This is a genomic window from Citrobacter sp. C1 (assembly GCF_014596895.2).
In the GTDB taxonomy this organism is placed as follows: domain Bacteria; phylum Pseudomonadota; class Gammaproteobacteria; order Enterobacterales; family Enterobacteriaceae; genus Citrobacter; species Citrobacter gillenii.
Genome location: NZ_CP115035.1, coordinates 4,252,037 through 4,309,707 on the forward strand (window position 1 = coordinate 4,252,037; position 57,671 = coordinate 4,309,707).

The following is a 57,671-nucleotide window of genomic DNA, read 5'->3' on the forward strand; positions in this document are numbered from 1 at the left end:
TGATCCGTAACGGTCTGGATCTTATCCTGTCTGGTGATACCGGCAGCAGCACCATATCTCTGTTGAAAAACAAAGCATTGCCGGTTGGTACCCTGCTGGTTGAACTGGTGTACGTGGTCGAAGCGCAGGCACCGAAGCAACTGCAGCTCAACCGCTTCCTGCCTCCGACGCCGGTGCGCATGTTGCTGGATAAAAACGGTAACAACCTCGCCGCTCAGGTGGAGTTTGAAACCTTTAACCGCCAGCTCAGTGCCGTTAATCGCCATACCGGTAGCAAGCTGGTCAACGCCGTGCAGCAAGATGTCCATGCGATTCTGCAGTTGGGTGAAGCGCAGGTTGAGCAATCTGCCCGCGCGCTGATCGACGCCGCACGTAAAGAAGCGGATGAGAAGCTGTCTGCAGAACTGTCGCGTCTGGAAGCGCTGCGCGCCGTTAACCCGAACATCCGTGATGACGAACTTGCCGCGATTGAAAGCAACCGTCAGCAGGTGATGGAAAGCCTGGATCAGGCCGGCTGGCGTCTGGATGCCTTACGCCTGATCGTCGTGACGCATCAGTAACGGAGCCATACATGGGGATGGAAAACTACAATCCGCCGCAGGAACCCTGGCTGGTTATCCTGTATCAGGATGAACACATTATGGTGGTCAACAAGCCGAGCGGCTTGTTGTCCGTGCCGGGTCGCCTTGAAGAGCACAAAGACAGTGTGATGACGCGTATTCAACGCGACTATCCACTGGCAGAATCAGTGCATCGCCTGGACATGGCCACCAGCGGCGTGATTGTAGTGGCGCTGACCAAAGCGGCAGAGCGCGAGCTAAAGCGTCAATTTCGCGAGCGCGAACCGAAGAAGCAGTATGTCGCACGCGTGTGGGGGCATCCCTCACCCGCCGAGGGACTGGTGGATTTACCGCTGATTTGCGACTGGCCGAACCGACCAAAACAGAAAGTCTGTTATGAGACGGGCAAAGCCGCGCAGACTGAGTATGAAGTCGTGGAATTCGCGGCGGATAATACCGCGCGGGTGGTGCTGAAACCCATTACCGGGCGTTCTCATCAGCTACGCGTGCATATGCTGGCGTTAGGGCATCCGATTCTGGGTGACCGCTTCTATGCCCCGCCGGAAGCCCTGGCGTTAGCGCCACGCCTGCTGCTGCATGCCGAGATGCTCACCATTACTCATCCCGAGTATGGCAATAGTATGACCTTTAAAGTCCCGGCAGATTTTTAAATTTTGTGCTGCTCTGTGCCGGGGGCGCTACGCTTGCCCGGCCTACATTCTTCAACGTAGGCCGGATAAGGCGCTAGCCGCCATCCGGCAACTTATTCTGCCGCTTACTTGAAGCCTTTCTGTTCTTTAATTAACTCATAGGCCTTTTGAATTTCCTGCGCTTTCTGCTTGGCCATTTCCATCATCTCCGGCGGTAGTCCTTTCGCGACCAGCTTGTCGGGATGGTGCTCGCTCATCAGTTTACGATAAGCGCGCTTAATAGTAGTGGCATCGTCGGTCGCTTTAACACCCAGCACATTACACGCATCTTCCAGCGTCGGGCCACGCTGTGCCTGCTGCCAGCCACCGCCAGACTGTTGCTGATATCCACCACCAAACTGCGCACCACCCTGCATCATGCGCAGATACTGATCAAATTGCGCGCGCGAGATCCCCAGCTCTTCAGCAATCACATATAGCACTTCACGTTCGTTAGGATGCAGCGACCCGTCCGCAAACGCCGCCTGGATCTGGATCTCCAGAAACATACGGATCAGGTCGAAGCGGCCAAAACAGACGCTGCGAAACTGGCGCATTTTTTCACGTAATGGGTAATTGTCTGATTTTCCCACCCGGAAGGCATGCTGCGCAGCGGTTCGTGAGTCACCGTGTAAATTCATCCGGTCCATCAGCTGGCTGGCGATATGAATATCGGCTTCCGTGACACGTCCTTTTGATTTGGTCAGGTGTCCCATCACCTCAAAGGTGGTGGCAAAAAACAGCGCCTGACGTTCACGTTGATTGGCAAACCACGCCATTTTGCGCATGCGGGCTTTGTCGAACATATGACCCACAAGCAGGCCTAAAACCACGCCCCAGAAGCCGCCGCCCATCATTAAGGCCACGGCGACACCAATAATCTTTCCCCAATACTGCATAGACTCCCCAAATCTTTACGCTGCCAGCCGGGCTATGTACCACAATATAAGGTGCTTTTACCGTTTTACGGCAGCGGTCAATTGTGGGACATCGCCTATAATTTGCATTATCATACCTGTCATTCAATGCCGTGCCTAACACCACGGATGCCTAAATGGGCAGGATTAACACTAGCGCAGTGAAGATGAGATAAGTTAGGCTGTGACCGTTTGTCACGCGCGACGCTACTGATGATGGAACAATAAATACAACGTATGAAAAAACGTATTCCCACTCTTCTGGCCACCATGATTGCCAGCGCCCTTTATAGTCAACAGGGTCTGGCAGCCGATCTCGCCTCACAGTGCATGTTGGGCGTGCCAAGCTATAACCGTCCTCTGGTGCAGGGCGAGACCAATGAATTACCTGTTACCATCAATGCCGATCACGCGAAAGGGAATTACCCGGATGACGCCGTGTTTACTGGCAACGTGGATATCGCACAGGGTAACAGCCGCCTGCAGGCTGACGAAGTGCAGTTGCACCAGAAGCAGGCCGAGGGTCTGCCGGAGCCGGTACGTACCGTCGATGCGCTGGGTAACGTCCACTATGATGACAATCAGGTCATTCTGAAGGGGCCGAAGGGTTGGTCAAATCTGAATACCAAAGATACCAACATCTGGGAAGGTGACTATCAGATGGTCGGTCGTCAGGGACGCGGTAAAGCCGACCTGATGAAACAGCGTGGTGAAAACCGCTACACCATTCTGGAAAACGGGAGCTTCACTTCCTGTCTACCAGGTTCCAATACCTGGAGCGTTGTCGGTAGCGAAGTGATCCACGATCGCGAAGAACAGGTTGCGGAAATCTGGAACGCCCGCTTTAAACTGGGTCCGGTTCCGGTCTTTTACAGCCCGTATATGCAACTGCCCGTCGGCGATAAACGCCGCTCCGGTTTCTTGATCCCGAACGCAAAATACACTAGCAATAACTATTTTGAGTTCTACCTGCCGTATTACTGGAACATCGCGCCCAATATGGACGCCACCATCACCCCGCATTACATGCACCGTCGTGGCGGCGTGATGTGGGAGAACGAATTCCGTTACCTCAGCCAGGCGGGTGCCGGTTTGATGGAATTCGACTATTTGAACTCCGATAAAGTCTACGAGGATGAAAACTCGAAGGATGACAACTCACGCCGCTGGTTGTTCTACTGGCAACACGCTGGCGTGATGGACCAGGTGTGGCGCTTCAATGTCGACTACACCAAGGTCAGCGACTCTAGTTATTTCAATGACTTTGATAACAAGTACGGTTCCAGTACCGACGGCTACGCCACGCAGAAATTCAGCGTCGGCTACGCGGTACAGAACTTTGATGCGACAGTTTCTACCAAACAGTTCCAGGTCTTTGGCGATCAGAACAAGAGTAGCTATTCCGCCGAGCCACAGCTAGACGTTAACTTCTATCAGAACGATGTTGGTCCGTTTGATACCCGCGTTTATGCACAGGCAGTGCATTTCGTCAACACGACCGACAACATGCCGGAAGCAACGCGTTTACACCTCGAACCGACCATCAATCTGCCGTTGTCCAATCAGTGGGGAAGTATCAACACTGAAGCCAAAATGCTGGCTACGCACTATCAGCAGAGTAATCTTGACGATTACCCTCAGTATGACGAGACCGTAAACCGTGTGATGCCGCAGTTTAAAGTCGACGGTAAGATGATCTTTGAACGCGATATGGCAATGCTGGCACCGGGTTATACCCAGACGCTGGAGCCGCGCGCGCAGTATTTATATGTGCCATACCGCGATCAAAGCAACATTAATAACTACGACTCTTCCCTGCTGCAAGCTGACTACAGCGGCCTGTTCCGTGACCGCACCTATGGCGGTTTGGACCGTATTGCCTCGGCCAACCAGGTAACGACCGGGGTCACATCTCGCGTATATGATGACGCCGCCGTTGAACGTTTTAACATTTCTGTGGGTCAAATCTACTATTTCACCGAGTCTCGCACCGGTGATGACAACATAGAATGGGAGAATGATGACAAAACCGGTTCACTGGTGTGGGCAGGCGATACCTACTGGCGTATCTCCGAACGCTGGGGTTTACGCAGCGGGATCCAGTACGATACCCGTCTGGACAGCATCGCGACCAGCAACAGCAGTATCGAATACCGTCGTGACGAAAACAGTTTGCTGCAGTTGAACTACCGTTACGCCAGCCCGGAATACATCCAGGCCACACTGCCGAATAACAGTGCTGATAAAAATAAATGGAATCAGGCACAGTATGAAAACGGGATTTCTCAAGTGGGCGCCGTGGCCAGCTTGCCGATTGCTGACCGCTGGTCAATTGTCGGGGCTTATTACTTCGATACGAACGTCAATAAACCTGCTGACCAGATGCTGGGCGTGCAGTACAACTCCTGCTGTTATGCCATTCGCTTTGGCTACGAGCGTAAGCTGAACGGTTGGGATGATACGCAAAAACACGCGATTTATGACAACACGATCGGCTTTAACATCGAACTCCGCGGTCTGAGCTCTAACTATGGTCTCGGCACCAACCAAATGTTGCGTTCGAACATTTTGCCGTATCAAAGCGCTTTATGATCTGATTGATTTAAAACGTAATCCGCATTGCGGTTAATTAATAATGGAAAAAGTATGAAGAACTGGAAAACGCTGCTTCTCGGTATCGCCATGGTCGCGAATACCAGTTTCGCTGCCCCACAGGTAGTCGATAAAGTCGCAGCCGTCGTCAATAACGGTGTCGTTCTGGAAAGCGACGTTGATGGCTTAATGCAGTCAGTAAAACTTAATGCGGGTCAGGCGGGTCAGCAATTACCCGACGACGCAACGCTGCGCCATCAGATCCTCGAACGTTTGATCATGGATCAAATCGTTCTGCAGATGGGTCAGAAGATGGGGGTGAAAATCACTGATGAGCAGTTGGATCAGGCCATCGCCAACATCGCTAAGCAGAACAATATGACACTGGACCAGATGCGCAGTCGTCTGGCCCACGATGGTCTGAGCTATTCGACCTATCGTAACCAGATCCGTAAAGAGATGACCATCTCTGAAGTGCGTAACAATGAAGTTCGCCGTCGCGTCACCATTCTGCCGCAGGAAGTGGATGCTCTGGCTCAGCAGGTTGGCAACCAAAATGATGCCAGCACTGAGCTGAACCTGAGCCACATTCTGATTCCGTTACCGGAAAACCCATCCTCCGACCAGGTTAATGAAGCAGAAAGCCAGGCGCGTGCTGTCGTCGAAGAAGCACGTAACGGTAGCGATTTCGGTAAACTGGCGATCACCTATTCCGCAGACCAGCAGGCGCTGAAAGGCGGCCAGATGGGATGGGGACGTATTCAGGAACTGCCAGGCATCTTTGCACAGGCACTAAGCACTGCGAAAAAAGGCGATATCATCGGCCCGATTCGTTCAGGTGTCGGCTTCCACATTCTGAAAGTCAACGATATGCGTGGCCAGAGCCAGAGCATCTCCGTAACGGAAGTTCATGCCCGCCATATCCTGCTGAAACCGTCTCCGATCATGACCGATCAGCAGGCGCGTCTGAAACTGGAGCAAATCGCGGCTGATATTAAGAGCGGTAAAACGACCTTTGCCGCCGCGGCTAAAGAGTTCTCTCAGGATCCTGGCTCTGCAAACCAGGGCGGCGATCTGGGTTGGGCGGCAGCGGATATTTTCGATCCAGCCTTCCGCGATGCGCTGACCCGACTGAACAAAGGTCAGATGAGCGCTCCGGTGCACTCCTCTTTTGGCTGGCACCTGATCGAACTGCTGGACACGCGTAACGTTGATAAAACTGACGCCGCGCAGAAAGACAGAGCCTACCGCATGCTGATGAACCGTAAGTTCTCAGAAGAAGCGGCGACCTGGATGCAAGAACAGCGTGCCAGCGCGTACGTTAAAATTCTGAGCAACTAATGGTCCGTACTCAACGCGTTGTCATCACTCCCGGCGAACCCGCCGGGATTGGTCCGGACCTGGTGGTCCAGCTTGCGCAGCGTGAGTGGCCGGTTGAACTCGTCGTCTGCGCCAATGCCGCGTTACTTTCGAACCGAGCAGCTACGCTCGGTTTACCGCTTTCGCTCCTCCCCTACTCTCCTGATATCCCAGCCAAACCACAAGCAGCGGGCACATTGACGCTGTTACCGATTGCGCTGCGGGCCCCTGTCATTGCGGGGCAACTGGCGGTAGAGAATGGACCGTATGTGGTTGATACGCTGGCTCGCGCATGCGACGGTTGCTTACACGGTGAATTCGCCGCGCTGATTACTGGCCCGGTTCACAAGGGCGTGATCAACGATGCCGGCGTGCCGTTTACCGGACACACTGAGTACTTTGAAGAACGCTCGCAGGCGAAAAAAGTCGTGATGATGCTGGCGACCGAGGAGCTGCGCGTTGCCCTGGCAACCACGCACCTGCCGCTCAGAGACGTTGCCGATGCCATTACGCCCACACTACTGCGGGAAGTGATCGGCATTCTGCACCATGATTTACGTACCAAGTTTGGCCTGAACGATCCGCAGATTCTGGTCTGCGGCCTGAACCCACATGCGGGGGAAGGCGGTCATATGGGGACGGAAGAGATCGATACGCTCATTCCAGTACTGGATGAAATGCGTGGTCAGGGAATGAAATTACGCGGTCCACTGCCCGCAGATACTCTGTTTCAACCTAAATATCTCGATAGCGCGGATGCCGTGCTGGCAATGTACCACGATCAGGGTCTCCCCGTGCTAAAATACCAGGGATTTGGTCGCGGTGTGAATATCACACTGGGCCTGCCCTTTATTCGCACATCCGTTGATCACGGCACCGCACTCGAACTTGCGGGTCGTGGGCAAGCAGATGTCGGCAGTTTTATTACGGCGCTTAACCTCGCCATCAAAATGATTGTTAATACTAATGAATAATCGAGTCCATCAGGGCCATTTAGCCCGTAAACGTTTCGGGCAAAACTTCCTCAACGATCAGTTTGTGATCGAAAGTATTGTCTCTGCGATCAACCCGCAAAAGGGTCAGGCCATGGTCGAAATCGGCCCGGGCCTTGCGGCATTAACCGAGCCGGTAGGTGAACGTCTAGACAAGCTCACGGTCATTGAACTGGACCGCGATCTGGCCGCACGCCTGCAAACGCACCCGTTTTTAGGGCCGAAGCTGACTATCTATCAGCAAGATGCTATGACCATGGACTTCGGCGAGTTGTCGCAAACCCTGGGTCAGCCGCTGCGCGTATTTGGTAACCTGCCATACAACATCTCCACACCGCTGATGTTCCATCTTTTTACCTATACTGATGCCATTGCCGACATGCATTTCATGTTGCAAAAAGAAGTGGTCAACCGTCTGGTTGCAGGGCCAAACAGTAAAGCGTATGGTCGACTAACCGTTATGGCACAATATTACTGCCAGGTGATCCCGGTACTTGAAGTACCGCCATCCGCGTTCACGCCTGCGCCTAAAGTTGATTCCGCCGTTGTACGCCTGGTCCCTCACGCGACAATGCCGTACCCGGTCAAAGACGTTCGCGTCCTGAGCCGCATTACGACCGAAGCGTTTAACCAGCGCCGTAAAACGGTACGTAACAGCCTCGGTAATCTGTTCAGCGTTGAAGTGCTGACGGAACTGGGTGTTGATCCGGCGCTGCGAGCGGAAAATATCTCTGTCGCCCAATACTGCCGGATGGCTAACTATCTGTCAGAAAAAGCGTCATCGAAGGAGAGTTAAGCATGATCAATTCGCCCCGAGTGTGTATTCAGGTACAAAGCGTCTATATTGAGGCGCAATCCTCACCTGATGATGAACGTTACGTTTTTGCCTATACCGTAACCATCCGCAATTTGGGGCGAGCGCCGGTGCAACTGTTGGGACGTTACTGGTTGATTACCAATGGTCATGGCCGTGAAACCGAAGTTCAGGGTGAAGGTGTGGTTGGCGTTCAGCCCCACATTGATCCCGGTGAAGAGTACCAATATACCAGCGGCGCGGTGATTGAAACCCCGCTGGGCACCATGCAGGGTCATTACGAAATGATCGATGAGAAAGGCGTTGCCTTTACCATCGATATTCCCGTATTCAGGCTCGCCGTTCCAACGCTCATCCACTAAAACAATAGCTATGGCAACATACCTCATTGGCGACGTTCACGGTTGTTACGACGAACTGATCGCATTGCTGCATCAAGTCAATTTTGCCCCTGGGAAAGATACCTTATGGCTCACAGGCGACCTGGTCGCGCGTGGCCCCGGCTCGCTTGACGTACTGCGTTATGTCAAATCGCTCGGCGACAGCGTAAGGTTAGTCTTAGGTAATCACGATTTGCACCTGCTGGCCGTATTTGCAGGCATCAGCCGGAATAAACCCAAAGACCGGCTCACGCCGCTACTCGATGCCCCGGATGCGGATTCTCTGCTGAACTGGCTACGTCGCCAACCGCTGTTACAGGTTGATGAAGAGAAGAAGCTGGTGATGGCGCATGCCGGGATTACACCACAGTGGGATCTCCAAACCGCGAAAGACTGCGCCCGCGATGTCGAAGCCGTGCTGTCGAGCGACTCGTACCCGTTCTTTCTTGATGCCATGTATGGCGACATGCCAAATAACTGGACGCCGGAACTGACCGGATTGGCACGCCTACGTTTTATTACTAACGCCTTTACCCGCATGCGTTACTGTTTCCCGAATGGCCAGCTGGATATGTACAGCAAAGAGTCGCCGGAAGACGCGCCCGCTCCACTGAAACCGTGGTTTGCCATCCCAGGCCCGGTCAGTGACGCCTATAGCATTGCCTTTGGGCACTGGGCCTCGCTGGAGGGTAAAGGGACGCCGGAAGGGGTTTACGCGCTGGATACAGGCTGCTGTTGGGGCGGGGATCTCACCTGTCTGCGCTGGGAAGACAAACAGTACTTTACTCAGCCGTCAAATCGCCATCTGAAGCTGGATCCCGGCGAGGCGGTAAACGCCTGAAATGTTTATGCCTGATGGCGCTACGCTTATCAGGCCTACTCCAGTGCCGGATGTAGGCCTGATAAGGCGTTTCGCCGCCATCCGGCAATTACATGATTAACGACGTTCCAGAACTTCGAAGCAATAGCTGTGTGAGTTTTGCGCGTCGGCATCGTGGAATTCGCTAAAAACGGATTCCCAGTCATCCGGCTCGTAGTCCGGAAAATGCGTATCCCCTTCGACTTCTGCATCGATATGCGTCAGATACAGCTTCTGTGCTTTAGGCAGGAACTGCTCATACACGCGCCCACCGCCAATCACCATAATCTCGGGTTCATCGCCACAGGCAGCAATCGCCTCATCAACAGACTTCACCCACTGCACGCGATCGTCGGTGCCCGGCTTGCTGCTGATGACGATATTTTTACGCCCTGGCAACGGTCGGCCGATGGATTCCCAGGTATGGCGCCCCATAATAACCGGCTTATTTAAGGTGTTACGTTTAAACCAGGCGAGATCGGCAGGGAGGTTCCACGGCATGGCGTTTTCCATACCGATGACGCGATCTACCGCTAACGCCGCAATCAGACTGATCATTGAATAATTCCCGGATACAAAAAAATTGTCGCCACTATACGGAAAGCGCATTCTTTCGTCGACTAGCCAAAGGAAGATGTGCAGGAAAATTTTCTGTTCTGCTGGCGAGTCCGTGACTTCTTAGTGGGCTGCCAGCATTACAGTAGTTCAAAAACAGTCAATTAGCAGTAAAGTTTGCAGAACATCACATTTTTTACCCTATGTTGACGGTTTCACTTCCGGCTCATCTGCGACGTCTCCCGTATGTTTACCTTCATCCGTGCCTTGCCAGCCATGGCGTTGAATCAGAGACAAATGCTGACGATCCTCGGTAATAATTTCACTCAACATGGCGCTGGTGCGCTTATATACCGCCGCGCGTGAAATCGCGTCGTTTTCACCTTTCACCATTTCCTCAACCATCAGCGTATTGAAACGACGGAATAAATCGGCCCGCTCACGTGCTTCATAGCGCCCAAGCCCCAGCCCCTCCAGCGCCAGGCGCCCGGTTTTCAACGCGCCTTCAAAGGTTTCACGCTCAGGCATCTCAACCCCCGCCTGACGCAAGCGAATGTAATGATCAACATCGCGCGCCCGGGCAATAATTTGCAAGTGCGGGAAATGTGCTTTCACCATTTCGGTCAGTTGCAGACTGGTTTGCGGATCGTCAATGGCATTAATGATCACCTCCGCTTTTGCGGCCCCCGCAGACTCCAGTAGATCCATCCGTGTTGCATCGCCATAAAAAACCTTCATTCCAAATTTGCGCAGCGTTTCGATATGGTCCGGGTCATGATCAAGTACCACCATCTTCACCCCGCTCGACAGCAGCAAGCGACCGGTTATCTGGCCGAATCGACCAAACCCGGCGATAATCACCCGGGGTTGCTCCTCATCGATTTCATCCGCCTCACGCGCTTCACCGGTGGACGATTTTTCCAGCCGCGTCAGGACAACCAGCAAAATGGGCGTGGCCGCCATCGACAGTGCCACCGCCAGCGTCAGCGCTTTTGCCCATTCAGGATCAAGCACATTGGCCATTTGCGCCGCACCAAACACCACGAAGGCAAACTCACTCCCTTGTCCTAATAATACGGCAAACCAGCGACGTTGCTTGTTCGGCACCTGCAACGGCTTAGCAATCACCCACAGCATGATGGTTTTGATTGCCAGGAAACCCGCCAGCAGAATAATAATACGTAGCGGATTATCAATTAGCGTGCCGAAGTCGATAGACATCCCGACGCCGATGAAAAACAGCCCCAGCAACAACCCTTTAAACGGTTCGATATCACTTTCCAGCGCATGACGATACTCCGAGCTTGCCAGCAAAACGCCCGCCAGGAATGCGCCCATCGCCATCGACAGGCCCACCTCTTCCAGCAATAAACCGAATCCAAAAACCAGGAACAGGGCGACAGCGCTGAACACTTCCCGCAGTCCGGAGCGCGCGACAAAACGCAGGGCCGGTCGTGTGACATAACGACCCAGAACCACCACCAACGCCAGTGCACCGGCCACTTTCAGCGCCGACAGCGCAAACGCTCCGAGCGTGGTTGACGCCCCGCTCGCCGCCAGCAGCGGGATCATGGCAACCAGCGGAATGGCGGCAATATCCTGGAACAACAGTACGGCAAACGCACTGCGGCCCATTTGCGACACCATCAGGTTGCGTTCATTCATCGCCTGCATGGCGATAGCCGTCGAGGAGAGAGCCAGCGTCATGCCAATCAGTACAGCCACCTGCCAGCGCAGGCCGAGGAACATACAGAACAAACCAATTAATCCGCCGCAGACCACCATTTGCAGCGCACCGCCGCCAAACACCGAGGCCCGCAGCTTCCACAAACGTTGTGGGTCGAGTTCCAGACCGATGACAAACAGCATCAGCACCACACCGATTTCCGCAAAGTGCAGGATTGATTCGGCGTCCGTCACCAGCCTTAAGCCCCACGGGCCGATGATGCACCCTGCAATGAGATACCCCAGTACCGACCCTAACCCCAGCCGGACCGCAATCGGCACAATCAACGCCGCTGAACCAAGATATATCAGCGCCTGTATCAGCGTGTGGCTATCCATGATGTGCCTCCTGCCACTCCATTAAGCGCTGCTTGTAATGCCGCGCCTGAGCCTGTAGCGTTTCGTCGTCACAGATGAACGTACAGTGCATCGCAAACGGCGGTAACCACTTCAGGCCGCAATATAACGCCGTGGCCTGCAACGGTTGAGAAAGCACGTCAAAACCTGGGTGTGAGCCGATATCAAAATGATTTTCACCGCCGCCGGTGGTGACCGCCCACAACAAATGTTTACCGCGCAGCGCAGTGCCACCATGACCATACGCCCAGCCGTGGGCGAGGACTTTGTCCATCCACAGTTTGAGGAGAGGCGGTGTGCTGTACCACTGCATGGGATGCTGCCAGACGATGAGGCTCGCGCGTGAAAGCGCGTCCTGCTCCGCGGCGATGTCGATATTGAAGTCGGGATAAAGCTGGTAGAGCGAACGAACCTCTACGCCCTCCAGCGTCCTTGCCTGCTCAAGCATCCGCTTATTCGCATGCGAGTGCTGCGGATAGGGATGTGCATAAATGATGAGAATCATGATTAGCCTGCTATCACTGCATTATTGTAATACCAGTGAGTTTAGTCAGTTAATCAGCAGGCTAAAAGTCAATATTATTGAGTAGCTGAATGGAGAAAACTGAATTAGTTGTCGAGTTCGCTCATATCTTTCACTTGATCGCGGTTAATTTGTTCCGTTTTACCGGTTTCCGCATTTTCATACGACACCAGGCCTGTATCATCATCCACCTGCGGCTTGCCGTTGGTGACAATGGTTTTACCGTCGGTTGTTTTAACCGCCTGGTTGGAGGAACAACCGACGACGGTGAACAGCGCTGCTGCGGTAAAAATGGAGGTGATCAGAATATGTTTTTGCATGGTGTTCTCCCTGCTTTTCAGTCATTTTCAGTGATATACCGTTTAAGTTTAGGCTAACTGACTGAGTAACAGGGAAAATACAGAACACTCCTAATGGCTGACTCTCGACGCTGGCTTACTGCGGATCGTCATTTGGCTGGTCTGAGCCAGCGTCAGCCCCCGCGTTTCTGGCGCAAAGGCAATGGAAACCAGCAGGCCAATCAGCGAAATCCCGGCCCCCATCAGCATCACATGGCTGATCCCGTATTTGGTGATGAATACTGGCAGCGCCCAAGTAGACACAATGGTTCCTACCCGGCTTAGCGACATGATCACCCCGACGGCGGACGCGCGAATATCGGTGGGGAACAGCTCGTTGGGGTACAACCACTGAAGGTTCCCCGGTCCTCCCGAGAAAAACGCATATACGGCAAACGCCAGCACCACCAGCCAGACACCCATATCAGGAATCAGCCCTAACACGGCCAGCGCCAGCGTCATCATAATAAAGCTGCCGATTAACAGCGGCCTACGACCAGCACTGTTGAGCCAGAACATCGGTGGAATACAGCCCAGCATAAAGCACAGGCTAATCACCACGTTGCCCAGTGCGGCGCTTTTCCCAACGCCGAGGCCGAGCAATCCGACAATCTGTGGACCAAAGGTATAAATAGCGAACATCGGGATCACCTGGCAGGTCCAGATGGCGGCGACGAATAAGACAAACGGGAAATGGCGGCGATTAAACAACTGAAGAAAGCGTGTTTCCTGCGGTGCTTCTTCGTCGAACACCACCGGCTCGCCGAACAGCTTGATCATCATCGCGTCACACTCTTTTACCCTCCCTTTACGCAGTAGCCATCGCGGTGACTCGGGAAGATCGAAACGACCAATGAGGATCAATATACAGGGGATCACCGCACTCCCCAACATCCAGCGCCATCCCCCCTCGACATCATACAGCCAGTAGCCGACCAGATCGGCGCAGGTCGCACCGACATACCACATGGCAGCGATAAAACCGATGGAAAAGGCGCGCTGTCGGGTATTGGAGAACTCGGTGATCATGGAAGTGGCTATCGGATAATCTGCGCCGATGACCACCCCGATCAACACCCGCATCACCAGCAGCTCTACGGGAGAAGAAACAAACATCGTCGCCGCCGATATCACGCCAATGGCGATGATATCGATGATGAACATTTTGCGCCGCCCGACTTTATCGGAGATGTAGCCAAACAGCGACGTGCCGACAAACAGCCCGGCCAGCGTCCCGGCACCTAACAGACCAATCCACTCCGCATCCAGCTTCAATGCCGGCGTGAGCTGCTCCAGTGCAACGCCAATCATCACCAGCACATAGCCATCCAGAAACGGTCCACCGCTTCCCCACAGCATTATTCGCCGGTGAATGGAGGTGAATTTGATGTCATCAAAGTTCCTGGGCTGCTGCATGGTGATGTCCTGTTTTATTTAACTTAATGCCTGATGGCGCTGCGCTTATCAGGCCTACGTACTGTGCCTGTAGGCCGGATAAGGCGAAGCCGCCATCCGGCACCAGGTTTAGCCGTAGCGGAACTCCACACCAAAGGTGCCGCGTGGGTATTCCCATTTCTCCAGCGCCGTATCGAGTCCGAGAATTCGACAAGTGCCGCATTCCAGGCAACCGGCGTAATCAAAGCGCACGCTGCCGTCATCCTGTTTTTTGTACAAGCCGGCCGGGCAGGCTTTGATCAGCACCTCCAGCACCTGTTTATCGGGCTGAGTTTTCAGAATGATGTGCGGGCTTTCTTCATCGACATTGAATTTATTGACGCCCAGTTTGACGTCTACATTGACGGGAGAAGTCATAATACGGTCACTCCTTTAAGGCCATCCTTCATCAGGTTGATGAAGCCCACTTTCTTCGCATGACGCAGCAATGTTTTACGCATCGGGACCGGCGCTGAACCATCCACGGTAAACAGGTCGCGGGCGATATTCACTACCATTTCTGGATAGGCGGTAAACATGCGGGGATTATCGAGGAACGCAGGCAGCTTCTGATACATGCGCATATCGCGCATCGGGCCGTCGTCCAAATGCTGGTGATATTCGGCAAGCGCTTGCTTGCTAAAGTCGTCACGCTTCATGGCTGAAAGTACCGTTTTAGCGGCCGCTTCGCCTGCCGAGATAGCCAAATCCATACCGCGAATGGTGAAGCCAAGGTTCATACACATTCCGGCAGCATCACCAGCAATCAGTACACCGTCGCCCACCAGTTCCGGCTGCATATTCATCCCGGCTTCCGGCACTACGTGAGCGGCATATTCCACCAGCTTGCCACCAGCAATCAGTGGGGCAACGGCCGGGTGCTGTTTGAAATCTTCCAGCATTTGCGGGACCGATTTTTTCGCGTCCTTCAGGTGATGAAGGCCGCATACCAGCCCTAAAGAAACAGTGGTTTCATTAGTATAGAGGAAGCCACCGCCCATCAGGCCGTCAGTTGGCGACCCAGCAAACAGACAGGCTGCGCCTTCGTTACCCTGCAGATGAAAGCGGTCTTCAATCACCGATTTCGGCAATTCAATAAGCTCCTTCACACCAACGGCCACATGTGCCGCGTCAACGCGCTTGGCCATACCCAACTTTTCTGCCAGAAGAGAATTCACGCCGTCAGCGAGGATCACCACTTTTGCTTCAAGAATATCGCCATCGGCCTCCACACCCACGACCTTACCATCACGCTGGACGACATTATCCACGCGGATACCGGTAATCAGCTGGGCGCCCGCCTCTTCAGCCTGCTCCATCAGCCAGGCGTCAAATTTACTGCGCAATACGGAATAAGAAACCTGCGACGCTGCCGCCTCTTCTCCGTTGCAATAATCCATCGTCATCGCCCCTTTTTCAGTCATAAAGGCGAGTTTTTCGTGGGTGATCATGCGTTCAATGGGAGCATGCTCAGCAAAGCCGGGGATGATACGCTCCATGCTGTGCGCATACATGCGCCCACCGGTGACATTCTTCGCGCCAGCAGAATTGCCGCGCTCGATAACCAGCACCTGTGCACCTTCACGAGCGAGCACCAGCGCCGCAACCGAGCCGGCCAGCCCTGCACCCACGATGATGGCATCAAAGATATCTTCGGACATATACAACTCCTCTCAGCGGCAGAGTACTTTCGTACTCTGCCCGGAATGGTTTAGCGCGCTAATGCGGCCGTCAGCGCAGGCAGGATCTTCAGCGCATCGCCAACGATGCCAAAGTCGGCGTACTGGAAAATCGGGGCATTCTTATCTTTATTGATGGCAAAAATCGTCTGTGCGCCGTTCGCGCCAACCATGTGCTGGATCTGCCCGGAGATCCCCACCGCCAGATACAGGTCGGGCTTGAGCATCAAGTTGGAGATCCCAACGTAGCGTTCGTGCTCCATCCACTTCTCGTTTTCAGCCACCGGACGGGAGCAAGCCAGCTCAGCGCCCATGGCCTGGCACAGCGCTTCCGCCAGCGAGATATTCTCTTTGCTGCCAATACCGCGTCCCACGCTGACCACCAGTCGCGCTTTGTCGAGATCGACGCTGTTGCTCTTGCGCGCTTGCGTGGCGGTACGGGTGACCGCGACGGCCGGAGCCTGCCACTGCACCTCATGCTTCTCACCGATGCGGGATGCCTCTGGCTGCATCGCGTCAAACGTTCCGCTGCTGAGCGTGATCACCGCAAATGGCGAGGCGATGGTTTCCGCCCCCATTGCCAGACCGCCATACACCATATGTTTGACCGCCACATTGCCGTCCTGCAACGTCACCGAGCTGGCATCGTTAGACACCGCAGCCGACAAACGAAAGCCCAGCTTTGCTGCCAGCAGTTTGCCGCGACGAGTATTCGGCAGCAGTACCGCGCCACCTTCACTGTGCTGACGAATGGTCTGGGCCATCACATCCGCATAATCTTCGATCATACGGTCATCGGGTTTACCGCTGAGCAGCCAGACATGGTTGGCGCCCAGCTGGATTGCTGCCGCACTGTCAGCCTCGCTCAGTACGAACGTGTTGATTGACTCACCTAAAGCCTGCGCACCCTTCATCAGCTCCGGCAGACGAGAAGGGGTATCACTGAATACCCAGACACTGGAAAACTTGTTCATAACATCCCCTGATAATTAAATGATTTTGCGCAGGTTCTCGACAAACGCGGCGATCTGTTCTTCACCGTCACCTTCAATCACAACGCGCTGACGCTCGCGTTGCTTCGGTGCAGCAACCTGTTGGGCGGAATACACATCCACACTATTTAGCGCCATATCCGCTGGCGACCAGACCTGAACCGGTTTTTTCGCCGCGCCAAGAATGGCTTTCATGGAAGGGATTTGTGGGGTGTTGATGTCGGTAGAGACCGCAATCACCGCTGGCAGCGGGATGCTCAGAGTTTCAATTTCATCTTCCAGCTCGCGTTCTACCGTGAGGGTGTTATCCGCCAGTGAGAGGATCTTGCTCACACCGTTAATCGCCGGGATATTCAATGCTTCGCCCACCAGCAGACCGACCTGCTGGGCATAAAGATCGGAAGATCCATCACCACAGATAATCAGATCAAAACCGGATTTTTGTGCCGCGGCAGCCAGTGCTGTCGCCGTCTGCTGAGGCAGCGCCTGTTCGAATTGATCGTCAATCACCACGATCAACTCATCCGGACCGCGAGAAAGCACATCTTTGCGCCCTTTAGCATTGGTCAACGCTTTGCCACCCACGCTCAGTGCAACAACCTGAACCTCTCCCAGCTGCTGTTTTAACTGGCAAGCAGCCTCAATCGCATTCAGGTCGTACTGACTGATTTTGGCATCAGCCTTGCTGAGATCCAGCGAACCATCAGCATTATTAATCGCAATATCCTGTTCGTCAGGCACGCATTTGTAGCAAGTAATTATCTTCATTGCATCTCCAGAAATCATGAAGGAAACGTTATTCATATCGGCTGTGTTAAATACAGATATCACGCTCTTTAATTCGGAAATAAAACATTAATCACCAATATTGAAAATGTCACACATTCATATTCGTAACTTTCAATAGTGTTATGCATCTCAACAATATTGAAAATCACCTGTCAAATATGAAAGTTTTCAATATTGCTTGCTGGTTCAACAATATTGAAAGACAACGACTTATAAAACTTAAAAAACCAACACCAAAATACTGATTTAAAACAACAAACAACAAAAAATCCAACAAAATAGCCAGCATAAAAAAGTGTGACACACATAACAGAACCACCGCTAACGAATACCCATTATGAGTTACTCACAGAGGCGCCCCAGAGGTTAAATAGTTATCAACAAATTATTAATAATAAATATACAAAACAGCACAATCGGGAACGCTAAATAAATTTCGTTTTCACACTGGAATTCACTTATGAAAAATGAAAAGAAGAAATCGGGAATAGAACCAAAGGTTTTTTTCCCGCCATTAATAATTGTCGGAATACTTTGTTGGCTAACAGTAAGAGATCTTGATGCCGCGAATGTGGTTATTAATGCGGTATTCAGTTACGTCACCAATGTCTGGGGCTGGGCATTTGAATGGTACATGGTGATCATGCTGTTCGGCTGGTTCTGGTTGGTCTTTGGCCCGTATGCCAAAAAGAAATTAGGTGATGAAAAACCGGAGTTTAGCACCACCAGCTGGATATTTATGATGTTCGCCTCCTGTACATCGGCTGCCGTGCTGTTCTGGGGTTCAATAGAGATTTACTACTATATCTCCACCCCACCCTTTGCTCTCGCGCCTAACTCCACCGGCGCGAAAGAACTCGGTCTGGCGTACAGCCTGTTCCACTGGGGGCCGCTGCCGTGGGCAACCTATAGCTTCCTTTCTGTGGCCTTCGCCTACTTCTTCTTTGTGCGCAAGATGGACGTCATCCGTCCCAGCTCCACACTGGTACCGTTAGTTGGCGAGAAACACGCTAAAGGGTTATTCGGCACCATCGTCGATAACTTCTATCTGGTCGCGCTGATCTTCGCGATGGGGACCAGCCTCGGTCTGGCTACACCGCTGGTGACCGAGTGTATCCAGTATCTGTTCGGCATTCCGCATACCCTGCAATTAGACGCCATCATCATTACCTGCTGGATCATTCTGAACGCCATTTGCGTGGCCTGTGGTCTGCAAAAAGGGGTGAAGATCGCCAGCGACATTCGTAGCTACCTGAGTTTCCTGATGCTGGGCTGGGTGTTTATCGTCAGCGGTGCCAGCTTCATCATGAACTACTTCACCGACTCCGTCGGCATGCTGATGATGTATTTACCGCGCATGCTGTTCTATACCGACGCTATCGGTAAAGGCGGCTTCCCGCAGGGCTGGACTGTCTTCTACTGGGCATGGTGGGTGATTTACGCCATCCAGATGAGCATCTTCCTCGCCCGTATTTCTCGCGGCCGTACCGTACGTGAACTGTGCTTCGGCATGGTACTGGGTCTGACTGCTTCCACCTGGATCCTGTGGACGGTCCTTGGCAGCAACACGCTGCTGTTGATGGATAAAAATATTGTCAACATCCCACAACTGATTGAGCAACACGGCGTGGCGCGCGCCATCATCGAAACCTGGGCCGCATTGCCGTTCAGCACCGCCACCATGTGGGGATTCTTTATCCTCTGCTTTATTGCCACCGTCACGCTGATTAACGCCTGCTCTTACACCCTGGCGATGTCCACCTGCCGCGAAGTTCGCGACGGTGAAGAACCGCCGCTGTTAATCCGTATCGGCTGGTCGGTACTGGTCGGCGTCATCGGTATTGTTCTGCTGGCGCTGGGCGGACTGAAGCCCATCCAGACGGCGATTATTGCCGGAGGATGCCCGCTGTTCTTCGTCAACATTATGGTCACGCTGTCCTTTATTAAAGACGCCAAAGTGCACTGGAAAGACAAGTAAGTTTAATTAACCCATTACTGAAGAGGCTTGAAGATGGATTTCAATTTGAATGACGAGCAGGAACTGTTTGTCGCAGGTATTCGTGAACTGATGGCCAGTGAGAACTGGGAAGCTTACTTTGCCGAGTGCGATCGTGACAGCGTCTACCCAGAACGTTTTGTAAAAGCGCTGGCGGATATGGGCATCGACAGCCTGCTGATCCCGGAAGAACACGGCGGTCTGGAAGCCGGTTTCGTCACCGTTGCCGCGGTGTGGATGGAATTAGGTCGCCTTGGCGCACCGACTTACGTGCTGTATCAATTGCCGGGAGGTTTTAACACTTTCCTGCGTGAAGGCACCCAGGAACAAATTGATAAAATCATGGCGTTCCAGGGCACCGGTAAGCAGATGTGGAACTCCGCTATCACAGAACCGGGAGCTGGATCGGATGTTGGCAGTCTGAAAACCACTTATACACGCAAAGATGGTAAGGTTTATCTTAATGGCAGTAAGTGCTTTATCACCAGTAGCGCCTATACCCCGTATATCGTGGTGATGGCTCGTGATGGTGCATCGCCGGATAAACCGATTTACACCGAGTGGTTTGTTGACATGACGAAAGCCGGTATCAAAGTCAATAAGCTGGAGAAACTCGGCCTGCGCATGGACAGTTGCTGTGAAATTACCTTTGATGACGTCGAACTGGATGAAAAAGACATGTTCGGTCGGGAAGGTAATGGCTTTAACCGCGTGAAAGAAGAGTTTGACCACGAACGTTTCCTCGTCGCCCTGACCAACTACGGTACAGCAATGTGCGCCTTTGAAGATGCGGCGCGCTACGCCAATCAACGCGTCCAGTTTGGCGAAGCAATCGGTCGTTTCCAGCTCATTCAGGAGAAGTTTGCGCATATGGCGATCAAACTGAACTCCATGAAAAACATGCTGCTGGAAGCCGCGTGGAAAGCAGATAACGGCACCATTACCTCGGGTGATGCAGCAATGTGCAAATACTTCTGCGCTAACGCCGCGTTTGAGGTCGTGGACAGCTCCATGCAGGTACTCGGCGGTGTGGGTATTGCGGGCAATCATCGCATCACGCGCTTCTGGCGTGACCTGCGTGTTGACCGTGTTTCCGGTGGCTCTGATGAAATGCAGATCCTGACGTTGGGTCGTGCGGTACTCAAGCAATACCGCTAAGTGGGATGCCGGATGGCGCTTCGCCTATCCGGCCTACAACTAACTGCCAGGAGTTACATTATGGACCATTTACCAATGCCTGCATTTGGGCCGCTTGCCGGCGTACGCGTTGTCTTTTCAGGGATCGAAATCGCCGGGCCGTTCGCCGGACAGATGTTTGCCGAATGGGGCGCTGAGGTTATCTGGATTGAAAACGTCGCCTGGGCCGATACCATCCGCGTGCAACCCAACTACCCGCAGCTGTCACGCCGCAACCTGCACGCCCTGTCACTCAATATTTTCAAAGATGAAGGCCGGGAAGCGTTTCTGAAGCTCATGGAAACCACCGACATTTTCATTGAAGCCAGTAAAGGTCCGGCCTTTGCCCGCCGCGGTATTACCGATGAGGTTTTATGGGAGCATAACCCGAAGCTGGTTATCGCTCACCTCTCCGGCTTCGGCCAGTATGGCACCGATGAGTACACCAACCTCCCGGCGTACAATACCATCGCCCAGGCGTTCAGCGGTTATCTGATTCAAAACGGCGACGTTGACCAGCCGATGCCAGCCTTCCCGTACACCGCCGATTACTTCTCCGGCATGACAGCCACCACGGCAGCCCTGGCTGCTCTGTATAAAGTGCGCGAAACGGGTAAAGGCGAAAGTATTGATATTGCCATGTACGAAGTCATGCTGCGTATGGGCCAGTACTTCATGATGGATTACTTCAACGGCGGTGAAGTTTGCCCGCGTATGACCAAAGGTAAAGACCCCTACTACGCCGGTTGCGGCCTGTATAAATGCGCCGACGGCTACATCGTGATGGAGCTGGTTGGCATTACGCAAATCAACGAATGCTTTAAGGATATTGGTCTGGCGCACATTCTCGGAACGCCAGAAGTTCCGGAAGGCACGCAGCTCATCCATCGTGTTGAGTGTCCGTACGGCCCGTTAGTCGAAGAGAAACTGGATGCCTGGCTGGCAGAACATACTATTGCAGACGTTCAGGCGCGATTTGCCGAACTGAATATCGCCTGCGCGAAAGTACTGACGATCCCGGAACTGGAAGACAACCCGCAGTACGTAGCCCGTGAATCTATTACCCAGTGGCAAACGATGGACGGTCGCACCTGTAAAGGCCCCAACATCATGCCGAAATTCAAAAATAACCCAGGGAAAATCTGGCGTGGCATGCCGTCACACGGCATGGATACCGCCGCCATTCTGAAAAATATCGGTTACAGCGAAGCAGACATTAATGAGCTGGTCGGCAAAGGCCTGGCCAGGGTTGAGGATTAAACGCGATGCGCTGACCGGCTTTGCGGGTTAGCGCTCACGCCTGATTTCAGTGGATAAGGTAAAATGGATATCGTTGGCAGACAAAACTTACGTCAGATGTGGGACGACCTGGCCGGGGTGTACGGAGATAAAGCAGCACTTATTTTCGAATCCTGCGAAGGAAACGTTCGGCAGTTTAGCTATGCCTCACTTAATGAAGAGATTAACCGTACGGCGAACCTTTTTCATTCATTGGGCATACGCAAAGGCGATAAGGTCGCATTACATCTGGATAACTGCCCGGAGTTCATTTTTTGCTGGTTTGGGCTGGCAAAAATTGGCGCCGTGATGGTACCGATTAACGCCCGCTTGCTGGGGGAAGAAAGCGCCTGGATCCTGCAAAACAGCCAGGTCAGCCTGCTGGTCACCAGCGCTCAGTTTTATCCAATGTACCGCCAGATAAAACGGGAAAATACCACCCCGCTTAATCACATTTGTCTTATCGGAGAGCAGGTTCCGGCTGACGATGGCGTGAGCCATTTTTCTCAGCTCAAGGACCAGCAGCCGACAACGCTGTGCTATACACCACCGTTATCCACTGATGACACGGCAGAAATTCTGTTTACCTCAGGCACCACCTCGCGTCCCAAAGGGGTGGTGATTACCCACTATAACCTGCGTTTTGCCGGTTACTACTCCGCCTGGCAGTGCGCCCTGCGCGATGACGACGTCTACCTGACGGTCATGCCCGCTTTCCATATTGACTGCCAGTGTACGGCAGCCATGGCGGCTTTTTCCGCAGGCAGTACCTTTGTGCTGATAGAGAAATACAGCGCCCGGGCCTTCTGGGACCAGGTACGCAAATATCAGGCGACGGTGACGGAATGCATTCCGATGATGATCCGCACCCTGATGGTACAGCCCGCAAGCCCGACTGACAGGCAGCACAAGCTGCGCGAAGTGATGTTCTACCTCAATTTGTCGGTGCAGGAAAAAGATGATTTTATCGCGCGCTTTGGCGTCAGGCTGCTGACCTCCTACGGCATGACGGAAACCATCGTCGGTATTATTGGTGACCGCCCCGGTGACCAACGGCGCTGGCCTTCCATTGGCCGCGTGGGCTTTAGCTATGAAGCCGAAATCCGCGACGATCATAATCAGCCGTTACCTGCCGGAGAGATTGGCGAAATCTGCATTAAAGGCGTGCCGGGTAAAACGATATTTAAAGAGTACTACGCACAGCCACAGGCCACGGCCAACGCGCTGGAGCCGGACGGCTGGTTGCATACCGGTGATTCCGGCTACCGGGATGAAGACGGCTTTTTCTATTTCGTTGACCGGCGCTGCAACATGATTAAACGCGGTGGGGAAAATGTTTCCTGCGTCGAGCTGGAAAATATAATCGCTGCTCACCCTAAAATTCAGGACATTGTCATTGTCGGTATTAAAGACGCTATCCGCGATGAGGCGATTAAAGCCTTTATCGTATTGAATGAGGGGGAAACATTAAGCGAAGCGGAATTTTTCAGTTTCTGCGAAGGCAATATGGCGAAGTTTAAGGTTCCCTCGTTTTTGGAGATAAGAACCGACCTGCCGCGTAATTGTTCCGGAAAAATAATCAAAAAAAATCTGAAATAAATCCTCCGCCAGGAATGCCTCCTGTCGGCAAATCTATTTTTTGGAGATGAGCTATGAGTGAATCATTACATCTGACCCGTAACGGCCCGATTCTGGAAATTACATTAGACAGGCCCAAAGCGAATGCCATTGACGCCAAAACCAGTTTTGCCATGGGTGAGGCTTTTCTTCATTTCCGCGATGACCCGGAATTGCGCGTGGCGATTATCACCGGCGGCGGCGAGAAATTCTTTTCTGCGGGCTGGGACCTAAAAGCGGCAGCAGAAGGTGAAGCGCCGGATGCCGATTTTGGTCCCGGCGGTTTTGCCGGTTTAACGGAAATATTTGATCTCGACAAGCCGGTCATCGCCGCAGTAAACGGCTATGCCTTCGGCGGCGGATTCGAGCTAGCGCTGGCGGCAGATTTTATCATCTGTGCGGAAAACGCCAGCTTTGCGCTACCGGAAGCCAAGCTTGGTATCGTGCCAGACAGCGGCGGCGTGCTGCGTCTGCCGAAGCTGCTGCCGCCTGCTATCGTCAACGAAATGGTGATGACCGGCAGACGAATGAGCGCCGAAGAAGCACTGCGCTGGGGGATTGTGAACCGCGTCGTCAGCCAGGTTGAACTGATGGACAGCGCCCGCGAACTGGCGCAGCAGCTGGTGAATAGCGCCCCGTTGGCCATCGCCGCGCTGAAAGAGATTTACCGCGCGACCAGCGAAATGCCGGTAGAAGAAGGCTACCGCTACATCCGCAGCGGCGTGCTGAAGTATTACCCATCCGTACTGCACTCTGAGGATGCGCTCGAAGGACCGCAGGCATTTGCTGAAAAACGCGATCCGGTGTGGAAAGGTCGTTAATGTGCTGAGGCCGGATGGCGCTTTGCTTATCCGGCCTACAAAAAATGCACACTCGTAGGCCGCGTTATCCGGCAAAAACAACTGAGGAATATCGTGAGTTATTATGCGTTTGAAGGCCTGATCCCGGTGGTACACCCACAGGCGTATGTCCATCCTAGCGCAGTGCTGATTGGCGATGTGATCGTCGGTGCTGGCGTATATATCGGTCCTCTTGCCTCGCTGCGCGGCGACTATGGCCGCCTGATCCTTGAAGCAGGCTCGAATCTTCAGGATGGTTGCATCATGCACGGCTACTGTGACACCGACACCATCGTGCATGAGAATGGACACATCGGACATGGTGCAATCCTGCACGGCTGCGTCATTGGCCGGGACGCGCTGGTTGGCATGAACAGCGTCATAATGGACGGCGCAACAATTGGCGAAGAGAGCATTGTCGCCGCCATGAGCTTTGTTAAAGCCGGATTTACCGGCGAGGCAAGGCAAATGCTGGTCGGTTCACCTGCCCGCGTGCTGCGAGAGGTGACAGACCAGGAGCTGCACTGGAAGCGGCTGAACACCAAAGAGTATCAGGATCTCGCGGTTCGCTGTCGGGTAGGGTTACGCGAAACACAGCCGTTAACGCAGATTGATAAAAACCGCCCGCGTCTGAAAGGCACAACGGATGTGAAGCCCAAATCAGCACAGTAATTGATGCCGGATGCGCTCACGCTTATCCGGCCTACGAGTCAATTACCGTTTATGCCGCCATCAGGCAAACTTACAATTAGCGACGCATACTTTTTGACAGCATCATCTGCCATTTCTGCTCGCGATTAAGCTCTGTTGGCGGTACAGCCGACATACGCGGCATTTTCCCTACGCTCACTTTTTTATCCTGCAAATTGTGATTCAATCTGCTGTAGAGATGAGAATCAATACTCACGACTTTCACCAGACGCTGGCACTGACAGCCCCGGCCTGCAATCTGGTTAGGGATCATCTTAACTTCACAAACAATTTCTCCCACTTCAGACAGAATATAGGAGAGCGTATTAATTGCTTTGCAGTGTTCAATATTAAAATGGAGGGAGATTTCTTTTGCCGTGACCCAACGATCTTCAGCCCTGATCCAATCGGCAATTAACAAATAAAGCGGTCTTTCAACATATTCTTCACACATAAGCACACCATTTCACAAATTAAAAATCTGGCTACGGCCTGTCTGGATAAATAAAAACAAAGCCCTATTAAAATTGTGTATATGAGAGATAGTATGCGACTTGAATGTTGATTAGTGTGAGCAACATCTTGCTTATTACATTGAAAATGTGGTTATCACAGCGCTATTTGCCCGTAATGACCTTAATAGATAAAAAAAACGGTTTCTTTACAGAAACCGTTTCTTATTAAATTGCAGACCCGACCCGCTCAGAAGCGGGTGGGTCATTGTCGATTACTTCGCGATCTGTGCGTGCATTTCCTGAACGGAGGTCACCTTCTCGGTAGCATCCGCATTCAGCGCCATCGCCGTGGCGAAACCGCCGTTCAGCGTGGTGTCATAATGAACTTTGTACTGCAGCGCGCTGCGGCGAATCAGCTTGGAGTCTTCAATCGCCTGACGACCTTCAGTGGTGTTGATGATATAGGTATATTCGCCATTCTTGATACGGTCCTGAATATGCGGACGACCTTCATGCACCTTGTTTACCAGACGCGGGTTGATACCGGCTTCCCCCAGTACAATTGCCGTACCGTGGGTTGCGTCCAGCTCGAAACCAAACTTCAGCAGCTTCGCCGCCAGGTCAACGACGCGCTCTTTATCGCCTTCACGCACGGAGAGCAATGCGCGGCCCTGTTTCTTCATGGTGGAGCTGCTGCCCAGCTGCGCCTTGGCGAATGCTTCCGCAAAGGTGCGGCCTACGCCCATCACTTCGCCGGTAGAGCGCATTTCTGGCCCTAACAGGGGGTCAACGCCCGGGAACTTGTTGAACGGCAGCACCACTTCCTTCACCGAGTAGTACGGCGGGATAATTTCCTTGGTGACGCCCTGCTGTGCCAGTGTTTGACCGACCATCACGCGCGCCGCCACTTTTGCAAGCGCAACACCGGTGGCTTTGGAGACAAACGGTACGGTACGCGCCGCACGCGGGTTGACTTCAATCAGGTAAACTTCGTTGTTCTTCACCGCAAACTGGACGTTCATCAAACCACGAACCTGCAGTTCGAAGGCCAGTTTCTGCACCTGCTGGCGCATCACGTCCTGAATTTCCTGGCTCAGCGTGTAGGCTGGCAGGGAACACGCGGAGTCACCGGAGTGAACGCCCGCCTGCTCAATGTGCTCCATGATGCCGCCAATCAGCACCCTTTCGCCGTCGCAGATAGCGTCTACGTCCACTTCTACTGCGTCATCCAGGAAGCGGTCCAGCAGCACCGGCGCGTCGTTGGAGACGCTGACCGCGGTCTGGAAGTAGCGACGCAGGTCGGCTTCGTCGTACACAATTTCCATTGCCCGACCGCCAAGCACGTAGGACGGGCGCACCACCAGCGGGTAGCCAATCTCTTTTGCCTTCTCGACCGCCATTTCAATGGCGGTAACGGTGGCGTTGGCCGGTTGTTTTAGCTTCAGACGGTCAACCGCCTGCTGGAAACGCTCACGGTCTTCAGCGCGGTCAATCGCGTCCGGGCTGGTGCCGATAACTGGCACACCTGCGGCTTCCAGCGCACGCGCCAGCTTCAGCGGAGTCTGCCCGCCGTACTGCACGATAACGCCTTTCGGCTTCTCGATACGCACGATTTCCAGCACGTCTTCGAACGTTACCGGTTCAAAGTACAGACGGTCGGAGGTGTCGTAGTCGGTAGAAACCGTTTCCGGGTTACAGTTGACCATAATGGTCTCGTAACCGTCTTCGCGCAGCGCCAGCGACGCATGTACGCAGCAGTAATCGAATTCGATACCCTGACCGATACGGTTCGGACCACCGCCCAGCACCATAATTTTGTCGCGATCCTGAGTCGGGTTCGCTTCGCACTCTTCTTCATAGGTGGAGTACATGTAGGCAGTGTCGGTGGAGAATTCTGCGGCGCAGGTATCCACACGCTTATAAACCGGGTGCAGCTTATACTGTTCGCGCAGTTTGCGGATTTCCGCTTCGCGCACGCCAGCCAGTTTTGCCAGACGCGCATCGGCAAAGCCTTTACGCTTGAGCTGGCGCAGGAAATCAGCGTCGAGGCCGTTAATCCCCAGCTCTGCAACTTTTTCTTCCAGACGCACCAGTTCTTCAATCTGTACCAGGAACCAGCGGTCAATGTTGGTCAGGTTGAAGACGCCATCAACGGACAGACCAGCACGGAACGCATCGGCGATGTACCAGATACGCTCAGCGCCTGCATCTTTCAGCTCGCGACGAATTTTGGTCAGCGCTTCCGGGTCATCCAGGCTCACTTTCGGGTCGAAACCGGTGGCGCCCACTTCCAGACCGCGCAGCGCTTTTTGCAGCGATTCCTGCTGTGTGCGGCCAATCGCCATCACTTCGCCGACGGACTTCATCTGCGTCGTCAGACGGTCGTTAGCACCGGCAAACTTCTCGAAGTTAAAGCGCGGGATCTTAGTCACAACGTAGTCGATAGACGGTTCGAACGACGCCGGAGTACGTCCGCCGGTGATGTCGTTCATCAGCTCATCGAGGGTATAACCGACCGCCAGTTTCGCCGCCACTTTGGCAATCGGGAAACCGGTCGCTTTCGAGGCCAGCGCCGAGGAGCGGGAAACGCGTGGGTTCATTTCAATAACAATCAGGCGGCCGTTTTTCGGGTTCACCGCAAACTGCACGTTAGACCCGCCGGTTTCTACGCCGATTTCACGCAGTACCGCCATCGAGGCGTTACGCATGATTTGATATTCTTTGTCGGTCAGCGTCTGGGCAGGTGCCACGGTGATGGAGTCACCGGTATGAATGCCCATGGCGTCGAAGTTTTCGATGGAGCAGACAATAATGCAGTTATCATTTTTGTCACGTACCACTTCCATCTCGTACTCTTTCCAGCCAATCAGCGATTCATCAATCAGCAGCTCTTTCGTTGGGGAAAGATCCAGACCGCGTTCGCAAATCTCTTCAAACTCTTCGCGGTTATAGGCAATACCGCCGCCGGTACCGCCCATGGTGAAGGACGGGCGGATGATGCACGGGAAGCCGACGTCAGCGGCAACCGCCAGCGCTTCTTCCATGGTGTGCGCGATACCAGAACGCGCGGTGTCGAGACCGATTTTCTTCATTGCGATGTCGAAGCGACGGCGATCTTCTGCTTTATCAATCGCATCGGCGGTGGCACCAATCATGGTCACACCGAACTCTTCAAGTACGCCCTGACGCTCAAGCTCCAGCGCGCAGTTCAGCGCCGTCTGGCCGCCCATGGTCGGCAGTACCGCATCCGGGCGCTCTTTTTCGATAATTTTGCGTACCACTTCCCAGTGAATTGGCTCGATGTAGGTGGCATCGGCCATTTCCGGGTCGGTCATGATGGTCGCCGGGTTGGAGTTGACCAGAATAACGCGGTAACCCTCTTCACGCAGGGCTTTACACGCCTGCGCGCCGGAATAGTCAAACTCACACGCCTGGCCGATAACAATCGGACCCGCGCCCAGAATCAGGATACTTTTTATGTCTGTACGTTTTGGCATGGCTCTTTTAACTCCTGATTATTTCGCGGACTGACGGTATTGCTCAATTAACTCGATAAAGTGGTCGAACAGCGGCGCAGCATCGTGCGGCCCCGGGCTCGCTTCAGGGTGGCCCTGGAAGCTAAACGCCGGTTTGTCGGTGCGATGGATACCCTGCAGGGTGCCATCGAACAGTGATTTGTGTGTGACGCGCAAGGTAGCAGGCATCGAGGCTTCATCCACCGCAAAACCGTGGTTCTGCGCGGTAATCATCACGGTGTTGTTATCGATATCTTTCACCGGATGGTTGCCGCCGTGGTGGCCAAACTTCATCTTGATGGTCTTCGCACCGCTCGCCAGCGCCAGCAGCTGATGGCCGAGACAGATGCCAAACACCGGAATATCGGTTTCGAGGAATTTCTGAATCGCGGCAATCGCGTAGTCACACGGTGCCGGGTCGCCAGGACCGTTGGACAGGAAGATACCGTCCGGACTCATCTTTAATACGTCTTCTGCGGAGGTCTGCGCAGGCACAACCGTCAGGCGGCAGCCGCGATCCACCAGCATACGCAGAATGTTGCGTTTCGCGCCGAAATCGTAGGCAACCACGTGGAACGGGAGTTCTTCAGCGGATTTTGCTTCCGGCAGGTCGCCTTCCAGCGTCCAGCTTCCCTGGGTCCAGCCATACGGTTCTGCCGTAGTGACTTCTTTCGCCAGATCCATGCCGTTCAGGCCCGGGAAGGCTTTCGCTTTTTCCAGCGCCAGCTGTGCATCCAGGTTATCCCCTGCGATGATGCAGCCGTTCTGAGCGCCTTTCTCGCGCAGCAGACGGGTCAGCTTACGGGTATCAATATCGGCAATCGCCACGATGTTATGGCGCTTCAGGTAAGAAGAGAGGTCTTCGGTATTGCGGTAATTGCTGGCAATCAGCGGCAGGTCGCGGATGACCAGACCTTGCGCATGTACCTGAGAAGATTCTGCATCGGCTTCATTGGTGCCGACATTGCCGATATGAGGATAAGTAAGGGTGACGATTTGGCGGGAATAGGAAGGATCAGTGAGGATTTCTTGATAACCGGTCATTGAAGTATTGAAAACGACTTCCCCAACCGCCGAACCTGTTGCCCCTATGGCCCGACCGTGAAACTGGGTTCCGTCTTCCAGAACCAATAGCGCTGACTTAATCAAAACACCCTCCAGAGAATATTCACTCACTTTATTTGCATATTAATTCATTAACACAGTATGAATCAATGCAAATTTGCTTACCTATGGATTTCTGGCAAACGGCGGCATTCTAGAGACAGCCCGGGGAAAAGTCTACCCAAAAGGGGATTTTTTATTATTATTTTACGCCACTGGGACAAATCATGTGATTTAACAGGCAAAAAGATCAGCTAAGTAACGGTAGAAAACGCTTGCGGGAGGTCAAGAATGTAAAAATGAATCATGACAGACAAAAAAGTGGACCATTTGGTCAAAATTTACATTGAGGCAACAAAAACACATTACAAAACATCTTAAAATAAGTATTTTAATTGAAAATTATAAAAACAATGGAAAAATAAAAGGGCAATAAAATATTGCCCTATGTAATCAATAAATTATGATTACCATAACCACATCACGAAGGGTAATAAAACCTTATAAACTGCCTAAATCAAGCACATCTTTCATATCAAAAAGACCGTTTGATTTACCTTTCAACCACATCGCCGATCTTACCGCACCGTTGGCAAACGTCATACGGCTGGACGCTTTGTGCGTAATCTCGATACGTTCGCCAATATCGGCGAACATCGCCGTATGTTCCCCGACGATGTCACCAGCACGCACCGTGGCAAAACCGATAGTGCCAGGCACACGTTCACCGGTGTAACCTTCACGCGAGTAGACAGCACAGTCCTTTAAATCTTTGTCCAGCGCCCCGGCAATCGCCTCCCCCATCGCCAGCGCCGTCCCTGACGGTGCGTCGACTTTATGACGGTGGTGCGCTTCAATAATTTCGATGTCGGTGTAGTCGCCCATCACCTTCGCCGCTTTCTCCAGCAGTTTAAGCATCACGTTCACGCCGACGCTAAAGTTGGCGGCAAACACAATGGCAATATCCTGCGAGGCATCGCGAATGGTCTGCTTACCGGCATCATCAAACCCGGTCGTGCCAATCACCATGCCTTTTGCATGCTGCCGACAAAATGCCAGATGCGTCAGCGTGCCTTCCGGGCGGGTAAAATCGATAAAGACATCGAAATCGTCTTTTACCGCTTCGAGGCTGCTCTGAACGGTTACGCCAGATTTTCCAACGCCCGCCAGCTCACCAGCATCGCTGCCCAGTAAAGAGGAGCCGTCACGCTCGAGTGCCGCCCCCAGTTGTACTCCTTCCATCGCCATCGTGGCCTGAATTAACTGCCGTCCCATGCGGCCACCGGCGCCTGCAATGGCGACGCGGATTTGTGCATCATGCATAGCTATTCTCTTTTGTTAAAATTGCGTAAATCGTTTTCAGAGTAACCAGCCCGCGACAGGGTCGCCAGCCGAAAACGTCCATAATTAGAAATTAATGATAAACAGAGAGGAATATCAGTAAAAGACATGATTCACCCCGCAGGATGAATCATTGCCGCAGTCGGGGAAAGAAGTCAAACTCGCTCAGAATGGCGACAGACGATAAGAAAAGCACTTTAAAACCCAACGGTAGGTAGCCAATTCGCGTGACCGTTTCTGCCAGCCCATTTTCAGGCCGCTAGAGTATAGCTCACCACCATCTGCCCTTTTTTCAGCTTCACCTGTGTAATGATCACCTCACCCAACTCGGATAAACGGGCCACGTGCGTACCGCCACAAGGATATCCCGGTAGGTCACCAAAACCGACCTGGCGTAAGCCGCCGTCAAAGGTAATTCGGCGCGCAAGATTGTCGGTCTGCCATTGGCCAATTTTCGCCATCAGTTGTGCCGCTTCCGGCAAAGTGCTGCCCTCACCTATCGCAAAAGTAATGCGCCCTTCATTCGGCCAATGGTGCGCTTTAACCGGTCGCCAACCAAATATTTCACCGGCCTGACCAATCATGTGCCCGGCTGAGTGCAGACGGGCGTGAAGATGGCGGACAGCAGCATCAATATGCAGCGTCGTTTCGCCAGGCGGCAGCGGTTGCGCCACAATATGCACCACCTCTTCACCGCGCGTCATCACGCCTTCAACCGGGACGCCACCGATCGCGCCACTGTCCGAGGGTTGTCCGCCGCCCTGTGGATGAAACAGCGTGCTATCGAGCGTAATCGCATAGCGCCCATCGGGTTCTGCCGTGCAGTGTGTGATCGTCGCATGGCCTCGGGTGTCATCGCTGGTGTAATAAAGACGTTCAGTCATGGTTGTTCTCCTCTTGATGAGCAGAGTATATTCACTTTACCAGCACCGATAATCCCATCAACAATCAATGCATCTTTGCCCGGTACGCACAAATGAATCCCAACCTGCTTCCTGACCTTGCCACCTTTGTGTTGATTGTCGACCAGGGGAGTTTCTCTGCCGCCGCCAGAATATCCGGCGCAACGCCTTCCGCTATCAGCCGCAGCGTCTCGCGGCTTGAGCAGGCATTAGGCAGCAAACTGCTGCACCGCACCACCCGTAAGCTGGCGCTAAGCGAGACCGGGAAGATGGTTTATGAACACGCGCAAGAGATGCTAAACGCCGCGCAAATGGCGGTAGACTCCGGCAGCAGCCGCCAGACCATTGCCCAGGGGAAGCTAACGGTCAGCGTGCCAAAGGCGGTCGGGCGTTTTGTTATTCACCCTTTAATGGCGGAGTTTTTCACCCGCTTCCCGGACGTGGATGTCTGTCTGAGGCTGGAAGACCGCTATATGGACTTGATTGATGATGGCGTGGATCTGGCACTGCGCATCAGTCAGTCGCCGTCGCCGGGTTTGTACGGCAAGCCGCTGATGCCGGTCAGTCACGTTATCTGCGCCACACCGGAATATTTGCGCCAGCACGGTACGCCCGATACCCCACAAGCCCTGCGCGATCATAGCTGTATTAGCCTTGGCGAAACGCCCGCCGATTCGCGCTGGAAGTTTCGCCGTGGGGATAAAATTGAAACTCTGCAAACTCATGGGCGTTATGCTGCCAACCATACCGGCGTGCGGCTGGACGCGGTAAAGCATCATCTGGGGATTGGCAGCCTGCCGCTGTTTACCGCCCGTGAAACGCTTGCCAGCGGCGAGATTGTCCAGGTATTACCGGAGTGGGAGTTTATCAGCGATTACAGCGGCGATCTGTGGCTCTTATGGACACGCAACCGACATATGCCCGCCAGAATGCGGGCCATGATTGATTACCTTAGCGAGAAATTGCCTCAATCTGGCCGTTGATTATGGCGCGCGTGACAGCACCTCAGCGACCCACTGGCGGAAGCCGTCAACATCCAGCGCCAGCGCGACCTGCGCGTTGGCGGGCTGCCCAAGGCGACCCTCGATATCCACTACCGTCGTTCCCGAGGTGTATTCCCCCTGGGTTTCCACCGCCACAAAGCAGGGCTGGAGCGTGAACAGATCCGGGCGGACCAGCCAGGCAATGGCGCAGAGATCGTGCATACGCAGACCGGTATTCATGCTGCCGCTACGATAATGACTGAACAGCGCGTGCAGCATTTTCCCCGTCTGATTAAGTGCGGGTAATGTTGCCAGGTACTCTGGTGCCAGCATGGCCTGGTTGGTGACATCCAGCCCGCACATGACTATCTCCAGCCCACTGCGAAAGACCTTCGCCGCCGCTTCGGGATCGACAGCAATATTAAACTCCGCATTGGGCGTAAAGTTACCGCGCCCGGCTGAACCGCCCATCATCACCAGGCGGCGAATATTGAATACGCATTCAGGATAGTGGGTAAGCAACAGAGCAATATTGGTCAACGGGCCAATTGCCACCAGCGTAACGGGCTGCGGGGCATGCATCAGCGCATCTCGAATTGCCTGGAAGGCGGGTTTCGCCAGCGGCTGCCGATTGTGTTCGACAAAATCATACCCTGCCATACCGGACTCACCGTGCACTGAAGCCGCATCACGCAGCGGCCGCACCAGCGGCATAGCTGCCCCCTGCGCCAACGGAATATCCGCATTCCAAAAGTGCAGCAACTGCAACGCATTACGGGTCGTTTTTTCCACCGACACGTTGCCTGCCACCGTCGTCATCAGTTGCAGATCCAGCTCGGGGGAAAACAGTACAGCGGCAATCGCCGCCGCATCATCAATGCCGGGATCAGTATCAAGAATGATCGGTAAGCGCATGGTTTCTCCAAAAAAAATGCCAGACGTTAAGTCTGGCATCTTCTCATAATCATGACGCGAAAGAGTTACTCTACTTCACGAACATCCACACGCAGCTCTTTCGGCACTTCGAAAACGATGTTCTCTTCACGGCCTTCCAGTGGGATAGCATCCCCACCACCGAGCTCCTGCAGACGGACAATCACGTTCTGTACCAGAATATCCGGCGCAGAAGCACCGGCCGTCACGCCGACGCACGCCGCATCTTTCACCCAGGCTTCCTGGATATCGGTCGCATCGTCAATCAGATACGCGGCCTTGCCCATACGCTGGGCCAGTTCTGCCAGGCGGTTGGAGTTAGACGAGTTTTTCGAGCCGACAACCAGTACCACATCCGCTTGCTCCGCCAACGCACGAACCGCTTCCTGACGGTTGGTGGTGGCATAGCAGATATCGTCTTTGCGCGGCCCAACAATTTTCGGGAAGCGTTGACGCAGGGCATCAATCACATCAGAGGTGTCATCAACCGAGAGCGTAGTCTGGGTCATGAAGGAGAGCTTACCTTCATTTTTGACATTCAACGTCAGAACGTCTTCCGGCGATTCCACCAGGTACATCCCCCCCTGCGGGTTGCTGTACTGGCCCATCGTACCCTCAACCTCCGGGTGTCCGGCGTGACCAATCAGAATCGACTCTTCGCCACGGCGGCTGGCGCGCGCGACTTCCATATGCACTTTGGTCACCAGCGGGCAGGTGGCATCAAAGACCGTCAGATCGCGGCCTTTGGCTTCGTTACGCACGGCCTGAGACACGCCGTGGGCGGAGAAAATCAGGATCGCACCGTCCGGTACTTCACTGATTTGCTCAATAAAAATAGCGCCGCGCTCGCGCAGGCTATCCACCACATAGCGGTTATGCACCACTTCATGACGGACATAAATCGGCGCGCCGTAGATAGCCAGCGCGTTTTCCACAATGCTGATAGCGCGGTCTACGCCAGCGCAAAATCCGCGCGGGTTAGCCAACAGGATCTGCATTTTACGCCTCCAGTGCCGGTTCGACTTCCAGCACTTCAATATCAAAATGAACGGTATGCCCAGCCAGCGGATGGTTGAAGTCAACCGTGATGGAATCACCGTTGATTTCGCGGATAACGCCTGGCATCTCACTGCCGTCCATTGCGGTAAAGAGCATGATAGCGCCAATTTCTGGCTCACCCGCGTCCATAAACTCCCGACGCGAGAAATACTGAATGAGGTCCGGGCTTGATACGCCAAAAGCAGCATCAGGCTCCAGAGCAAAAGTGGTTTTATCGCCCTCTTTTAACCCCAGCAGGTGTTGTTCCAGTCCTTCAGACAGAGAACCGTCGCCCAGGCGAAACAGCGCAGGCTTGCCGTTGCTGCGGGTTGACTCTGCGGTGGAGCCATCGTCGAGCTTTAAGGTGAAGTGCACCAGCACCGCACTGTTACTCTGTACTGATTTAGACATGCAGGTTGCTCTTTAAAAGTGCTGCCGCCTGTTTGCCCGGTGGCACTACGCTTACCGGGCCTACAAGATTCGCAGTAGAGTGTAGGCCGGATAAGCATAGCGCCATCCGGCATATTTTTATGCGGCTTTTTTCTCTTTCGCCGGTAAGAAGCCTTCCAGCACAATCAACGCCGCACCGATACAAATCGCCGTATCGGCAAGGTTGAAGGTGGCGAAATGCCAGTCACCGACGTAAAAGTCAATCATATCCACGACGAAGCCGTGCCACAGGCGGTCAAACAGGTTGCCTAGTGCACCGCCAATGATTAACGCATACGCGATGTTATTCAGCTTCTGCGTCGCCTTCGAGCGATACATCATCACCATTAGAATGACGCAAATACCGATCGCGATACCGGCAAAGAACCACCGCTGCCAGCCACCGCTGTCAGCCAGGAAGCTAAACGCCGCGCCATAGTTACGCGCATAGTGCAGATTCAGTGACGGGAACAGCGACACCGTATCCCCCAGAGCAAAATTCTGGAGGATCAGGTACTTGCTGCCCAAATCAATAATCAGCACGACTACCACCAGCCACAGCCAGCGGAGTCCTGTTGAACAAAGAGGCTGACTCATCAGGCAAACTTACGTTGTTCGCCATCACCGGCGATGTTGCTGACACAGCGTCCGCAGATTTCTGCATGTTCCGCCACCTGACCCACGTCGGTCGTGTAATGCCAGCAGCGCGGGCATTTCTCGCCTTCGGCTTTGCTCAGAGCAATTTTCAAGCCTTTGAGCAGTTCGCTCTGCTGAGCATCGGCCGGTGCTGCAGCATAGTCCGCAACAGTCGCACCCGAGGTCAACAGAACAAAGCGTAACTCTTCGCCCAGCGCTGTCAGCTTGGCAGCCAGTTCAGGTTCAGCGTACAGGGTCACTGCCGCTTCCAGAGAACCGCCCACTTTCTTGTCTGCACGTGCCTGCTCGATGACCTTGTTCACTTCGCCACGCACTTTCAGCAGCTCGTCCCAGAACGTATCGTTCATCGCTTCGGTATCGGCCAGGCCAAACAGCCCCTGATACCACTCACCGGTGAAGACGTATTTTTCACGATCGCCCGGCAGGTAGCCCCAGATTTCATCTGCGGTGAAGGACATGATCGGCGCCATCCAACGCACCAGCGCTTCAGCAATATGGAACAGCGCGGTCTGGCAGCTACGACGCGCCACGCTGTCCGCTTTCGCGGTGTATTGACGGTCTTTGATGATGTCAAGGTAGAACGAACCCATTTCGACGGAGCAGAAACGCATCAGGCGCTGTACCACTTCGTGGAAGTCATAGGCTTCGTAGGCTTTGAGGATCTCGTCCTGCGCCGCTTGCGCACAGCCCACAGCCCACCGGTCCAGAACAACCATCTCTTCCGGTTTCACCATGTCTTTCACCGGATCAAACCCGTTCAGGTTTGCCAGCAGGAAGCGCGCGGTGTTACGGATACGGCGATAGCTGTCAGCAGCACGTTTCAGGATTTCGTCAGAAACAGCCATTTCACCGGTATAGTCGGTAGACGCCACCCACAGGCGCAGAATATCCGCACCCAGCTTGTTCATCACGTCCTGCGGAGAAACGGTGTTACCGATGGACTTGGACATCTTGCGGCCCTGACCATCAACGGTAAAACCGTGGGTCAGTACCTGACGGTACGGCGCTTTGCCCTTCATCGCAGTGGAGATCATCAGCGAAGACATGAACCAGCCACGATGCTGGTCAGAGCCTTCCAGATACATATCTGCCGCATGCCCCGAAAACTCAGGACGCACGTCGACGACGGATGAGTGGGTAGAACCAGAGTCGAACCATACGTCCAGGGTATCCGGTACTTTGACGTACTGATCGGCTTCATCACCGAGGATATCTTTGGGATCGAGATCCCACCACGCCTGGATACCGTCAACTTCAACGCGTTTAGCCACTTCTTCCATCAGTTCGATGGCGCGCGGATGCAGCTCTTCAGTGTCTTTGTGGACAAACAGAGACATCGGCACACCCCACGTACGCTGACGGGAGATACACCAGTCAGGGCGGTTGGCGACCATCGATTCAATACGCGCCTGGCCCCAATCGGGGATCCACTGCACGCCTTTGATCTCTTTCAGCGACTGCGCACGCAGGCCTTTCTGATCCATGCTGACAAACCACTGCGGGGTGGCACGGAAGATGATCGGTGACTTGTGACGCCAGCAGCACGGATAGCTGTGCTGCATCTTCTCAACGTGCAGCAGTGCACTTTTTTCAGTCAGCAGCGCCACGACAACATCGTTCGCTTTGAAGACGTTAACCCCATCCAGGGTCGGGTACGTACCCGGCAGATAGGTACCATCTGGCCCTACCGGGTTTGCGACTTCCAGGCCGTATTTCTGACCAATCACATAGTCATCCGGACCGTGGCCAGGCGCGGTGTGTACCGCACCGGTACCGGCATCCAGCGTCACGTGATCGCCCAGGATCGCCGGAACATCAAAGCCCATGAACGGATGGGTAAAGCGCAGCAGTTCCAGCTCAGCGCCTTTTACCGTGCCCAGAATGGTGTAATCCGCCGCGCCGAGGCGCTGCATCACACTTTCGACCAGGTCTTTTGCCAGAATCACGGCCTGACCGTCAATCTGCACCAGTGCATAGTCAAAATCAGGGGCCAAAGAAATCGCACGGTTAGCCGGCAGGGTCCACGGGGTGGTGGTCCAGATAACCAGAGAGATCGGGCCATTCACGTCAGAAACGCCAAATTTCGCTTTCACCGCATCCTGATCGGCGGCGTGGAACGCAACGTCGATAGACGGGGAGGTTTTGTCGTAATACTCAACTTCCGCTTCCGCCAGCGCGGAACGGCAGTCTACACACCAGTGCACCGGCTTCGCGCCTTTATGCAGGTGGCCGTTGCCGATGATTTTGCCCAGCGCGCGAATGATGTTGGCTTCGGTTTTGAAGTCCATCGTCAGGTACGGCTTCTGCCAGTCACCCAGCACGCCCAGACGGATAAAGTCTTTACGCTGACCGTCAACCTGCGTTGCGGCGTATTCGCGGCACTTGGCGCGGAACTCTGCGGCAGTGAACTTTTCACCCGGCTTGCCGAACTCCTGCTCTACTTTCAGTTCGATAGGCAGGCCGTGGCAGTCCCAGCCAGGGATATAAGGGGAGTCGTAACCGGAAAGCCCTTTGGACTTCACGATAATGTCTTTCAGAATCTTGTTAACGGAGTGACCAATATGAATGCTGCCATTCGCATAAGGAGGGCCATCATGCAGAATAAAGGTTTTTTTGCCTTTTTTAGCCGCACGAATGATGCCGTACAGGTCATCATCGGTCCAACGCGCCAGCATTCCCGGTTCACGCTTGGCGAGATCGCCGCGCATCGGGAACCCTGTTTCCGGCAAATTCAGGGTTGATTTAAAGTCACTCATCAGATTCTCGGTTCCGTATTTAAAACTCGTATAGGCGTTAAGCCGGTTTTGATAGCCCAAAAAATTCGCGGGCAGTTAACTCATCACGCGCAATCTGCGCTTTTAGTTCATCCAGCGAGGCAAATCGCTGCTCGTTGCGTATTTTTTTACGCAGCACGACATCTATATGGCGACCGTAGAGGTCCATTACAACGTCCAGTAGATGCACTTCTAACTGCTGGCGTACACCGGCCACCGTTGGACGGGTTCCGATATTCGCGACACCGGGTAAAGGCGTTTCGCCCAAACCCATCACCTCAACCGCGTACACCCCTTTAACTGGAGAAACCTGGCGACGAAGCGGTAAATTCGCCGTGGGGAACCCGATGGTCCGCCCTAACTCGTCGCCGTGTACCACCCGTCCTGATATGGTAAACGGATGGCCCAGTAAGCTTTCGGCTAACAGCAGATTATCTTCTGCTAGCGCCTGGCGCACAGCAGTGCTGCTGATTCGCACCCCGCCCTCACAGAAGGTCTGGGTGCTGGTGATATCAAAGCCATACTCCGCGCCCGCTTCCTGTAATAACAAGAAATCGCCCGCGCGGCTAGCGCCAAAGCGGAAATCATCACCTACGGCAAGAAATTGTACGCCAAGGCGCTTCACCAACAGGTCGCTGATAAAGTTCTGCGCCGTTAATGCGGCAAAACGCCGGTCAAAACGCACGCACAGCACGTAATCAACACCACATTCCGCCAGATAACGCAGCTTTTCCCGCAGGCGGGTCAGTCGCGCAGGTGACTTTTCAGTCGCAAACAGCTCCAGCGGCTGCGGCTCGAAAATCATCACCATGACCGGTAAATTTCGTTTGCGCCCTTCTTCCTGTAAGCCCTGCAACAACGCGCGATGACCACGGTGCACGCCGTCGAAATTACCAATAGTCAGCACACACCCATGCGGGGCCTGACTGAGATTATGTATGCCTCGTATCAGCTTCATGTCTGGCTCAAAACAGTGAAAATCGTGAAAGTATACCCTGTACCGCGGTCAAGGTTAACCGGCGATTGGTTCTGCGAAACAGAAAGAAGATTGTTTTCATTGTTATGAAACAAAATGCGGTCCTCCGCTGACCAATCAATTCAACTTTTCTCGTGGAAAAGCTGTATTCACAGCACGCAAGCTGGTAGAATCCTGCGCCATCACTACGCAACGAGTGCTGCAATTTAAACGGCGCTTATTTGCACAAATCCATTGACAAAAGAAGGCTAAAAGGGCATATTCCTCGGCCTTTGAATTGTCCATATAGAACACATTTGGGAGTTGGACCTTGGCTAATATCAAATCAGCTAAGAAGCGTGCCGTTCAGTCTGAAAAGGCCCGCAAGCACAACGCTAGCCGTCGCTCTATGATGCGTACTTTCATCAAGAAAGTATACGCAGCTATTGAAGCTGGCGACAAAGCTACTGCACTGAAAGCATTTAACGAAATGCAACCAATCGTGGATCGTCAGGCTGCTAAAGGTCTGATCCACAAAAACAAAGCTGCACGTCATAAAGCAAACCTGACTGCACAGATCAACAAACTGGCTTAATCGCCTGCTTGCTGTCGCTTTGTGAAAAAACCCGCGTAAGCGGGTTTTTTTATGTCTGTTTACTTACTCCCCGGCGCAAACAATGCCGAGTAGTTAGCATTGCAAATACGCTGCACCGCCGGATGCTGGATCATCCTCTCCGCAAAAATGGCATGGTACTCCTCCATCACATTCTCCACGCGTCCAATCTCAATGATGGAATCATCAGCGTAGAAATTGTTCGAATAGAGCGTAGGGGCGACGAAAATAGCATTGTGCGTAGCGCCAAAGGCTTTCATCAAGGCGGCATCGTCAAACTCCCCGAGGATCTCAACGTTCAGTCCCTGCGAGTTAATCCAGTTCAGCAGCTTGCGCCCGAGCATTGAGCGACGTCCTGGTATCAGCAGGCGACGCTCCTCAAGGCAGGCTGGAAACGGCTTCTCCGGCAGCGGATTGGTGCACCAGAAACTCACGCAACACTCGCCGATTTTTACCGAGAACAGCCCTTCCTGCTGCGTTGAGTCGATTGGGCAGTCGGAGATAATCATATCCAGCTTGTGCTGGCTGAGCTGCTCCAGCAGCATCTCATGCGTGGATTCAAAGCAGCGTAGATGGATTTGTTCATCGTCAACGACGGCAGCGTCGAGCACGCTACTGACCAGCTGTTTAGATAACGCATCCGCCACGCCCACATCGAACAGCAAGTTAGACTCTTTGCGGTAGTTCACGATATCCAGCATCTCCTGGCTTAAAGTGAACATTTTGTCCGCATAACGAAAAACTAATTCGCCTAGCTCACTAGGCTCCAGCCCTCGCCCCTTACGCTTAAACAACTTCCCCTGTAAGCGTTCCTCCAGCGCTTTGATCTGCCCGGTAATGGTTTGCGGTGTCAGATAAAGCGCTTCTGCGGCCCCCACCACCGAACCTTCTTTATACACATGCCAGAAGTAATACAGGTGGTTGTAATTTATATGAGACATACTCTCTCCCTGAAAATTGTCACCAAAGGGTTATCGGCTCAGGCTGACGCGTTTAACCGGGTACGCAGCCAGCTATAACCGATCACCGCCGATAGCAGAGAACCAATCAGGATCCCCAGTTTCGCCCAGTTAATCAGCTCCGGATCAACGTTACCAAACGCCAGGCTGGCGATGAAAATAGACATCGTAAAGCCAATCCCGCACAGAATACCCACCGCCATGATTTGCTGGAAGTTCGTGCCTTCAGGCAGCTGCGCCACCTTGAGGCGTAACGCCAGCCAGCAGAACAGGCTAATCCCCAGCGGTTTACCGATAAGCAGGCCGGCGATAATCCCCAGCGGCAGGATGGAGGTCAATCCGTCCATCGTCACACCCTGCAGTGGAACCCCCGCATTGGCGAAGGCAAACAACGGCAGAATCAAATAGGCCACCCACGGATGTAGCACATGCTCCAGACGTTTCGCCGGAGAACGGCCATGCTTTTCCTTCAACGGGATGAAGAAACCGACAATCACACCCGCCAGCGTCGCATGCACCCCTGACTTCAGCACTGCGGTCCATAGCACGACGCCCACCAAGATATAAATACCGGTACGTCTGACACCACACAGGTTCAACGCCGCCAGAATAAGAATCGCTAATGCGGCAACCCCCAACGACAGCAGAGAGAGATCGCTGGTATAGAACAGTGCGATGATCACAATCGCGCCAAGATCGTCAATAATCGCCAACGCCATGAGAAAGATTTTCAGCGCCAGCGGAACACGGCTACCCAGCAGCGCCAGTACGCCGAGCGCAAAAGCGATATCCGTTGCCGCCGGGATCGCCCATCCTTCACGTGTGATGGGGTCGGCATAGTTGAATGCCAGATACAACAGCGCCGGGACAATCATCCCGCCAATCGCGGCAATCACCGGAAACGCAGCCTGGCGTAAACTGGCCAGCGATCCCTGCATCAGCTCACGCTTAACTTCCAGACCAATCAGCAGGAAAAACACCGCCATTAAGGCGTCGTTGATCCACAGCAGCATATTTTTATTGATCTCAAGCGCGCCGACCCGCAGTTGAACCGGGGTCTCCAGAAAGTCGTGGTACCATCCACTGGTTACGCCGATATTGGCCATCAACATTGCTACTACCGCAGCGATGATCAAAATAATGCCTCCCGAGGCATCGCTACTAAAAAAACGATGTAGATGTTTCACTTTTATTCTCTCTATTGGGTGAATACTTCGTAATTACTATCTTACTCCGCATGACTCATCGTTAATATTAGATTATTCATGATAAATAGATCGGTTTTTACGATCTAACAATCTGGGGATTGTTTCGTTCCTGTTCAGGACGGATCCGAAAAAATAAAAAAGCCTGAGACTCTTCAGTCCCAGGCTTTTTATCAAATTTATGGCGGTAAATTAACGCGTCAGGTCGTCAAAGAATTTCTTCACGCCGTCGAAGAAGCTTTTAGAACGCGGGCTGTTTTGTTCCCCCGTCGGGCCACCAAAACTGTCCTGCAGATCTTTCAGCAACTGTTTCTGCTTGTCGTTCAAACCAACCGGGGTTTCAACCACCACGCGACACAGCAGATCGCCCTGAGCACCACCGCGTACCGACTTAACGCCTTTACCACGCATACGGAAAAGTTTACCGGTTTGCGTTTCGCCAGGGACTTTTAACTTCACCCGGCCATCCAGCGTCGGGACTTCAATCTCGCCGCCCAGCGCAGCCATCGCAAAGTTGATCGGCACTTCACAGTACAGGTTATTTCCTTCACGTTCGAAAATCGGGTGCTGTTTCACCTGCACCTGAACGTACAAATCGCCTGACGGTGCGCCATGCTCACCCGCTTCGCCTTCACCAGATAAACGAATACGGTCACCGGTATCAACCCCTGCCGGGATTTTAACGGACAGTGTTTTGCTCTTCTCTACGCGGCCATGCCCGTGACATTTGTTGCACGGATCTTTAATCAGCGTACCGCGGCCCTGACAGTGTGGACAGGTCTGCTGTACGGCAAAGAAACCCTGACGCATCTGCACCTGACCGGAACCGTGACAGGTCGGACAGGTCTGCGGCTGAGTCCCGGATTTCGCGCCGCTGCCGTGGCAAACGTCACACTCTTCCAGCGTAGGAATACGGATCTCTTTGGTGACGCCACGCACGGCTTCTTCCAGAGTGAGATCCATGTTGTAACGTAAATCCGCACCACGTGAGGCGCGCTGACGGCCACGACCACCGCCAAAGATATCGCCAAACACGTCACCAAAGATATCGCTGAAGTCAGCACCGCCGCCGAAACCGCCACCGCCGCCCATACCGCCTTGCTCAAACGCAGCATGACCGTACTGATCGTAAGCCGCGCGTTTTTGCGCGTCGGTCAGGATCTCGTAGGCTTCTTTGATCTCTTTGAATTTGGCTTCGGCCTCTTTATCACCCTGGTTACGGTCCGGGTGAAATTTCATGGCCAGGCGCTTATAGGCCTTTTTGATTTCACGCTCTTCCGCTGTTTTGGAAACGCCCAAAATCTCGTAATAGTCTTGCTTAGCCATCTCTTTTTATCTGCCCCTAACATGCGTGCACGGGCGGAGAGGAAACCTCTTCGCCCGTGCCAGTGTTTTACCCGTTCAAAGGGCGATTATTTTTTGTCTTTCACTTCTTCAAACTCAGCGTCGACAACATCGTCATCTTTCGCGTTGTTCGCGGAAGCATCAGCTGAACCCGCCTGCTGCTGTGCATGCTGCTGCTGAGCGATTTCCATCAGTTTCTGGGAAACCTGTGCCAGCGCCTGCATTTTCGCTTCGATATCTGCTTTGTCTTCGCCTTTCAAAGACGTTTCCAGCGCAGTCAGAGCGGACTCGATAGCAGTTTTGTCGTCAGCCGGCAGTTTATCGCCTGCTTCTTCAACCTGCTTGCGAGTGCTGTGCAGCAGATGGTCACCCTGGTTACGGGTCTGGACCAGCTCTTCAAACTTACGGTCAGATTCTGCGTTCGCTTCTGCTTCGCGAACCATTTTCTGAATTTCTTCTTCGTTCAGACCAGAAGACGCCTTGATGGTGATCTTCTGCTCTTTACCGCTGTTTTTATCTTTCGCAGAAACGTGCAGGATACCGTCAGCATCGATATCGAAGGTCACTTCGATCTGCGGCATACCGCGCGGTGCCGGGCTGATACCATCCAGGTTAAACTGACCCAGATCTTTGTTATCAGCAGCACGTTTACGTTCACCCTGCAGCACATGGATGGTTACCGCAGACTGGTTGTCTTCAGCGGTAGAGAACACCTGGCTGTGCTTGGTCGGGATAGTGGTGTTTTTCGCGATCAGCGGAGTCATCACGCCGCCCATGGTTTCGATACCCAGAGACAGCGGGGTAACGTCCAGCAGCAGTACGTCTTTAACATCACCGGTCAATACACCACCCTGAACAGCAGCACCGATTGCTACAGCTTCGTCCGGGTTAACGTCTTTACGCGGTTCTTTACCGAAGAACTCAGCAACTTTCTTCTGTACCATCGGCATACGAGTCTGACCACCGACCAGGATAACATCCTGAACGTCAGAAACAGACAGACCAGCATCCTGCAGAGCAACTTTCAGCGGCTCGATAGAACGGTTAACCAGGTCTTCTACCAGGCTTTCCAGTTTCGCACGAGTCACTTTGATGTTCATGTGTTTCGGACCAGACGCATCTGCAGTGATGTACGGCAGGTTAACGTCGGTCTGCTGCGCAGAAGACAGCTCAATTTTCGCTTTCTCTGCGGCTTCTTTCAGGCGCTGCATTGCCAGCGGGTCGTTACGCAGGTCAATGCCCTGATCTTTCTTAAATTCATCAACGAGATAGTTGATCATGCGGCTATCGAAGTCTTCACCACCGAGGTGGGTATCACCGTTGGTTGCCAGAACTTCGAAGGTTTTTTCACCGTCAACTTCGTCGATTTCGATAATAGAGATATCGAAAGTACCACCACCGAGGTCGTAGACCGCGATAGTACGGTTGCCGACTTCTTTGTCCAGACCGTAAGCCAGTGCAGCAGCGGTCGGTTCGTTGATGATACGTTTGACTTCCAGACCTGCGATACGGCCGGCGTCTTTCGTTGCCTGACGCTGAGCATCGTTGAAGTATGCAGGTACGGTGATAACCGCTTCAGTTACCGGTTCGCCCAGGTAATCTTCAGCCGTTTTCTTCATTTTTTTCAGCACTTCAGCAGAGATCTGCGGCGGTGCCAGTTTCTGACCTTTTACGTCAATCCATGCATCACCGTTGTCAGCACCGATGATTTTGTACGGCATGATGGCTTCATCACGCTGTACTTCTTCGTCCTGGAAGCGGCGGCCAATCAGGCGTTTAATCGCAAACAGGGTGTTTTGCGGGTTTGTCACTGCCTGACGTTTAGCCGGCTGACCAACCAGAGTTTCACCATCCTGGGTATAAGCAATGATAGAAGGCGTGGTGCGATCGCCCTCGGCGTTCTCCAGCACACGTGCAGTAGTGCCATCCATAATCGCTACACAAGAGTTGGTAGTACCCAGGTCGATACCAATAATTTTACCCATCTAAACGTCTCCACTAAAAATTCTGTCATCAGGTGGTTGTGAATCTGTAATAAGGGCGAAACGTGCGGTTTCAACTACCCTGAATCGTTTTTTTTCAGACTCACCACTGCGGTTGTCTACAAGATGGGGTCGTAACCCACGTCATCAAGGGGGGCATGCAAATTTTTTTTAGCCCGATCGCAATAAAATGAGAGATAACGGGCAGAAAAATAGGAAAATAAATAGTCACCACCCCAAAATAATTCATAAAACCAATATTAAAAATACCAGTCATTCACCTGAAAATTGTAATAAAAAGAAAAGATTACCTGCATGAAGCGTTTTTCCAACGGCGGTATTATGGTCACTGGTCACTCACTTTTGAACCCGTCAAAGAGAAATTTCATGAAATCCCTGTTTACCCTTCCCGCCAGCCTGTTGATAGGTCTGCTGCTGAGCAGCACTGCACAGGCTAACGATCATAAAGTTCTGGGAATGATTGCCATGCCCAGAAATGCAACCAACGATCTCACGCTAAGAATCCCTGTTTGTCGTGTCGTGAAGCGTATTCAACTGACGGCAGACCGTGGTGATATCACACTAAATGGCGCTTCCGTTTATTTTAAAGCCGCGCGCATGTCCAGCCAGAGCCTGAATGTTCCTTCCTCCATCAAAGAGGGGAAAACCACCAACTGGATTAACATCAATAGCGACAACGACAACAAACGCTGTGTGTCTAAAATCACCTTCTCTGGCCAGTCAGTAAACTCCTCCGATATGGCGACCTTAAAAGTCATTGGTGATGACTAACCCCCTGACTTCTCGGCCATGATATTCAGTACTGGGGAAAAAAATTCATTTTCCCCTCATCAGATCATAGACAGCCCCCTCTCCCCTGATTATCATGCCGCGCCCCGAAGTCCGTGATCGTTTTTCGGGGAAATTATTTCACCATTCAATCAATGATGATTTTGAGGAATTATGGGCAACACTAAGTTGGCTAATCCGGCACCGCTGGGCCTGATGGGCTTCGGCATGACCACCATTTTGCTTAACCTGCATAATGCGGGTTTCTTCGCCCTTGACGGTATTATCCTGGCGATGGGACTGTTCTACGGCGGTATCGCGCAAATTTTTGCCGGTCTGCTGGAGTACAAAAAAGGCAATACCTTCGGCTTAACCGCCTTCACCTCTTACGGCTCGTTCTGGCTGACGCTGGTCGCGATCCTGTTAATGCCGAAAATGGGCCTGACAGAAGCACCGAACGTGCAGTTCCTCGGCGTGTATTTGGGTCTGTGGGGCGTGTTCACCCTGTTCATGTTCTTCGGCACACTGAAAGCAAACCGCGCGCTGCAGTTTGTCTTCCTGAGCCTGACCGTGCTGTTCGCCCTGCTGGCTGTGGGCAATATTGCAGGTAACGAAGCGATTATTCATGTTGCTGGCTGGATTGGCTTAGTGTGTGGCGCAAGCGCCATTTACCTGGCGATGGGTGAAGTGCTAAACGAACAGTTTGGCCGTACCATCCTGCCAATTGGTGAAATGCACTAATTCTGTCTGTATCCCCCCGCAAGGGGGGATAATCCTTACAGACGCTGTAATTCTCCCTCAGCATCCGTATCACGATGATAAATATCCTGTCGTAGCCAAATCCCCAGCCCTAAACCCACCAGCGAAAGCGCCAGCACATACCAGGCCGGAGCCATCGGCGACACACTCATCAACATCGTGACCGCGATTGGCGTCAAACCACCGAAAATGGCATACGAGACGTTATAGGAAAAAGAGATACCGGTAAAACGGACTTCCGCCGGGAACGCCCGTACCATCACGTAAGGCACCGCGCCAACCACGCCAACGCACAGCCCAACCAGACCGTACAACAGGAACAGATGCTCAGGATGACTGCCGGTCAGGTGATAGAAAAACCAGCTGGAACAGGCCAGCAGCAGGCTACCGACAATAAAGGTTTTGCTGGCACCCACTCTGTCGACCACGAATCCCGCCAGCAAGCACCCGATGCACAGCATAATGGTGGCCACGCTGTTGGCCTGTAACGTCAGCGCAGGTGCAAAACCATACTGTTTCTGCAGCCAGACGGGCGACATCAGGATCACCACCACAATCCCAGCCGAGAGCAGCCAGGTCAGTAGCATCGACACCGCCACCGCTTTTTTATGTTTGCTGACGACCGACTTCACCGGCAGTTCCTGCGCCAACGCTTTGCGCTGCTGCATCTCGAGAAAGATCGGCGTCTCCTGCAGCCAGCGGCGCAGATACATTGCCACCAGCCCAAACGCACCTCCCAGCAAGAAAGGTATACGCCAGCCGTACTCATGTACCGCCTGCTGCGTCAGGCTGGTATTCACCAACGTGGCCACCACCGAGCCCAGAAGGATCCCCACCGTTAACCCGGCGGTCAGCGTTCCACAGGCAATGCCGATACGGCGCTCCGGCACGTGTTCGGCAACAAACACCCAGGCCCCCGGCACTTCTCCTCCAATGGCGGCGCCTTGCAGAATACGCATCAGCAACAGCAACAGCGGGGCCAGGATCCCCATCGAGGAATACGTCGGCAGCAGACCTATCGCCAGCGTCGGTATCGCCATCAGTAAAATGCTCAGAGTGAACATTTTTTTGCGCCCGACCAGATCGCCAAAATGCGCCATGATGATGCCGCCTAACGGGCGCGCCAGATAGCCCGCGGCAAAAATACCGAAGGTTTGCACCTGACGTAGCCATTCGGGAATGTCCGCGGGGAAGAACAGCTCACCCACAACGGCGGCAAAGAAGACAAAGATAATAAAATCATAAAACTCGAGCGCCCCACCGAGAGCAGCGAGCGAAAGGGTTTTATAATCCTGGCGATTCAGCGGTCGAGAATGTTGTGACATAGCAAACCATGCGTCAGTGGAGTGATTGAAGGTGTTTAGCGATACGTGTAAATCAAAAATTACTATATCGTAAACAATTCAATACTCCACCGGCATTGCGCTTTATGTCACGAAAAGGCTACTTTCAGGCATTTGTATCGCGTATCGCGCTTTTAGGCCGAAAAGATGCTACCACTTCCGGGGCGGTTTCCACATACGGCCCATCCAGCAGCTGTATACAATATGGTACACTTGCAAAAATACCCGCCACAATAACGTTACCGTCGGCGTCTTTCACCCCTTCCAGCGTTTCTTTGATCGATTTCGGCTGGCCAGGCAGGTTGAGGATCAGTGCCTGCTTGCGAATAACCCCAACCTGACGGGAGAGGATCGCCGTCGGCACAAAGTGCAGGCTAATCTGGCGCATTTGTTCACCAAAGCCGGGCATCTGCCTGTCGGCTACCGCCATCGTAGCATCTGGGGTTACATCACGACGCGCCGGGCCGGTGCCGCCGGTGGTCAGCACCAGGTGACAGCCCATTTCATCAACCAGTTCACACAATGTTTGTTCAATGATCGCCTGCTCATCCGGGATCAACCGGGTTTGCAGTTCAAAAGGCGTTGTCAGGGCGGACGCTAGCCACTCTTCAAGTGCGGGAATACCCTTATCCTGATAAACACCGCTGGAGGCACGGTCAGAAATAGAAACTAAGCCAATGCGTAAAGTATTCATGATTATTCCGTTTAAACAGTCTCGTTAAACAGAATGATACACTGCGAAGGGAAGGACAGACAGATTTCAGAAGAGGTAGCGTGACCCCCGTCAGGGCCACGCACAAATGATTACAGCAGATCGCCGATCATTTTTTCCAGTTTGCCCTGGTCTACAGCAAACTTACGGATACCGTCCGCCAGTTTGTCTACAGCCATCGGGTCCTGGTTGTGCTGCCACAGGAACTCAGCTTCAGTGATACGTGCAGGACGCGCTTTCACTTCGCCAGAGAAGGACAGTTTACGTTCGAGCGCGCCTTCGCTTTCAGCCAGCTCTTTCAGCAGTGCCGGGGCAATAGTCAGACGATCGCAGCCCGCCAGCTCAATGATTTCGCCAATGTTACGGAAGCTCGCGCCCATCACCACGGTTTCGTAACCGTGCTGTTTGTAGTACTCATAGATTTCCGTGACGGAAACCACACCCGGATCTTCTGCCGGTGCGTACTCTTTCTTATCGGTGTTGGCTTTGTACCAGTCCAGAATACGGCCAACGAACGGAGAAATCAGGTAAACGCCTGCTTCTGCACATGCACGCGCCTGCGCGAAGGAGAACAGCAGAGTCAGGTTACAGTTGATGCCTTCTTTTTCCAGCTGCTCCGCGGCACGGATACCCTGCCAGGTAGAAGCCAGTTTGATCAGAATGCGATCGTTGCTGATGCCAGCATCGTTGTACATTTTGATCAGACGTTTCGCTTTCGCGATAGACGCTTCGGTGTCGTAGGACAGGCGCGCGTCAACTTCAGTAGAGATACGACCCGGGACCAGTTTCAGGATCTCCAGGCCGATGTTTACCGCCAGTTTGTCCGTCGCGTCGACGACCTGCTGCGCGCGGTCGTTGCTCTGCTGCTTAGCCCAGGCCACAGCGTCATCAATCAGCTTGCGGTATTCCGGGATCTGCGCTGCGTTAAGAATGAGAGAAGGGTTAGTTGTGGCATCCTGAGGCTGATACAGCTTCATTGCCGCGATGTCTCCGGTGTCGGCCACTACAGTGGTGAACTGACGAAGGGAGGTCAATTTGTCCGTCATGATAGCGTTTCTCTTTAAACAGCGTGTTAGGGGGATGTAACCGATCTTTCCTGATGATAGCACGACGCACTCTCAGCGCAACCGCCGGGAGTGCCTCACCTGCCGTTCAGCCCTGATTACGCATCTCAGAGCCTATAGTGCGCAATTAAAGAGTCGACCTGATGTTATGGTAAACTCCCGCTATCAATCTCATTACAAGGTTTATACTGTTCGATAATTGGTAGCGCTTACATCAGGATATTAGCGCGTGCCGGCATCAACAAGAGGGATGTTAATGCCTGATTTTTTCGCATTTATTAATGAAATACTGTGGGGCTCGGTGATGATCTATCTCCTGCTGGGCGCAGGATTTTGGTTCACTTACCGTACCGGTTTCGTCCAGTTCCGCTACGTTCGCCAGTTTGGCAAAAGTCTTAAAAATAGCATCAACCCACAACCTGGGGGTTTAACCTCATTTCAGGCTCTGTGTACCAGCCTCGCCGCCCGTATCGGCAGCGGAAACCTGGCAGGCGTTGCCCTGGCTATCGCGGCTGGGGGGGCGGGTGCCGTCTTCTGGATGTGGGTCTCGGCGGTGATCGGCATGGCAACTTCATTTGCCGAATGCTCACTCGCCCAACTGTATAAAGAACGCGACAGTAAAGGCCAGTTTCGCGGCGGACCCGCGTGGTATATGGCGCGCGGGCTGGGCATGCGCTGGATGGGTGTTCTGTTCGCCATCTTTTTACTCATTGCCTATGGCTTAGTTTTTAACAGCGTCCAGGCGAACTCGGTCTCGCGTGCGCTGGAGTTTGCTTTCGACATCCCGCCCCTCGTATCCGGGATCTCGCTGGCAGTGCTGTCTTTGCTCGTCATCGTCGGCGGTATTAAAGGCGTTGCCCGCCTGATGCAATGGATCGTGCCCTTAATGGCCCTGCTGTGGGTCGGCTGCAGCATCGTCATCTGCCTGTGGCATATCGGACAGATCCCTGAGGTCATCGTCACTATTGTGAAAAGCGCGTTTGGCTGGCAGGAAGCCGCCGCCGGCGCCGCCGGGTATACGCTAAGCCAGGCCATTGCCAGCGGCTTTCAACGCGGTATGTTTTCTAATGAAGCGGGCCTGGGTTCAACGCCTAACGCCGCGGCCGCGGCCGCGTCATGGCCTCCGCATCCCGCCGCACAAGGCATTGTGCAGATGATTGGCGTGCTGGGCGATACGTTGGTTATCTGTACGGCCAGCGCAATGATTATTCTACTGGCAGGCAATGGCACCACGTACGTTCCAATGGAAGGTATTCAACTGGTCCAGAAGGCCATGGTAACGCTCACGGGGGAATGGGGTGCCGGGTTCGTTGCGCTGATTGTGGTTCTGTTCGCCTTCAGCTCTATTGTCGCTAACTACATTTATGCAGAAAATAATCTGATCTTTCTGAAACTAGACACCATTCGCATCATCTGGATTTTGCGTATTACCACCGTCTGCACCGTGATCGGCGGAACACTACTCCACTTTCCGCTGGTGTGGCAGCTCGCCGACATTATTATGGCCTGCATGGCCATCACGAATCTGACGGCGATTTTGCTGCTTTCCCCGGTTGTTCATACTCTTGCCAGCGACTACCTGCGCCAGCGAAAACTCGGCGTGCGACCGGAATTTGATCCGCAGCGTTATCCTGATATCAGACAACAGCTTGCACCTGATACCTGGGATGAGCCGCCGCGCAGCTAGCGCGGCAATCGCAACCATCGATCAATTCTGTCGTTTTTTTTGCTACAGTCGCAGTAAATCTCCCGCAAGGACTGGATATGCTGATTCTGATTTCACCTGCAAAAACGCTCGACTACCAAAGTCCACTGGCCACCACGCGCCATACGCTGCCCGAGCTGCTGGACCATTCCCAGCAGCTTATCCACGAAGCGCGTCAGCTGTCTGCACCGCAAATAGGTAAGCTGATGGGGATAAGCGACAAGCTGGCGGACCTGAACGCCACCCGTTTCCACGACTGGCAGCCTGACTTCACGCCCGATAATGCGCGTCAGGCCATCCTGGCGTTTAAAGGCGACGTCTACACTGGGCTGCAGGCAGACACCTTCAGCGAGGCCGATTTTGATTTCGCCCAACGGCATTTACGCATGTTGTCCGGGTTGTACGGCGTGCTGCGCCCGCTGGATCTGATGCAGCCTTACCGCCTCGAGATGGGCATTCGCCTTGCCAACACCAAAGGCAAAGATCTCTACCAGTTCTGGGGGGACATCATCACTGACAAGCTGAACGAAGCGCTGGAAGCACAAGGCGACAACGTGGTGATTAACCTCGCCTCGGATGAGTATTTTAAGTCCGTGAAACCGAAAAAACTGAACGCGGAGCTGATCAAACCGGTCTTCCTCGACGAGAAAAATGGCAAATTCAAAGTGATCAGTTTCTATGCTAAAAAAGCGCGCGGTCTGATGAGCCGCTATATCATTGAAAACCGCTTAACCCAGCCAGAACAGCTGACCGCCTTTAACAGCGAGGGCTATTTCTTTGATGAAGAAGCTTCCGGTAAAGGCGAGTTGGTGTTTAAACGTCACGAGCACTAGTGTACATGCCGGATGGCGGCTAACGCCTTATCCGGCCTACGACACAAAACGAATGCCCGTAGGCCGGATAAGACGCGCTAGCGTCACCATCCGGCACAACAATTATCCGCGGGTCATCATCAGTTGACGCAGCGCGGCAAAATCAGCCGGTAGATGATGCGACAGCAGCGGCAAGTCCGCACGCTCCGCCAGCTCTTTTGGTAGATCCAGCGTCACATCAAGGATCTGTTCAACGCTTTCTTTAAACTTCGCCGGGTGCGCGGTCCCAAGGAACAGGCCATATTCGCCTGGGTTCAGTTGATCACGCAGCGCGCGGTACGCCACCGCCGCGTGCGGCTCTGAGGTGTAGCCAATCGCCTGCAGCTCACGCATCGTTTCCTCAGTGGTCGCATCGTCAACGGCCGCATAGCCCAGTTCGTTCAGACGCCAGATTTTACGACGGAACAGCTCTTCCACGCGCGGCCAGTTGTTCGGCTGGCTGACATCCATGGCATTCGATAAGGTCGCCTGGGTGGCTTTCGGCGCCCACTCGCCTTCTTCAAGGAAACGCGGAACCGTATCGTTGACATTGGTTGCCGCGATAAAACGCTTCACCGGCAAACCGAGCGATTTTGCCAGCAGTCCAGCGGTCAGATCGCCAAAGTTGCCGCTCGGTACAGAAACCACCAGCTGATTGCGCGCCTCCTGCGGCAGTTGCGCCACGGCCTCAAAGTAGTAGCAGATTTGCGCCAGCAACCGGCTGATGTTGATCGAGTTAGCCGAATTTAATCCCAGCGCCACCTTCAGTTCTTCGTCATCAAACGCCTGTTTCACCAGCGCCTGGCAGGCATCAAAATCACCGTCAATGGCGACAGTTTCAATGTTTCCACCCAGCGTACAGAACAGTTTTTCCTGTAACGGGCTGATCTTACCGTTAGGATAGAGGATCACCACACGCACATTTTTCAGGCCATAAAAGGCATGCGCGACCGCCGCCCCGGTATCGCCGGACGTGGCCGTCAGGATGGTTACCGGCTTATCGCCGCTGATGTGCGTCAGCATCTGCGCCATAAAGCGCCCACCAAAGTCTTTAAAGGCCAGCGTCGGGCCGTGGAACAGCTCCAGACAACCGACATCCCCCGTCACCTGAGCAACCGGCGCAGGGAATGCAAACGCCGCGCGCACGCGATCTGCGAGGACGTCATTCGCTATTTCATCACCAATAAAGGCGGACAGGATCTTTGCGCTACGGCTGACAAAATCCAACTTCAGCATTTCATCGATTTCGGTCAGGCTAAATTCCGGCAGATCGTGCGGAAAAAATAACCCCTGTTTTCTACCCAACCCTTGGGTGACGGCCTGCGCGAAACTGACCTGCTCGTTATGATCTTTTAGATTGTAGAGTTTCATTTATTTTCCCAGTACCCGTGCGCCCGCCGTGTCCAGCCGGCAAATATGAACAAAGCCTTCCTGATTTTGCAGGTAATTTTTACCCAGCCAGTCTGCAACCCGCTGCGCCGTCTCCGGTTTATCGCACAGAGCAAACAGCGTCGGTCCAGAACCGGAAATACCACTGGCCACCGCGCCGATTTCCGCCACCGCCTGACGCGCCTGGCTGAAGCCGGGCAGCAAGCGGGTGCGATATGGCTCGGCAATTACATCTTTCATCAGCTTTGCCGCTAACCCTGGCTGACGGGAATAGCAGGCATGAATGAAGCCCGCCAGATGTCGCCCGTGGGCGATGCAGTCCTGGCGACGGTATTGCGCCGGTAAAATCGCCCGCGCTTCAGCCGTTGAAACCTTAATTCCCGGATAAGCCAGCACCCACAACCACTCATCAAAGCCTGGCACCTGTTGGCTGATAATGCCGTTTTCCTCAATCATCAACTGCATACCGCCCAAAAAGCACGGTGCCACATTATCGTAGTGAACACTGCCGGAGATACGCCCTTCCAGCTCACCCATGATCGCCAGCAGGCGGGTGTCGTTGAGCGGTTTACCGCAGTGCTCATTCATTGCCACCAGCGCGGCCACAACAGAACAGGCGCTGGAGCCTAAGCCGGAGCCAATCGGCATATTCTTTTCCAGTGTCATCGTCACCGGAACGGCTTTCCCCAGCTCCTGACAAAATCGCTCCCAGCACTGGTAGACGATATTTTCCCGCGGCTCTGACGGCAGTTTGCTCGCAAAGCGCCCCAGATTGTTGAGGCTAAAACTGTCAGCGGCTTCCACAGAGACAACATCACCTAACAAAGAACCATCAACGGGCGTAACCGCCGCCCCGAGCACATCAAACCCGACGCTCATATTGGCACTGGAAGCCGGGGCATAAACTCTCACCATGTTAAACTCCTAACTTCCATGAAAGGGTACGAAGCAGATCGGCAAAGACGCCCGCCGCCGTGACATCATTACCTGCACCGTAACCACGCAGTACCAGCGGTAATGGCTGGTAGTAGTGACTGTAGAACGCCAGCGCGTTTTCGCCATTTTTCACTTTATACAGCGGATCGTTGCCATCCACTTCGGCGATTTTCACCCGACACACGCCGTCTTCTTCGATATTGCCAACATAGCGCATGACTTTCCCCTCATCACGGGCTTTCGCCACGCGCGCGGCAAACGCATCATCAAGCTGCGACAGCTTAGCCATAAACGCAGAGACATCGCCAGAATCATCAAAATCTTGCGGTAACACCGGCTCAATAACGATATCGCTAAGCTCCAGCTCGCGACCGGTTTCGCGGGCGAGGATCAGCAGTTTGCGCGCCACATCCGTCCCGGAAAGGTCATCGCGTGGATCGGGCTCGGTATAGCCCATTTCGCGTGCCAGCGTGGTGGCTTGCGAGAAGCTCATGCCTTCATCCAGCTTGCCAAAAATAAACGACAGCGAACCGGACAGAATCCCCGAGAAGCGTTGCAGTTCATCACCTGCACTGAGCAGGTTTTGCAGGTTTTCGATAACCGGTAATCCCGCGCCAACGTTGGTGTCATAGAGGAATTTACGTCGGGACTTCGCGGCGGCAAAACGTAGCTGATGGTAGTAATCCATCGACGAGGTATTCGCCTTTTTATTCGGCGTCACGACGTGGAAGCCTTCGCGCAGGAAGTCCGCATACTGATCTGCCACGGCCTGACTTGACGTACAGTCCACAATCACCGGGTTAAGCAGATGGTATTCTTTCACCAGGCGAATTAAGCGACCGAGGTTGAAAGGTTCCTTGGCTTCCGCCAGCTCCGCCTGCCAGTTTTCCAGATTCAGACCGTGAACATGGGTCAGCAGGGCCTTCGAATTCGCCACCCCGCAAACGCGTAAATCAATATGCTTGCTCTTCAGCCAGGTTTGTTGCCGCTTAAGCTGTTCAAGCAGCGCAGACCCGACGCCACCGACGCCTATGACAAAGACTTCTATCACCTGATCGGTATTGAACAGCATCTGATGCGTCACGCGCACGCCGGTGGTGGCATCATCATTGTTCACCACCACCGAAATAGAGCGCTCAGACGAGCCCTGGGCGATAGCCACGATATTGATGTTGGCACGCGCCAGCGCGGCAAAGAATTTCGCGGAGATACCGCGCAGCGTACGCATACCGTCGCCAACTACTGAGATGATCGCCAGGCGCTCAGTGACCGCCAGCGGCTCCAGCAGCCCTTCTTTCAACTCGAGGTAGAATTCATCCTGCATCGCACGCTGTGCACGCGCACAGTCGCCCTGCGGGACGCAGAAGCTGATGCTGTATTCAGAAGACGACTGGGTGATCAGTACCACCGAAATCCCTGCGCGAGACATCGCGGCAAACACGCGGGCCGCCATGCCGACCATCCCTTTCATTCCAGGGCCCGACACGCTGAACATCGCCATATTGTTGAGATTCGAAATGCCTTTTACCGGCAGATCATCTTCATCGCGGCTGGCGCCAATCAGCGTACCCGGCGCTTGTGGGTTACCGGTATTTTTAATCAGGCAAGGGATCTGGAACTGGGCAATCGGGGTAATGGTGCGCGGGTGAAGCACTTTGGCGCCGAAATAAGACAGCTCCATCGCTTCCTGATAAGACATTGACTTCAGCAGTCTGGCATCGGGGACCTGACGCGGGTCGCAGGTATACACGCCGTCAACGTCCGTCCAGATCTCACAGCAGTCT

At 53.6% G+C, this 57,671-nt stretch carries 52 protein-coding genes (2 of these 52 running past the window's edge); 20 read left to right on the forward strand and 32 right to left on the reverse strand.

Annotated elements, in window-relative coordinates:
* Together rapA and rluA are read left to right on the forward strand one after the other, a co-directional pair.
* Nucleotides 1–560, forward strand: partial view of an RNA polymerase-associated protein RapA gene (gene rapA / locus IB214_RS20395; RefSeq protein ID WP_115259479.1) — the end only. It extends 2,347 nt beyond the left edge of the window; 560 of the gene's 2,907 nt are visible here — the last part of the coding sequence; its start codon lies off the left edge, out of view; its stop codon occupies nt 558–560.
* 11 nt (nt 561–571) lie between these two features.
* Nucleotides 572–1,231 (forward strand): bifunctional tRNA pseudouridine(32) synthase/23S rRNA pseudouridine(746) synthase RluA, encoded by a 660-nt coding sequence (gene rluA / locus IB214_RS20400; protein WP_115259480.1) that lies wholly within the window; start codon nt 572–574, stop codon nt 1,229–1,231.
* Between the two features lie 104 nt (nt 1,232–1,335).
* Here the strand turns inward: rluA and djlA are convergent, their stop codons facing one another.
* The gene (djlA, locus tag IB214_RS20405; protein ID WP_096758333.1) at nt 1,336–2,148 is read right to left on the reverse strand and encodes a co-chaperone DjlA; all 813 of its coding nucleotides are present in this window, start codon (nt 2,146–2,148) and stop codon (nt 1,336–1,338) included.
* Nucleotides 2,149–2,403: 255 nt separating this feature from the next.
* Here djlA and lptD point away from each other — a divergent pair, with 255 nt between their 5' ends.
* From lptD to apaH, 6 genes are read left to right on the forward strand one after another with little or no spacing between them, the layout of a single operon-like run.
* Nucleotides 2,404–4,758, forward strand: a complete 2,355-nt coding sequence (gene lptD, locus IB214_RS20410) for an LPS assembly protein LptD (RefSeq protein ID WP_117342329.1) — start codon at nt 2,404–2,406, stop codon at nt 4,756–4,758.
* Nucleotides 4,759–4,812: 54 nt separating this feature from the next.
* Entirely contained in the window at nt 4,813–6,099 is a 1,287-nt protein-coding gene (surA, locus tag IB214_RS20415) for a peptidylprolyl isomerase SurA (RefSeq protein ID WP_096758335.1), read from the forward strand.
* Nucleotides 6,099–7,091, forward strand: coding sequence for a 4-hydroxythreonine-4-phosphate dehydrogenase PdxA (gene pdxA, locus IB214_RS20420; RefSeq protein ID WP_117342330.1), 993 nt, complete (start codon nt 6,099–6,101; stop codon nt 7,089–7,091). The genes surA and pdxA overlap by 1 nt, the downstream gene beginning before the upstream one ends.
* On the forward strand, nt 7,084–7,905 hold the full coding sequence (rsmA, locus tag IB214_RS20425; RefSeq protein ID WP_096758337.1) for a 16S rRNA (adenine(1518)-N(6)/adenine(1519)-N(6))-dimethyltransferase RsmA: 822 nt from the start codon (nt 7,084–7,086) through the stop codon (nt 7,903–7,905). Before pdxA ends, rsmA begins: the two co-directional genes overlap by 8 nt.
* Before the next feature lie 2 nt (nt 7,906–7,907).
* Nucleotides 7,908–8,285: a Co2+/Mg2+ efflux protein ApaG gene (apaG, locus tag IB214_RS20430; RefSeq protein ID WP_096758338.1), complete on the forward strand. Its 378-nt coding sequence runs from the start codon at nt 7,908–7,910 to the stop codon at nt 8,283–8,285.
* Nucleotides 8,286–8,295: 10 nt separating this feature from the next.
* Entirely contained in the window at nt 8,296–9,144 is an 849-nt protein-coding gene (apaH, locus tag IB214_RS20435; protein WP_115259484.1) for a bis(5'-nucleosyl)-tetraphosphatase (symmetrical) ApaH, read from the forward strand.
* Between the two features lie 96 nt (nt 9,145–9,240).
* Here the strand turns inward: apaH and folA are convergent, their stop codons facing one another.
* The 9 genes from folA to IB214_RS20480 all read right to left on the reverse strand — a co-directional run bounded on the left by folA (nt 9,241) and on the right by IB214_RS20480 (nt 17,533).
* Nucleotides 9,241–9,720, reverse strand: a complete 480-nt coding sequence (gene folA, locus IB214_RS20440; RefSeq protein ID WP_117342331.1) for a type 3 dihydrofolate reductase — start codon at nt 9,718–9,720, stop codon at nt 9,241–9,243.
* Nucleotides 9,721–9,918: 198 nt separating this feature from the next.
* Nucleotides 9,919–11,781, reverse strand: a complete 1,863-nt coding sequence (gene kefC, locus IB214_RS20445) for a glutathione-regulated potassium-efflux system protein KefC (protein WP_115259485.1) — start codon at nt 11,779–11,781, stop codon at nt 9,919–9,921.
* A complete protein-coding gene (gene kefF / locus IB214_RS20450; protein ID WP_115259486.1) occupies nt 11,774–12,304 on the reverse strand; it encodes a glutathione-regulated potassium-efflux system oxidoreductase KefF in 531 nt (176 codons plus the stop codon). Before kefF ends, kefC begins: the two co-directional genes overlap by 8 nt.
* A 104-nt stretch (nt 12,305–12,408) precedes the next feature.
* Nucleotides 12,409–12,642, reverse strand: coding sequence for a YgdI/YgdR family lipoprotein (locus IB214_RS20455; RefSeq protein ID WP_096758343.1), 234 nt, complete (start codon nt 12,640–12,642; stop codon nt 12,409–12,411).
* A 90-nt stretch (nt 12,643–12,732) separates the two neighbouring features.
* A complete protein-coding gene (locus IB214_RS20460; protein WP_117342332.1) occupies nt 12,733–14,076 on the reverse strand; it encodes an MFS transporter in 1,344 nt (447 codons plus the stop codon).
* Between the two features lie 108 nt (nt 14,077–14,184).
* On the reverse strand, nt 14,185–14,472 hold the full coding sequence (fixX, locus tag IB214_RS20465; protein WP_096758345.1) for a ferredoxin-like protein FixX: 288 nt from the start codon (nt 14,470–14,472) through the stop codon (nt 14,185–14,187).
* Nucleotides 14,469–15,755, reverse strand: a complete 1,287-nt coding sequence (locus IB214_RS20470; protein WP_117342333.1) for an FAD-dependent oxidoreductase — start codon at nt 15,753–15,755, stop codon at nt 14,469–14,471. Before IB214_RS20470 ends, fixX begins: the two co-directional genes overlap by 4 nt.
* Nucleotides 15,756–15,805: 50 nt before the next feature.
* Nucleotides 15,806–16,747 (reverse strand): electron transfer flavoprotein subunit alpha/FixB family protein, encoded by a 942-nt coding sequence (locus IB214_RS20475; protein WP_115259489.1) that lies wholly within the window; start codon nt 16,745–16,747, stop codon nt 15,806–15,808.
* A gap of 15 nt (nt 16,748–16,762) precedes the next feature.
* A complete protein-coding gene (locus IB214_RS20480) occupies nt 16,763–17,533 on the reverse strand; it encodes an electron transfer flavoprotein FixA (RefSeq protein WP_117342334.1) in 771 nt (256 codons plus the stop codon).
* A 481-nt stretch (nt 17,534–18,014) separates the two neighbouring features.
* Between IB214_RS20480 and caiT the strand changes: the two genes are divergently transcribed.
* From caiT to caiE, 6 genes are all read left to right on the forward strand, one after another.
* The gene (caiT, locus tag IB214_RS20485; protein ID WP_096758349.1) at nt 18,015–19,532 is read left to right on the forward strand and encodes an L-carnitine/gamma-butyrobetaine antiporter; all 1,518 of its coding nucleotides are present in this window, start codon (nt 18,015–18,017) and stop codon (nt 19,530–19,532) included.
* A gap of 33 nt (nt 19,533–19,565) precedes the next feature.
* The gene (caiA, locus tag IB214_RS20490) at nt 19,566–20,708 is read left to right on the forward strand and encodes a crotonobetainyl-CoA dehydrogenase (protein ID WP_117342335.1); all 1,143 of its coding nucleotides are present in this window, start codon (nt 19,566–19,568) and stop codon (nt 20,706–20,708) included.
* Between the two features lie 60 nt (nt 20,709–20,768).
* A complete protein-coding gene (gene caiB / locus IB214_RS20495; RefSeq protein WP_115259491.1) occupies nt 20,769–21,986 on the forward strand; it encodes an L-carnitine CoA-transferase in 1,218 nt (405 codons plus the stop codon).
* A gap of 63 nt (nt 21,987–22,049) precedes the next feature.
* On the forward strand, nt 22,050–23,603 hold the full coding sequence (gene caiC / locus IB214_RS20500) for a crotonobetaine/carnitine-CoA ligase (RefSeq protein ID WP_117342336.1): 1,554 nt from the start codon (nt 22,050–22,052) through the stop codon (nt 23,601–23,603).
* 53 nt (nt 23,604–23,656) lie between these two features.
* Nucleotides 23,657–24,442 carry a crotonobetainyl-CoA hydratase gene (gene caiD / locus IB214_RS20505; protein ID WP_117342337.1) on the forward strand — a complete coding sequence of 262 codons (786 nt, stop codon included), beginning with the start codon at nt 23,657–23,659 and terminating at the stop codon, nt 24,440–24,442.
* Nucleotides 24,443–24,535: 93 nt separating this feature from the next.
* A complete protein-coding gene (gene caiE / locus IB214_RS20510; protein WP_117342338.1) occupies nt 24,536–25,132 on the forward strand; it encodes a carnitine operon protein CaiE in 597 nt (198 codons plus the stop codon).
* Between the two features lie 76 nt (nt 25,133–25,208).
* Here the strand turns inward: caiE and caiF are convergent, their stop codons facing one another.
* The 5 genes from caiF to IB214_RS20535 form a co-directional block, all read right to left on the reverse strand.
* Nucleotides 25,209–25,604 (reverse strand): carnitine metabolism transcriptional regulator CaiF, encoded by a 396-nt coding sequence (gene caiF, locus IB214_RS20515; protein WP_096758355.1) that lies wholly within the window; start codon nt 25,602–25,604, stop codon nt 25,209–25,211.
* 273 nt (nt 25,605–25,877) lie between these two features.
* Nucleotides 25,878–29,102, reverse strand: a complete 3,225-nt coding sequence (carB, locus tag IB214_RS20520; protein WP_117342339.1) for a carbamoyl-phosphate synthase large subunit — start codon at nt 29,100–29,102, stop codon at nt 25,878–25,880.
* A gap of 18 nt (nt 29,103–29,120) precedes the next feature.
* Complete coding sequence (gene carA / locus IB214_RS20525) at nt 29,121–30,269, reverse strand: glutamine-hydrolyzing carbamoyl-phosphate synthase small subunit (protein ID WP_115259495.1); 1,149 nt, start codon at nt 30,267–30,269, stop codon at nt 29,121–29,123.
* A 456-nt stretch (nt 30,270–30,725) separates the two neighbouring features.
* A complete protein-coding gene (gene dapB, locus IB214_RS20530) occupies nt 30,726–31,547 on the reverse strand; it encodes a 4-hydroxy-tetrahydrodipicolinate reductase (protein ID WP_115259496.1) in 822 nt (273 codons plus the stop codon).
* Nucleotides 31,548–31,816: 269 nt separating this feature from the next.
* Nucleotides 31,817–32,449: an alanyl-tRNA editing protein gene (locus IB214_RS20535; RefSeq protein WP_117342340.1), complete on the reverse strand. Its 633-nt coding sequence runs from the start codon at nt 32,447–32,449 to the stop codon at nt 31,817–31,819.
* A gap of 92 nt (nt 32,450–32,541) precedes the next feature.
* Between IB214_RS20535 and IB214_RS20540 the strand changes: the two genes are divergently transcribed.
* Nucleotides 32,542–33,450, forward strand: coding sequence for a LysR family transcriptional regulator (locus IB214_RS20540; protein ID WP_117342341.1), 909 nt, complete (start codon nt 32,542–32,544; stop codon nt 33,448–33,450).
* Here the strand turns inward: IB214_RS20540 and rihC are convergent, their stop codons facing one another.
* The 7 genes from rihC to IB214_RS20575 all read right to left on the reverse strand — a co-directional run bounded on the left by rihC (nt 33,451) and on the right by IB214_RS20575 (nt 40,462).
* Entirely contained in the window at nt 33,451–34,365 is a 915-nt protein-coding gene (gene rihC / locus IB214_RS20545) for a ribonucleoside hydrolase RihC (protein ID WP_117342440.1), read from the reverse strand.
* A gap of 65 nt (nt 34,366–34,430) precedes the next feature.
* Nucleotides 34,431–35,381 (reverse strand): 4-hydroxy-3-methylbut-2-enyl diphosphate reductase, encoded by a 951-nt coding sequence (gene ispH / locus IB214_RS20550; RefSeq protein ID WP_115259499.1) that lies wholly within the window; start codon nt 35,379–35,381, stop codon nt 34,431–34,433.
* 1 nt (nt 35,382) lies between these two features.
* Nucleotides 35,383–35,832: an FKBP-type peptidyl-prolyl cis-trans isomerase gene (fkpB, locus tag IB214_RS20555; protein ID WP_115259500.1), complete on the reverse strand. Its 450-nt coding sequence runs from the start codon at nt 35,830–35,832 to the stop codon at nt 35,383–35,385.
* Nucleotides 35,833–35,949: 117 nt separating this feature from the next.
* A complete protein-coding gene (lspA, locus tag IB214_RS20560; RefSeq protein ID WP_096758363.1) occupies nt 35,950–36,447 on the reverse strand; it encodes a signal peptidase II in 498 nt (165 codons plus the stop codon).
* Nucleotides 36,447–39,263, reverse strand: a complete 2,817-nt coding sequence (ileS, locus tag IB214_RS20565) for an isoleucine--tRNA ligase (protein ID WP_117342342.1) — start codon at nt 39,261–39,263, stop codon at nt 36,447–36,449. The genes lspA and ileS overlap by 1 nt, the downstream gene beginning before the upstream one ends.
* Nucleotides 39,264–39,300: 37 nt before the next feature.
* A complete protein-coding gene (gene ribF, locus IB214_RS20570) occupies nt 39,301–40,239 on the reverse strand; it encodes a bifunctional riboflavin kinase/FAD synthetase (RefSeq protein ID WP_115259502.1) in 939 nt (312 codons plus the stop codon).
* A gap of 7 nt (nt 40,240–40,246) precedes the next feature.
* Entirely contained in the window at nt 40,247–40,462 is a 216-nt protein-coding gene (locus tag IB214_RS20575; RefSeq protein ID WP_096758366.1) for a DUF2575 family protein, read from the reverse strand.
* Nucleotides 40,463–40,567: 105 nt separating this feature from the next.
* Here IB214_RS20575 and rpsT point away from each other — a divergent pair, with 105 nt between their 5' ends.
* The gene (gene rpsT / locus IB214_RS20580; RefSeq protein WP_003018940.1) at nt 40,568–40,831 is read left to right on the forward strand and encodes a 30S ribosomal protein S20; all 264 of its coding nucleotides are present in this window, start codon (nt 40,568–40,570) and stop codon (nt 40,829–40,831) included.
* 59 nt (nt 40,832–40,890) lie between these two features.
* Here the strand turns inward: rpsT and nhaR are convergent, their stop codons facing one another.
* The 4 genes from nhaR to dnaK form a co-directional block, all read right to left on the reverse strand.
* Complete coding sequence (gene nhaR, locus IB214_RS20585) at nt 40,891–41,790, reverse strand: transcriptional activator NhaR (RefSeq protein ID WP_115259503.1); 900 nt, start codon at nt 41,788–41,790, stop codon at nt 40,891–40,893.
* A 38-nt stretch (nt 41,791–41,828) separates the two neighbouring features.
* Nucleotides 41,829–42,995 (reverse strand): Na+/H+ antiporter NhaA, encoded by a 1,167-nt coding sequence (gene nhaA, locus IB214_RS20590; RefSeq protein ID WP_115259504.1) that lies wholly within the window; start codon nt 42,993–42,995, stop codon nt 41,829–41,831.
* A 210-nt stretch (nt 42,996–43,205) separates the two neighbouring features.
* A complete protein-coding gene (dnaJ, locus tag IB214_RS20595) occupies nt 43,206–44,339 on the reverse strand; it encodes a molecular chaperone DnaJ (RefSeq protein WP_115259505.1) in 1,134 nt (377 codons plus the stop codon).
* Nucleotides 44,340–44,425: 86 nt separating this feature from the next.
* The gene (gene dnaK / locus IB214_RS20600) at nt 44,426–46,342 is read right to left on the reverse strand and encodes a molecular chaperone DnaK (protein ID WP_096758373.1); all 1,917 of its coding nucleotides are present in this window, start codon (nt 46,340–46,342) and stop codon (nt 44,426–44,428) included.
* 384 nt (nt 46,343–46,726) lie between these two features.
* Between dnaK and IB214_RS20605 the strand changes: the two genes are divergently transcribed.
* Nucleotides 46,727–47,131: a DUF2541 family protein gene (locus IB214_RS20605; protein ID WP_115259506.1), complete on the forward strand. Its 405-nt coding sequence runs from the start codon at nt 46,727–46,729 to the stop codon at nt 47,129–47,131.
* Between the two features lie 171 nt (nt 47,132–47,302).
* Nucleotides 47,303–47,869 carry an acetate uptake transporter gene (satP, locus tag IB214_RS20610; protein ID WP_096758375.1) on the forward strand — a complete coding sequence of 189 codons (567 nt, stop codon included), beginning with the start codon at nt 47,303–47,305 and terminating at the stop codon, nt 47,867–47,869.
* A 35-nt stretch (nt 47,870–47,904) separates the two neighbouring features.
* Here the strand turns inward: satP and IB214_RS20615 are convergent, their stop codons facing one another.
* From IB214_RS20615 to tal, 3 genes are all read right to left on the reverse strand, one after another.
* Nucleotides 47,905–49,212 carry an MFS transporter gene (locus IB214_RS20615; RefSeq protein WP_117342343.1) on the reverse strand — a complete coding sequence of 436 codons (1,308 nt, stop codon included), beginning with the start codon at nt 49,210–49,212 and terminating at the stop codon, nt 47,905–47,907.
* A gap of 124 nt (nt 49,213–49,336) precedes the next feature.
* Nucleotides 49,337–49,924 (reverse strand): molybdopterin adenylyltransferase, encoded by a 588-nt coding sequence (mog, locus tag IB214_RS20620; protein ID WP_117342344.1) that lies wholly within the window; start codon nt 49,922–49,924, stop codon nt 49,337–49,339.
* A gap of 110 nt (nt 49,925–50,034) precedes the next feature.
* Nucleotides 50,035–50,988, reverse strand: a complete 954-nt coding sequence (gene tal / locus IB214_RS20625; protein ID WP_096758378.1) for a transaldolase — start codon at nt 50,986–50,988, stop codon at nt 50,035–50,037.
* A 274-nt stretch (nt 50,989–51,262) separates the two neighbouring features.
* On the opposite strand from tal, the gene IB214_RS20630 reads away from it, so the two are divergent.
* Nucleotides 51,263–52,693, forward strand: coding sequence for a sodium:alanine symporter family protein (locus IB214_RS20630; protein ID WP_115259510.1), 1,431 nt, complete (start codon nt 51,263–51,265; stop codon nt 52,691–52,693).
* A gap of 77 nt (nt 52,694–52,770) precedes the next feature.
* Entirely contained in the window at nt 52,771–53,544 is a 774-nt protein-coding gene (gene yaaA / locus IB214_RS20635) for a peroxide stress protein YaaA (RefSeq protein WP_115259511.1), read from the forward strand.
* 102 nt (nt 53,545–53,646) lie between these two features.
* Here the strand turns inward: yaaA and thrC are convergent, their stop codons facing one another.
* The 3 genes in view from thrC to thrA are tightly spaced (at most 1 nt apart) and all read right to left on the reverse strand, a layout consistent with a single transcriptional unit that may run on beyond the window.
* Nucleotides 53,647–54,933 (reverse strand): threonine synthase, encoded by a 1,287-nt coding sequence (thrC, locus tag IB214_RS20640; protein WP_096758381.1) that lies wholly within the window; start codon nt 54,931–54,933, stop codon nt 53,647–53,649.
* Nucleotides 54,934–55,866: a homoserine kinase gene (gene thrB / locus IB214_RS20645; protein WP_096758382.1), complete on the reverse strand. Its 933-nt coding sequence runs from the start codon at nt 55,864–55,866 to the stop codon at nt 54,934–54,936.
* Between the two features lies 1 nt (nt 55,867).
* Nucleotides 55,868–57,671 carry the 3' portion of a bifunctional aspartate kinase/homoserine dehydrogenase I gene (gene thrA / locus IB214_RS20650; protein WP_117342345.1) on the reverse strand. It continues 659 nt past the right edge of the window, so only the last 1,804 of its 2,463 coding nucleotides appear in the window; the start codon falls outside the window, past its right edge; the stop codon is at nt 55,868–55,870.

Coding starts and splice junctions, on each gene's coding strand:
- rihC (WP_117342440.1), bottom strand. CDS start 34,365: ATGCGCTTACCGATCATTCTTGATACTGATCCCGGCATTGATGATGCG.
- IB214_RS20455 (WP_096758343.1), bottom strand. CDS start 12,642: ATGCAAAAACATATTCTGATCACCTCCATTTTTACCGCAGCAGCGCTG.
- IB214_RS20615 (WP_117342343.1), bottom strand. CDS start 49,212: ATGTCACAACATTCTCGACCGCTGAATCGCCAGGATTATAAAACCCTT.
- fkpB (WP_115259500.1), bottom strand. CDS start 35,832: ATGTCTAAATCAGTACAGAGTAACAGTGCGGTGCTGGTGCACTTCACC.
- IB214_RS20605 (WP_115259506.1), top strand. CDS start 46,727: ATGAAATCCCTGTTTACCCTTCCCGCCAGCCTGTTGATAGGTCTGCTG.
- carB (WP_117342339.1), bottom strand. CDS start 29,102: ATGCCAAAACGTACAGACATAAAAAGTATCCTGATTCTGGGCGCGGGT.
- IB214_RS20470 (WP_117342333.1), bottom strand. CDS start 15,755: ATGTCCGAAGATATCTTTGATGCCATCATCGTGGGTGCAGGGCTGGCC.
- apaH (WP_115259484.1), top strand. CDS start 8,296: ATGGCAACATACCTCATTGGCGACGTTCACGGTTGTTACGACGAACTG.
- IB214_RS20540 (WP_117342341.1), top strand. CDS start 32,542: ATGAATCCCAACCTGCTTCCTGACCTTGCCACCTTTGTGTTGATTGTC.
- rluA (WP_115259480.1), top strand. CDS start 572: ATGGGGATGGAAAACTACAATCCGCCGCAGGAACCCTGGCTGGTTATC.
- dapB (WP_115259496.1), bottom strand. CDS start 31,547: ATGCATGATGCACAAATCCGCGTCGCCATTGCAGGCGCCGGTGGCCGC.
- folA (WP_117342331.1), bottom strand. CDS start 9,720: ATGATCAGTCTGATTGCGGCGTTAGCGGTAGATCGCGTCATCGGTATG.
- IB214_RS20460 (WP_117342332.1), bottom strand. CDS start 14,076: ATGCAGCAGCCCAGGAACTTTGATGACATCAAATTCACCTCCATTCAC.
- thrB (WP_096758382.1), bottom strand. CDS start 55,866: ATGGTGAGAGTTTATGCCCCGGCTTCCAGTGCCAATATGAGCGTCGGG.
- mog (WP_117342344.1), bottom strand. CDS start 49,924: ATGAATACTTTACGCATTGGCTTAGTTTCTATTTCTGACCGTGCCTCC.
- djlA (WP_096758333.1), bottom strand. CDS start 2,148: ATGCAGTATTGGGGAAAGATTATTGGTGTCGCCGTGGCCTTAATGATG.
- thrC (WP_096758381.1), bottom strand. CDS start 54,933: ATGAAACTCTACAATCTAAAAGATCATAACGAGCAGGTCAGTTTCGCG.
- surA (WP_096758335.1), top strand. CDS start 4,813: ATGAAGAACTGGAAAACGCTGCTTCTCGGTATCGCCATGGTCGCGAAT.
- caiT (WP_096758349.1), top strand. CDS start 18,015: ATGAAAAATGAAAAGAAGAAATCGGGAATAGAACCAAAGGTTTTTTTC.
- IB214_RS20630 (WP_115259510.1), top strand. CDS start 51,263: ATGCCTGATTTTTTCGCATTTATTAATGAAATACTGTGGGGCTCGGTG.
- yaaA (WP_115259511.1), top strand. CDS start 52,771: ATGCTGATTCTGATTTCACCTGCAAAAACGCTCGACTACCAAAGTCCA.
- caiA (WP_117342335.1), top strand. CDS start 19,566: ATGGATTTCAATTTGAATGACGAGCAGGAACTGTTTGTCGCAGGTATT.
- ileS (WP_117342342.1), bottom strand. CDS start 39,263: ATGAGTGACTTTAAATCAACCCTGAATTTGCCGGAAACAGGGTTCCCG.
- lptD (WP_117342329.1), top strand. CDS start 2,404: ATGAAAAAACGTATTCCCACTCTTCTGGCCACCATGATTGCCAGCGCC.
- IB214_RS20475 (WP_115259489.1), bottom strand. CDS start 16,747: ATGAACAAGTTTTCCAGTGTCTGGGTATTCAGTGATACCCCTTCTCGT.
- caiF (WP_096758355.1), bottom strand. CDS start 25,604: ATGTGTGAAGAATATGTTGAAAGACCGCTTTATTTGTTAATTGCCGAT.
- ispH (WP_115259499.1), bottom strand. CDS start 35,381: ATGCAGATCCTGTTGGCTAACCCGCGCGGATTTTGCGCTGGCGTAGAC.
- IB214_RS20480 (WP_117342334.1), bottom strand. CDS start 17,533: ATGAAGATAATTACTTGCTACAAATGCGTGCCTGACGAACAGGATATT.
- caiC (WP_117342336.1), top strand. CDS start 22,050: ATGGATATCGTTGGCAGACAAAACTTACGTCAGATGTGGGACGACCTG.
- tal (WP_096758378.1), bottom strand. CDS start 50,988: ATGACGGACAAATTGACCTCCCTTCGTCAGTTCACCACTGTAGTGGCC.
- kefF (WP_115259486.1), bottom strand. CDS start 12,304: ATGATTCTCATCATTTATGCACATCCCTATCCGCAGCACTCGCATGCG.
- nhaR (WP_115259503.1), bottom strand. CDS start 41,790: ATGTCTCATATAAATTACAACCACCTGTATTACTTCTGGCATGTGTAT.
- caiB (WP_115259491.1), top strand. CDS start 20,769: ATGGACCATTTACCAATGCCTGCATTTGGGCCGCTTGCCGGCGTACGC.
- kefC (WP_115259485.1), bottom strand. CDS start 11,781: ATGGATAGCCACACGCTGATACAGGCGCTGATATATCTTGGTTCAGCG.
- lspA (WP_096758363.1), bottom strand. CDS start 36,447: ATGAGTCAGCCTCTTTGTTCAACAGGACTCCGCTGGCTGTGGCTGGTG.
- rsmA (WP_096758337.1), top strand. CDS start 7,084: ATGAATAATCGAGTCCATCAGGGCCATTTAGCCCGTAAACGTTTCGGG.
- satP (WP_096758375.1), top strand. CDS start 47,303: ATGGGCAACACTAAGTTGGCTAATCCGGCACCGCTGGGCCTGATGGGC.
- fixX (WP_096758345.1), bottom strand. CDS start 14,472: ATGACTTCTCCCGTCAATGTAGACGTCAAACTGGGCGTCAATAAATTC.
- ribF (WP_115259502.1), bottom strand. CDS start 40,239: ATGAAGCTGATACGAGGCATACATAATCTCAGTCAGGCCCCGCATGGG.
- dnaK (WP_096758373.1), bottom strand. CDS start 46,342: ATGGGTAAAATTATTGGTATCGACCTGGGTACTACCAACTCTTGTGTA.
- IB214_RS20535 (WP_117342340.1), bottom strand. CDS start 32,449: ATGACTGAACGTCTTTATTACACCAGCGATGACACCCGAGGCCATGCG.
- apaG (WP_096758338.1), top strand. CDS start 7,908: ATGATCAATTCGCCCCGAGTGTGTATTCAGGTACAAAGCGTCTATATT.
- pdxA (WP_117342330.1), top strand. CDS start 6,099: ATGGTCCGTACTCAACGCGTTGTCATCACTCCCGGCGAACCCGCCGGG.
- dnaJ (WP_115259505.1), bottom strand. CDS start 44,339: ATGGCTAAGCAAGACTATTACGAGATTTTGGGCGTTTCCAAAACAGCG.
- caiD (WP_117342337.1), top strand. CDS start 23,657: ATGAGTGAATCATTACATCTGACCCGTAACGGCCCGATTCTGGAAATT.